Genomic DNA, 57,671 nt, shown 5'->3' with positions numbered 1-57,671 from the left:
AACCATTATGTACAAGTCACAGATCAAAATAAGCAGAAAATAGAACAAGTACGTCAACTGCATAGTTGCTATCAAATGTTGAGTGATCTGGGTGATCCTTGTTTACCTCCTAAGTTAGGCCGCTATCCGCAAGCTGATTTAGAGAGTAACATCGATGCGGATAGTTTTTTAGTGACAGATGCATCTTTGAAGGTGTTATTACCACCGTTACGGTTACGTTATAACAAACTACTTGCGCAGTTAACAGTGCCACTTAGGCATGCACTATTAGCTTGGTTTAGAGACGATGAAGAATTAGCGTTAAAACGTATCGAAGATGGGGTTGATACAATTGGTTCCCATCAAACCTTTGGTGAGCATAAAGACCATTTTGTTAGCTTAAGTGGTACCGTGATCCCACATGTAGCCAGACCAAACGAAAATCACTGGGATAACATTACGGCATTTCTGCTTAATGAGAATATCCCTGGTCACTTTCCTTATACCGCGGGTGTATTTCCAACACGACACAATGATGAAGACCCGACGCGAATGTTTGCGGGAGAAGGTTTACCCGAAGATACCAACAAACGTTTTCATTATTTAATTAAAGGCCAAAAGTCGATTCGGTTATCTACGGCATTTGATCCTAATACTTTGTATGGACATGATCCTGCAATAAGCCCGGATATATGCGCCTGTATTGGTATGTCTGGGGTGTCTATTGCAACGCTTGATGATATGAAAGTATTGTATTCAGGTATTGATTTATGCGATGCCGGTACTTCGGTATCAATGACGATTAATGGTCCTGCGCCGATATTGATGGCTTGGTTTTTACATACTGCCATTGATCAGCAAGTCGAGTTGTATTTAACACAAGCGAACTTATGGTCAAAAGCCCATAAACAGATTAAAGCTTATTTTTCATCTTGCGGTATTACAGCTAAGCAAAGACCTATTTACCGTGACGTATTACCTGAAGGTCATAATGGTTTAGGGCTCGCGCTATTAGGTATTTCAGGACAAGTATTGATGGTCGAATTACTTGGATTGCAGGATGAATACATAACGCTTAAACAAGCCACTTATAATAAAGTCAGGGGGACATTACAAGCCGATATTTTAAAAGAAGAAATTGCTCAGAATGAATGTATTTTCTCATTGGATTTTGCGCTGCAATTAATGGCTGATATGCAGGGCTATTTTAGTGCGAATGCTATCGATAAATTTTATCCCGTCTCGGTTAGTGGTTACCATATTGGTGAAGCGGGAGCGAATCCGATAACCCAATTAGCCTTTACATTGGCCAATGGGTTTACTTTGATCGAATATTATTTAGCGCAAGGATTGAAGATCAACGATGTGGCACCAAGGCTCAGCTTCTTCTTTAGTAATGGTATGGATCCTGAATATGCAGTGATAGGGCGGGTTGCTCGCCGGATATGGGCTCGCACATTAAAATCCGTTTATAATGGTAATGATCGCAGCCAGAAATTGAAATATCACATTCAAACATCGGGGCGCAGTTTACAATCGAAAGAGATAGATTTAAATGATATTCGCACCAGTTTACAAGCCATTTATGCACTTTGTGATAATTGTAATAGTTTACACACGAATGCTTATGACGAAACTATCACAACCCCGACTGAAAATTCTGTTTATCGTGCGTTATCGATTCAATCCATTATTAATCGTGAGTTTGGGTTAAATAAAAATCAAAACCCACTGCAAGGCAGCTATGTCATTGAGCTGTTAACCGATCTTGTCGAAGAAGCTGTATATTCTGAATTCAATCGCTTAGCACGACGAGGTGGTGTGTTGGGGGCGATCGAAACGGGCTATCAACGCGCTCAAATTCAACAGCAAAGTATGTATTATGAGACATTAAAAAGTACAGAGAAATTTGATATGGTCGGGGTTAATTGCATGTCTAGAAGCCATGGACACAGTGATGGAACTGACACAGTGAAGATGAGTGAAAAACAGCTAGTGCGTTGTCCTGACGTAAAGAAAAAACAGCAAATTGAGGCTATATCACAATTCCATAAACAGCATAAGGAACGCAGTGAATGCGCATTGGTGTCGATGAAAGTCGCGCTATTATCAAGAAGTAATAGCTTTGGAGCATTAATGGATGCAGCACCTACGGCTAGTTTGTCGCAACTGGCGGATATCCTATATTTAGTTGGTGGTAAATACCGTCGAAATATGTAGAGAATCGATAAAACTCACACATTGATCGCCATTACATCGGCTTTAAATCTTAATATGGAAAGCAATATTGTTTGTTTGATTATGTGACGAGTTTCAAATGAAAGCTTGCATTGCTGTTTTTTTATGTTACATTGGTCACATCTTCTCGAGAAGATATAAAAATGCTCAAAGGATGAGTCCGTTAAACCGCCTCCAAGGAACCGAGATCAACTGAGCCATTTGGTTCTATTTATGATTAATGATTTAGAAGGTGACACTTATGAAAAATTCAGTACCTACAGCCCCAGTTTTTGGTGATTTATATAACTCAAAATTCACTTACCCAAGACACTTAGGTTACTAATTTCCTAGGAATTCAGAATTGAACGCCATCTATTTATAGATGGCGTTTTAGTTTCTGGTATTCTACGCCTGCCCATTATATTCTTATCTCTTACCTGTTTTTTATTATCAATATTTTAAAACACCGCATTCTGCTGTAATTCTGGTTATACTGGTGAGCTAAAATGCGAGTTACGATCAGGAATTGATCGTTTAGTCTTTAAACAGAGGAGTGTTGTTTTGACTCAGTTTCGTCCTTGTATTGATTTACACCAAGGTAAAGTAAAACAAATTGTTGGTGGTAGCTTGAATGATCAAGGTGCTGCGACTAATTTTATCAGTCAATATGACGCGGCGTATTATGCCGATATTTATCGTCAACATGATTTACGCGGTGGCCATGTGATTGCATTAGGCCCAAATAATGAAACGGAAGTGCTAAAAGCATTAGATGCATGGCCTCAAGGATTACAATTCGGTGGTGGTGTTAATTCATCTAATGCCGCGCAGTATATAGCGGCTGGTGCGTCTCATGTCATTGTCACATCATATCTGTTTGATGGTGATGAATTTAGCTGGGAAAAGCTAGCACAGTTAAAAGCATTAATTGGAAAAGAGCATTTAATTTTAGATCTGAGTTGTAGAAAAACAGCTCAGGGTTGGTATATTGCAACGAACCGTTGGCAAACAATCACGAGCACAGTCATTAATGCAGACACACTAGCGCAACTTTCTGAGCATTGTGCCGAATTTCTGATTCATGCTGCTGATGTTGAAGGATTGCAGAATGGCATAGATCAAGAACTTGTTACTTTACTTGGGCAGCATACAAGAATACCGGTGACTTATGCTGGTGGTGCTCGCAGTATTGATGATCTTGCTTTAGTCGAGCAATTATCAAAGGGTAAAGTTGATTTAACGATTGGCAGTGCGTTAGACATATTTGGTGGTTCTGGTATTACATTACAGCAGTGCATTGATTGGAATAAAAATCATTAATATTTATTAATATGGCAGGTTTTATGACGTTTATGCCGATAAAATCTGCGATATAATGCTGTTTAATCATTATCAATAATTGATAGTGTGATGAAAATCAATGTTCAATATGATTTTCCATATGTATAGTATAAACATCTTTTAAATACCTATTTATTCTACTAAAATGTCATCTCAGTTTTGTTTTGTGGTTTATTATGAGTGGTATTAAAGTTTCTGTAGATCGTATTCAAGTGGGTAATTACGTTAAGTTACCTTTAGGTTGGTGCGATCATCCCTTTATGTTCAATAATTTTAAAATCGATACTCAAGAAAAATTGCTGCTCATTCGTAAGCTTGGTATTGCGCACGTTACTGTTTATCCACAACGCAGCGATAATGGCTTATTGCCTCCACAAACTTCAAATGCTAAACAACAAGAATCTTCAGATATGATTGATGTAGATCTAGAACTGGCTAAACGTGAGTTGTGGGAACGCAAACAGAAAAAAATCGAAGAATTAAAAACTCATCGCCGCAAAATAACTAAAACAGAAAAAAACTTTCAATCAGCAATGATTCAAGTGCGTTCTGTTATGAGTAAACTATCGAGTCGCCCTCTTAATGCGATTGATGAAGCAGAACAACTCATCGGAGATATGGTTGAGTCCCTACTAAAAGAAGAACATATCGTTTTACATTTGATGAGTGAAACTAAAGAAAATGAAAATATTTATTACCATTCATTAAATGTATCAGTGCTCGCAATGCTTGTTGCTAAAATGAAAAAGTTAGATGCTAATGCCATTAAAACTATCGGAATGGGCGCGCTTTTTCATGATATGGGTAAGTTGAAAATACCCCCGCAAATCCTGCGTAAAAAGACAGAACTAACCAACGTAGAGCAAAATTTTTTAAGGTTACATCCTAAATATGGGCTAGATCTTGTTAATTTAGTGGATACATTCCCTGAAGCCGCTAAGTCTATTATCGCACAGCATCATGAGCTATTAGATGGTAGCGGTTACCCTAAAGGGTTGAAAGGCTCTGATATAGACCCATTCACTCAGCTTGTTAGTGTTGTGAATAAATATGACACACTTTGTCATCCGAACGATATAACCAAAGCAAGAGTACCGTCGAATGCCTTATCTTGGCTATATAAAAATAGCGCGAAGAAGTATAATCAAAGTGATTTAAAACTGTTAGTGAAGGTGTTGGGAATTTACCCTCCGGGTAGTGTTGTACGATTATCAAATGATCAGGTAGGACTGGTACTGTCAGTGAATTCAGATAGATTATTGTATCCTAACATCCTTATTTATGACGCTGAAGTACCTCGAGCTGAAGCCCCGATCATTGATCTTGAAGAGCGTGAACTCTCAATTACAGGTGTCATTAAACCGGATAAATTGCCTGAACATATTTATGAATACTTAAACCCGAGAAGTCGCATTAATTATTATTTTGAAAGTGCGAAAAATAATAATTAATTAATAGGTTTATAATTAAAGCATTTACACTATAATTGCAGCTCGCTTAATCCAAAAGGTGTCCAGACTTGAATACGCAACAACGTGGTTTTACTCTTATCGAATTAGTCATTGTTATTATGATTCTCGGGATATTATCTGCTACCGCTGTGCCCCGATTTTTGAACTTAGCTGATGATGCTGATATCGCCGTTGTTGAAGGAACAGGTGGCGCTTTAAAAAGTGCAGTAAACCTTGCGCACAGTAAGTGGTTAATTATAGGTTCTCCGGCTGATTTTGATGCTCGAAATGATTTACCATTGTATGGGGCGGGTTTGGATGGTCAAATTGATCTTAATACTGCTGGGTGGCCTGCGCAGAGCTATTCAGGTTCAGATACAGTATTAAACGCTGATAATGCAGCTGATTGTACTTCTTTGTGGAATGCAATTTTAAACACTGGCAGTGATGAAATTGATGAGTCTGCAACGAGTGAACCATATGTTGTTGAATATATAAATAATGGTATTTGTCATTATAAGTGGAGTAAAAAGACTGAACTATACATTCGTTATGATTCTAATACTGGCGATGTGAGTGTTCATGTATCGTAATATTACGGACACTGATGGTGACGGTGTTATTGACAGCCTTGATGTATTTTGGCCGGACGAGATCTAGGGTAGAAAATGATGCACATTCATATAAACCGCTTATCTCTCTGTGCGTCTAAATTAGATACTCCCTGGATCTTGTTGAAATAATATCAACGCTTGTTTTAATTCAGGCCTTGCATAGCGTTTAAAATGCTCAATCAGAGCCTGCTGATTATCCCCGAAATCTTCTGAATAAATTTACCGCATAATGAATTAGTTGATTATGCCGAATGTGGCGTGATATCTAGAATAAAATCATCCACTTTGGATTGTATGAAATGCATTATAAAACAATAACATCAAATCTGCTGAATTAACCACCATAAATTTATTTACAAACGCTTACATAAAGCTCCATGATTTCAATTTAGAATGCATCTTTGCTAACACTAAACGACATGTTCGGTGTATTTGTAATCATAGAGAGGATGTCAATGACATTAGTACAATCGACAGCTATGGCTGTTTTATTATCTGTTTTCCTAACTGCTTGTGGCGGCGGTGGCGGCGGTGGTTCTACGACTACTAAAGGGAGTCATACGAAGGATACAGATGGTGATGGTGTTATTGATAGCCTTGATGCATTTCCGAATGACAAAGATGAAACAAAAGACAGTGATGGTGATGGCGTAGGTGATAATGCCGATGCATTTCCGAATGACCGGACGAGATTTAGGGTTGAAAATGATGCTCATTCATACAAACCAAAATTTGATGCTGGCTTTAGCTATATAGTTAATCTTAACGATGATGCTAATACAAAAACTGAAAAGGTAGAAAATATCGCGAGGCTGGTAAATGAAGCTTACGATAACACAGTGCAAAAGATAATTGCTGGTATTGCAGATAAATCGGGGGATAGCCCGTATAGCACGTTGGGAGAAGCAGTCGCAACCTGGAGTTCTTTGTCGAAGAACAAATTTTATTATACTGATCACAAGGGTGTAAAGTACTCTTTTTCTTTGGTCGAGTATAATAATGAGTCTTCTTTTTCAGTTATGATTAGCAGCAATGATAAGTTCACAGTACCTAATTCTGAATTTTTTAAGAACGAAATTTTAGAGTCCAATACTGATGATTCGGTCGATCGTAAGTTGAAACGATTTTCTTATCATTCTGATAAGCCTAGGGCTGTAACTGTAATAATTAAGGTTAACTACGGGACTGTATCGATGATCTGGTCGAGTAACCATATAGCAACACGTAAAAATTTAGCTGGAATACAAGCTCTAATGAACATTTCAGAATCTACCGCCAACTATTCTATTTCTAACACTAGCTCGAATGGTATCCCAGAAATTCCTCTCGGCTATATTGAATTTAATAAAAATTCTGCTGAACTTGAATTTAAGGATGATCTATTAGATGCAAGCGTTAAAGCGCATTATAATCAAAATAAAGACATATTAGAGTGGATTAAATAAACAACGTCTCTTTGTACGTCTAAATTAGTCATCATGGCTGATTTAGACGCCAATCATATTTAAAATAGATACTCCCTGGATCTTGTTGAAATAATATCAACGCTTGTTTTAATTCAGGCCTTGCATAGCGTTTAAAATGCTCAATCAGAGCCTGCTGATTATCCCCGAAATCTTCTGAATACCACTTGTAAATACTTGAAACTTCTAAATCGTCACCTTGAATTGAAACGCCTCTTGGATGATTGATATAAGCATAAGCACCTGCAGTTAATAGTTGTTCGGTATTACTTGCCATAAATGCTGTGGCAGATAAGTTTGGGCAACCATAACTGGCACAGTTTACGGCATAATGGATACGTGGATCTTGCCAAATAGGGCGTAGTATTTCATGTTCTATATCATTTAAGCTGAGCGTTTGACCATTGACTGTCACCGCATCATCATCCCAAGGGCCGAATGAAAAGAAACGACCTCCTAATTTTGTAATGGATTTAACCGGATAATTCTCCAGAATCAGTTGTACTGTCTCTGCATTATATAAGTTTATCCAGTAGGCTTGTTGCTGTGCTTTAGTGTGTTGCAAGGGGTTGATGTTTTGCAGTTGAACGAGATATTGGTTGAGAATTACTTTGTCTGCATTAGTCACGTTTTTGTAATTAAACAAGTTAATCGCATTCTTATCTTTATCCACGATTAAATAGCGATTTAAAATATATTGCCATTGACTGTGGTCGATATCCTGCGATGTGACTTCATTACTTTTATTCCAGTAGACCGTCGTTGTAGCCATAACATTAATAGAGTAGAAACCACTAAATAATATGATTAGTAGCCCAATAACTATACGTGTTTGTGGCATTAATAATGTTAAATTGTGGGTCATATTGATACCTGCCTTTGTATTTATATTTACTTTATTATTTAGTCATTTAATGACATTGTTTTACGTTTTTTTACTGTGTTCGCCGTATACACATGGGCTATTTTTGGCTATCTTCCGCACTTCACATTTTATTAATGCATAATTATTATTGTTTGGAGTATTAGTGGTTTATAAGAGTATTTTTTCCTCGTTATTGTCTTCGGCATTACTCGTGACAAGCAAGGTGAGTGCAGAAGATGTTGTCGATATAATGACTGAAAATAATGGCATGGAAAGGCCAGCGTTTGATACTAAAGTCGCGGTAGTTCCTTTAATTATCTCAACTGAAAGATTGGGTACTGCGCTTGGTGTCTCTGGGGTAATCAAACATGCAGGGCAGCCACAAGCATCAATATTTGGTCTTGGTTTATACAGTGATAATAACAGTAATATCAGCTTTATCTCATTTAATAATTATACATTACCCAGTGTAAAACAATGGCTGTTTTCAACAGAATATTACCGTGGTGACTTTAAATCGGGGATATATTTTCTGCCTACGGCAAAGGCGCCTGAAGATACCTTGTTGACTGATGAAATAATCGCTGAAGGTGTCGAATCATCTCTCCGTGTGAATGCAAGATACGTATTACCATGGGGGAGAGGGGTTAACGGTGCCGCGCGTAGCCTTATCCGCCAACGTAGTGAAACAGGGGCTAACCCGCTTGAATTTGGTGTTACAAGCATTAATATAACGCCGTTTAAACAAACGCGAGATGTAGTAGGTTATGATTATTTACCTGACATTTCACAAGGGTTAGAGTTACAATTTGATTGGGATAATCGCGATAGTATTGGTGATACGACGTCGGGTAGCCAAACTCGATTTACTGTACGACGTGACTTTGGTGATGATGACCGTGATAGTTGGACTACATGGCAATTAGATCAAAGCGCTTATGTCCCTTTTGATGGAAACACTTTGTTTAAAGAACAAGTATTGGCATTTAATTATTATCTTGCAGACACACCAACATGGAATAGTGGTTCGGAAGCGAATCAAAAACATCGTCCCCCCTCTTTTGCTGGTATCAAACTTGGTGGTTTTAACCGGCTACGTGGTTATTTACCTGGACAGTTTCATAACCGTAGTGCCGTTATGTATAGTGCCGAATACCGAGTGAAGCCACATTGGCAACCGTTACATAATTTACCATTTTATAACTTTCCTTGGTGGCAATGGTCTGCATTCGTTGAAGCTGGCCAAGTTTTAGATACTTTTGATTTAGTGGAATTACATCGTGATTTGAAATGGACTGCTGGTTTAGGATTACGATTTAACGCTGAAGGTGTGGTTGTACGTATTGATTACGCACAAAGTGAATCAGATAAACAATTATGGTTTATGGTTAACCAAGCATTCTAGCTGTAAAATAATAAAGCCGTAACAGTGTGCCATTTAATCGGATACTGTCACGGCTTTTTAGGTACAGTAATCAGATGTTATTTTTTAAACATTGATTTTAAATCAGCAAACGGATTATAAGTTGCTGATTCCTGATTATTATCACCCGCTTCAACTTCAGTCGCGTACTGATCATGTTCGGTATATTTAGAATGCTCATTGTCATGGCAATATAAGCAAAGCAATTCCCAGTTACTCCCGTCATTTGGGTTGTTACTGTGATCATGGTCCATGTGGTGAACAGTTAACTCTCTTAAGTTAGAATAAACAAATTCGCGGGTACAGCGGCCGCATATCCAAGGGAATAACTTAAGTGCTTTTTCGCGATAACCTTGTTCCATGCGCTTATACGTTACGCTGGTACCTAAAGTATCTGATGACATAGTTGTTCATCCATAATAATAAAAAGGTTATTGTAAAAGTATATCTAACACTGATCAATAGCTATTTTAGTCTGTTCTAGGCTACCAGATTAAAACTGGATCAGGTAAAATATGTACTATTCAAATTACCAGTATTCAATCTTACTTATGTCAGTTTCAAAAATAGATTCAACGGCTCTTAAATATCTGTCAGCCTATTCAGACCAAGTCCAAAGCAAAGTAAAGCTGATGTTAGACAAAGACACGCTTGGTCAATTTTTATTAACTAAGTATCCGAGTACACATTCAATTACCAGTGACAAAAAGTTACGTGAATTTGTCATGGATCTTAAAAATAGTTATTTAAAGAAATCATCGCCTATCAGTAAAATCATTTATGATCCTAAAATTCATGTGGTGAATAACGCGCTTGGTTTACATACTTTTGTATCGCGGGTGCAGGGCAATAAATTAAAGAGTAAAAATGAGATCCGTATTAGTGAAATGTTTAGACGCTGTCCAGAACCTTTCTTGCAGATGATCACAGTGCACGAACTGGCGCACGTAAGAGAAAAGAATCACGACAAAGCCTTTTACAAGCTTTGTGAGCATATGTTGCCTGATTATCATCAGTTCGAATTTGAAATGCGTTTGTATTTAACACAGGTTGAATTTAGAGGCGAGATCTACTAGTTAAGCGCAACTCACAGAGTAAGTGGCTCGATAGAGTCTGCGAAATATTGAGTGACAGTTATTTCATTGTCACTTTACCTCCCACCATTTTATAAGCCGGTGTGCCCCTAATTAATGCGTCTCTTGCAAAGACTTGTTTACAGTTAGGGCAAGTGCAAGGTGTTTCACAATAGTCAGTCACGATCCGCTCTTTAAAGCATTTAACGAGACTGCCTTTACCGCCTTTACGGTATTTAAACAGTAGGGTCTTACACTTACTGCATGATATTTCAACTGTTTGAGTTGGGCCTTTCTTATTCGGTTTTGCCATGTAAATTTTTCGTATATGAAACTAGTATTAAAGTTACGACAGTTTACACGCTTCTGCTTCATCGACAAATCAATAAATATACATATGTATATTCTAAAAATTGTACTTAATGTCTCACTTTTAGTGTTGTCAATGAGCGTGTAATACTTGATTTCGTTATGCTTGTCGTTCAGGATAAGTGATTAGATTAATAAAGGTTATTTCCTCAATGTCGGCGTCGCATAAAACAAAACAAACTTCGAGTCACGCCAAACTTTGGATTATAAGTCTGCTTATTCTCGTCCTATTAAGTGTCGCGCTCATGTTTACATACCGCGAACGCATTATCATGAAGGTTAGCAATCATTTCTCAATTCCCTACGGTGTTAAAGTTGCACAGTTACATGGGTTAACGATTAAATTTGATATGCAACAGCCCTTTTTTATCGATAAAATTATGCTTGATCAAGTTAAGCTAAATGTTGATTATCTGCAATTTGAGCAAGTAATGCAGGATCAAAATACCGCTCAAGTTGGGATTCAAGTTGCTACTGTCGCACCAATATCGCCAGCGCTACCGGATTGGATACCCGATCTTCATATTGAAAATGTAATAGTGCAGGGCATTAATCTCCCCTCTTTACCTGACGTATCAAAAGTAAAAAACCTATCTTTATCAAGCCTAGATTTGGAACAGCTTGGTGTTAACGTGATTGACTTCAAAGAGGTGAATTTTAGATATGCCGATAGTAATGCTGAATTAGGCTTTTCAGTGTGGCAGCAAGATCAGCGGTTATTACTCGCTAAGCTTAACTACGTATTACAAGATACCAAGAATACAGATAACCAGAACTTACTTAAAGTGCAACTGAGCACGGACTTAAGCAAACTTAGTGCAAGCGTTAACCCTATTTTACCAGCGTTTAATACCGAATTTGATGGTATTGCAACGCTTGATGTAAACGTCGACTTACAGCAGATGGAACGAATTTCCTTAAGGTTCTCATTGGTTGACGGGGCCGTGAGTGATGACAAGCAAAAGCTTATAGATAACACTGACCTTGTTGTCGATACGGCGTTAGTACTGGATGATAAAGGGTGGTTGCCTGAACTCGTTAATTTGAAAATAACTGACATTGATCCTATTACGCTGACGGCAAAAACGTGTGCGTCGTTTACTGCATTATTGAGTGTGGAGAAAAGTGTTTGTCAGCCGTTTAGCAACAACGTATCACCAACACTCGTACCTATAGTGATCACGCCAGAATTACCCTTATCTTTACAGGTAGGGATACAAGAACGCGATATTACTCGTTGGAAAGTACAGGCTAAGCAAGCTGCGATGACAGTTATCATGTTTGATAGCATTTCTAACAATAGCTTGGCAGTAAAGATGGATGAGTTGATCTTAACGCCACAATTTTGGCAGAGCAATTGGTCGTTAGCCGTTATAACAAACAGCCGTTATTTCAGTGAGTTGAATGTGCCGTTCCAAGTGATATCGAAAGGTCACATCGAAGTTAAGCCCACGGATACATCGATAAGCACTAAGCTCATCGTTAATAGTGCAACATTAACCGCACATAAATTTAAATACTCAGATATGTCGAGTGAGAATATTAAGGTTTCTTTACTTGACGCTATGACGCTGAATATTAGTAACAATAGCGTATTACCGTTCGACTTTGCTTTATCGACTACGTCATTCAATAACCAATATCAGAATGAATATAAGGTAGATAGATTTTCGGCGCAGCATCGAGGACGTTTTAGCACTAAAAGTGTGAGTGTGAAATCAGATTGGCAATTAGATGATGTGGTAATGAAAAGTACAAATACCGTTACGCTATTAAATTTAACGCCGTACAAAGTTGCAGGGCATTGGCAATACCCTCAGCAAGCCATCCCTTCTTTGGTGACTGATAAATATCCTTTACCCGTGGGGTTATATCTACCTGGGTTGGTGGAAAATAGGCTTGATTATCAGCTGATGTTAGAGGAACAACAGGGTTATTTGACCGCAGGAATATCGGGCGAAGTAACCGCCAATAGCAGTACTTATAATGACATAACGGCCACCGATATTAATGCGAATTGGCGTTGTAAAATTGAGGCGGACAAACCTGATTTAGTGGCATCTTTAAATACCAATTGTCTTATTAACAGCAACATTTCATCTGTTGATATGGGGCCTGTCGTGACTAATGTTAATTTTACTGGCTTGGTTACATTTGCTAATGAACAGTTACAAGTGGCGATTGATAACGCCTCAGCAAATGCGTTTTCTGGTACAGTGTCATTGTCACCATTGTTAATTACCGATTTTGATCATATTGTAGGTCAAGTGCGTGTTCGCAATCTATCTTTACCTGAGGTACTTGAATTATATCAAGTTCCTGGTGTTAAAGTGACAGGGTTATTAAAAGCGGATTTGCCTTTTGTAGCAAAAGGTAGCGCAGTATCAATAATAGATGGCACGATAGAGCAGCAAGGTGCTGGTGGGGTGATCCAAATAAAGGATAACGCCACGATAGATCAGTTAAAGTTAACACAACCGCAGTTGCGTTATGCTTTAGAGCTGTTAGAAAATCTGCATTATGATAGTTTACACAGTGATGTGAATTTTAAGCCGAGCGGAGATACTAAATTAACAATTAGTATTAAAGGGCGGAACCCTAGCGTTGAACGCCCAATTGAATTTAATTATTCTCATGAAGAAAATATATTGCAGCTATTTCGTAGTTTAAGGATTAATGATGCGATGTATGATGCGCTTGATAAAATGAATAACCGATAAGGATATAATATGAAAGCACTGTTATTTAGTGCAAGTTTACTTGTACTTATTGCTGGTTGTACGCCAACAGTACAACTTGCCGTTCCCGATAAGCCAATTGTGATTAATTTAAATGTAAAAATTGATCACGAGATTAAAGTGAAAGTAGATAAAGAGCTAGATGATGTGTTTAGCGATGATGAGTTATTCTAGTCAAATGGAGATTACAATGAAAAGAATTTTTTCAACCTTGATTATTTTAGTCGCTATGTCATTTTCGGTACAGGCGATTGATTTACAAGACGCAAAGAAAGCAGGATTGGTTGGTGAGCAAACGAATGGTTACCTTGGCGCTGTGAAACCAAGCAGTGAAGTGAATGCATTAGTTAAAACGGTAAATGATAAGCGAAAAGCTAAATATCAAGAGTTAGCAACCAAGCACAATGTGTCGGTTCAGGCCATTTCTGTACGAGCAGCGAAAAAAGCGATGTCGTTGACAGAAAAAGGTCAGTTTATTGAATCTTCTCCTGGTCAGTGGAAGAAGAAGTAATACAGGTTTAAAATATACTATAAGCTGGCATAAAGTATTAAGCCCCATTGTGATGTTGTAATAACATGACGATGGGGCTTTTTTGTTTATAAAACACAGCCTTGTAGCTAATTATACCCGTGATGATTTTCAAAGGGACTAAATAGCAAGTTAACTGTATTGTTATCTACACTTTATAACCTGAAAACGTAAGTTGAACTTACACAGTTTACTAGGCAGATTTTTCTAAAGTAATAACAATTGTTACTATGTTTTAGCATATATGGTTAATGTAATGTGTGGTTTTTACACTGCATTAACACTTATCGGTGGCTAATTTTCCTCGTTAATGTGTTATGGAATTACTTAAATACTAGTATGTTACAAACAAAAGGATACACATTATGTTACATAAAGCTGCGTTAACTGTTGCGACTTTATCGATATATTCTGCATTGTTCAGTGCACAAGCGCTTGCTCATGGCTGGTCAGAATATCCAGTAGCGAGACAGAAAATATGTTCAGACCAAGGTGGTATTTGGAGTGGCACGCCACCTAATGCGGCTTGTGCGCAAGCAAAAGACATATCAGGGCCTTACCCATTTGTTCAGAAAAATGAATTTTCCATTAATATCAACGACTTTAATAATATTAAAGCAGTCAAAAATGCGATTCCTGATGGAACCTTGTGTTATGCAAATGATCCTCAGAAAAAAGGAATGGGTGCGGCACATTCGGGATGGAATCGAACAAAAGTGCAGGCGGGAACATTCCAGTATGTGTTTAAGGCTACCGCTCAACATAACCCTTCTTTTTGGCAATTTTATTTAACCAAACCGAATGCTGATCTATCTAAACCTCTTGCATGGGGTGATCTCGAACTTATTCAAGAAGAAGGCAATATATCTGCAGTTGGTGGTAAGTATCACACTAATGTAACTATTCCAACTGACCGAGTGGGTGATGCAGTGTTGTTCGTACGTTGGCAGCGTATTGATGCCGCAGGCGAGGGCTTTTATAATTGTAGTGACATTACGATTGTGAATAATGATGTAACGCCGCCGCCAGTTGATCCGGACCCGGATCCTACTTCACCATATCTTGTGCAGGGTAGTACCTTTATTCCACAAAATATTAGCTTAGACTCTGCATCTGTTGGCGATACGGTTAGCTATAAAGTTTTGAATAAAAATAGTGTTGAACATGCTTCATTCTCCCTCGTAATCACAGACGAAAACAAGAATGATTGGGATCGTTTATTGGCTTCAAACGTGAATGGTTGGTATGAATCAACTAACGATGGCAACGTGTTTATTGGCCGTTGGCACGATGAAATGAATCATTATATGTATTTCAAAAATGACTTACATAGCAACTATTTTAATTCAAAAGATTCTCGTGCATCTGGTGAGTTTTCGATAACGACAGAAGATATTGGTATTGATGCGGTCATATTACCTAAGGTGTTAAAAAATCTGGATGGAGCGAGTGTTGAACACGGTGATTACGTCGTGTTGACTCATAGTGAAAGTGAAGGTGATGCTACTAACGTAGAGTGGTTACAAACGAGTGGCCTACCAGTTCATATGAATATAGGTTCGAATAATGAACTTATTATTAAAACCGCTGATTTACCTAATAGACGTGAAGAGTTCACGTTTAAATTACTGCTCAGTAACAGTAGTGTGACGGATGCAGATGTATATTCTTTTGTGATGGAGCCATCTGACATAACTGAACCGACTGAACCGACTGAACCAGATACTAATACGTGGAGTGCAAGCCAAACCTATACAGCTAAAGATGTAGTGACCTACAAGGGTAAGTCATGGACGGCTCAATGGTGGACTTCTAATGAGGAACCTGGCACCACTGGCCAATGGGGTGTTTGGCGTTAAGCTAAATATCAAGAGCTAGCAGCCAAGCATAATGTGTCTGTTCAAGCCCCATTGTGATGTTTTAATAACATGGCAGTGGGGCTTTTTGTTTATATTTCCTATCCTCAATCTTTTGCCATGCTCACCCCTCTTAACTTAATGTACTCAATTAGATGTAGCCATTTGAAAATAAATAATATTTTATTGGTGATTATAATTGTGCGTATAGGATGCGTTTTATACGCATATATGGAAAATCATATCTATTATAATGTTTGTATCACATTGGTACGATTAATTCGTATATAGGTCAGGATATATCTTTAATAATTAAAGCACTTTAAATGGTATTAAGTGAAATTGAATTTATGAGAAAAAAAATATATCTATTGTTAGTTTTTATTAGTTTTCCTAACATCGTATATTCGAGTACGGATATTTATTTTGAACGTTTCAAACCAAAAGCATGTACGCATGAACAAAAAAATGGTGATTTAGTATTTAACATAGATAACAATCGAATTGATCTTTCTGATACTGCGTTAACGTGCACGAAAGAAGTCGTAAATAATGAATGGTTTTACCATATTGAATATGATGGCTATGATTTTAATTATGATGATATCAATGACACCCTAGATCTTACGGTCAAAGTCCAAGCATTTATGGATTCCACAGTAGCTTACACTGAGACTGATCGTGATTCTTTTGTAGAACTAGGAGAACACTCAATAGTTAATGATATTAATAATAATTGGAGTGTGGGTAACCATGCTATTAAAAACCAAGAATCACTACAATTTTCTATTATAAACACTAAATTATCTTTAAATGATTATTATGTAAATGATAATAGATTCATAACGGCTAAGTTGATTGAACCTGATGCAGGTTATGAACATAAATATATAATTGGAACAGGGAGTAATTTAGTCAGTGGTGAGTTTAGAAAACCACGAAAAACGATTAAACTTGATTCTAAATTAGCAACAATCACTGGCGCGGGAAGCTCATCAATTAAAAAAGATTTTTCAATTCATAATATAAATTTTAAATTAACAATTAGTGCTCGAAATGAAGATATGACCGACTCTAATTTATCTGATTATTCTTCATATCCATCTGGCTCTACATTCAGTAAAGCATATCCTGAGCAAGATCGTGAATCGACACATTATCCATCATTTTCTTGGGATCATATACCACGCTGGTTAGCAGTAAGAAAAGCAACGTCATTTACTAATGAAGAGATTTTGTCTATTAGTAATTACGACATTGTCATGCTTGAAAAAAGTAATAAGCAAGGATTAAAGACTGTTGATGCCGGCATATTAGATGCGGCGACGCGATTGAAGCAGATTAATCAAAATTTAACAACGCTATTTTATTTTAATGCGAGGGTTCATTATACCGGTTATAGTTTTGATCAGGTATTCGAAGATAATAAATGGGATTGGAGTACAAAAGTAACTGATAATGATAACGTAGAATCAATTTTTATGTTTAAAGATCGTTACTATTGGCATGACTTTTCATCTCCAGAGATGAGAACATGGTGGGCACAAAGTGTATTAGATACAGTGAGTCAACCTCAAATTGATGGCTTATTTATTGATGCAATAGCTAAAACACCAAAAGAAGATTTGAACAATCCTTTATTTATTGATGGCAAGCCTAATACTGATTTCGCATTACTGGTTGATGATGTTGCAAAAAACTTACCAGGTGATAAGTTATTTATTGGTAATACATTAAGAGCTGAAACGAACAATAGTAGCCGTAGCCACATGAAATACCAGGATGGTTCATACTTGGAAAGGTGGACGATACCAATGAAAGGTACATCACCAAAAATGAACAGTGCAGATGCCATCTCACTCAGTATCCAATTAATGAGAGAAGCATCATCAAAAGGAAAAGTTATTATGCTTCAGAGTTCGCCTGTTACAGACGAGCCTATCCCGAATAGTTTAGCAGAGAAAAAAGCATACTTAGCAAAACATGTAGATTTCCCGCTAGCCGTATTTTTAATTGCTGCAGGTGAAAATTCATTCTTTAGTTATCAGCTAGGAGTGAGTGCAGATGTAAAAGTCCAAGCTATTTGGAATAGTGATTATATTCCACAACTTAATCGTCCTCTTGGCCAACCGTTAACAGGACCTAAGCAGACTGGTTTTGTTTATGAAAGGGAATTTGAGTTTGTTGATGTCTGGGTTGATGTTGAGAAAAAGATAGCGCGTTTAACTTGGAAGTAATAAGTTTTTACGGTTAATCATTATTTGAATTTAAGCTATAAAAAGCGCTATTGAATATAGCGCTTTTTATTAACGATTGGTTACATTAATCACGAATAAGAGTGTTATTACTCACATCGTATGAAGCTTTGTAAACTATGTCGCTTGTACTGGACTTCGTTAACCGACCAACTTCTACTACTTGACTATTATAGTCATGCTTAGTATAAAATGAATTTTCATAGTCATTGTCATTATAATAAGCCAGCATTCTTTCTCTATTATTTCTGAATGTATATCTATATCGTCCATCAAATCCGCCACTTTCATTAACAGTTTTAAGTTTAACTATAAATTCATCCTGTTTTGTGACGGCTAATTTAATTTCAACTTTTCCTATATTATGGTCGCTAATATAATAGTTGTCCGCAAGAACCGTCACCATATATTTTAATGTCGTTGTCGCTATAAGTTTCGCACTTATATTACCGAGTTTAGGGTGAACCCAATTTAGCTTTGAGTCATGGGTATATTTATAGTCTTTCAGTTCCTCTACCATGCCGTTAATGTCACGAAGATTGTGTCCCGAACTTTCGGCTCCACTATTAAAGCGTAGAACTTGAGATTTAAGTGTCGGGTATAGTTTAAACTCGCCAAATGCAACTATAGCGTAAACTTCAATTATGGTTTCAGCAGTATTATCTACCACATTGAGGACTTTTTGGATGTTATCTTTGACGCTCTTAGCGTCTGGGTTATTCTGACTTGTGACGTTGGCAAGTGAGGGTAAAAGAGCATTATCACTAGGCCCATATAGTCCTGAAAGCGTTCTATTTAGCGTGAACTGTTTTTCTTTCGCTGGGGTTATAGGTTTTATTGGTGTCGTTGGTTCTGTCGGAGTGGTTTTATCACCACCACCACCACATGCAGTGAGAAGTACCGACAATAAAGTCGTGGCTACAAGGGATTTAATCGATTTCATTTGGAATATCCGTCTTTATAAAGTGAAAATTAACGTTAGTTACAAATCACCCCAGCTATGATGAATAAACGACATCTTAGCTGGGCTTCTTATATCGTTATTTTAAGTCATCTATTCTAAGAGATTTAACATTGGTATAGCGACCATCAGGTGTGGTTGGTAATGCTAGTTTACCTTCATTAACTTGCTTACGAGCGATTTCGCGCTCAGCACGATGGCCAGTAAGCCCAATCACAGACCAGTCATTTTCTGCTTTACCAATAATTTTGCCCTTTTTAACCTCAGAGATATAGCGGATAGTTAGGTTTCTAATTGTGCCAGCTTCTTCGCCATATTCTGCTTTAGAGTCAGATAAAATAGTAAATTTACGTCCTTCTAATGCACCTCCCTTTTTCGTTAAGTGGCCCATACGATAAGCGTTCATACCAATGTGGATGACCGTTTTATCTGTAACAGGTTTACCATTCATTGCTAATTCAACAATTCGCTTTCCAGCAGGCTGGCGAAGATCAATTTTATAAGTAACACCGCCAAACATATCATGCGTGCTGTATTTCGATGAACGACGTTTTTCATCAAAGCTGAAAGTTAAATCACCATCATGTGTCTGGTTAAAATATCCTGCAGACCATTCCATATATTTCTTAAGATCTTGGCCTGTCATTGCATAAACAGTATATTCACCGCCTGCATATTCATAGTTATAGGCAATATCTTTTGCTGTGATCGCACCGAGATCCATTTTAGGATTCATATTGTCTAGGTGAATAGCAATTACATTCGCTTGTGGTGCAAAATGAAAACCAACATCCTGAAATAAGCTGGTTAATCCGGTATCGTGTAATTGTGTTTCTGGTATACCGTTTATTCTATTTTTGGGTGTTAATGTTTCGCCACTTAATGTACCAATAACACGATTTGCATTCTCACGTAATTTCTGATGATAAGGACTGAAAATAGTTTCAAGTTGTTTATCTGATACTTGATTGTTCATATTATAAGTAAAACTATTCTTGTTAATTAAGCTGACTTTGCCATCATCTTGTCGCGTAAATGACAGATCAATACGTGATAACGCTCGACCATATTTATAGGGTTCGGTAATGATAACGCCATTAATAACGACTTTATCTATTTTTACATGCATGTGACCAGCTACGATCGCGTCGAGTTCCGGATTCGCTCTCGCAATATCACCAACACTGGTATCTGCGATATTATTTTCGTTGTCTATACCCATATGCGCCACCAACACAAGGGCATCGACTTTGTCTTTAATTTTAGCAATCACTTTTTTGACTTCAAGACTTGGGTTGGTGAAATGAATCCCATTAATTCTATCGCTGCCTTTTGCAAAGTGTTCAACCATTGGCGTATCCATACCAATAATGCCGACTTTGATACCATCACGTTCTACTATTTTATAGGCAGGAAGAAAACGACGCTTATCATCATGAAAAATATTACCCGCAAGCGGTGTATCATTGAAAGTGTTAAATGCATTGTTAAGCGCATCTAAACCAAAATCAAATTCATGATTCCCTAATACCCAAGCATCATAACGCAATGCATTAAAGCCTAACATCATAGGATTAACTGGCTCATGCTTAAACGTTTCTATCCCGTTACCTTGGATCGCATCACCGGCATCGACTAAAATAACGTTTTTTTCGGTGTTGCGGATCTCTTTCACTTTGGACGCAATTTGACTAAGACTTCCTTTTGGATTCGGTTTATCTGTTGAGTAATCCCAAGGGATAAAGCGTCCATGCAGATCGGAAGTACCAAGAATCGTCACATTTACATTTTCAGATGCAAATGAAGGTGCGATGAACAAAGGTGCAAAAATTAATGCGGCCAGTTTTACTTTCATGGTATAGCGTCTCTAAAATAATTAAAATATCGTGAATCATACACAAGCAGTGTAAATACTCTAAATATAGTTAGTTAAATAGGGCGAACAGTTTATTCATCTTCAGTTTTAGTCTGAAAATCGAACTCCCAAGGGGATGGTATACACAAAAAAGAGAAACTCTTGTTGAGCCGCTATTATAGATTCAACCTTAATGAGTTTGGATTTCGGCTTCCAAATATATCTGAATACTGTATTGGATTATTCGTAAAGCACAGGGATGTTGGTACGACTACATGATAAATTTTAATTACAAAACAGCCCAACAATGATGAATAAGTGGCATCTTTGCTGGGCTGTTTAATATTACTTGCGTTAACAAAGTTAACCAACGGCTGGTATCATTTTAGCCATTTGTAAAAACTGCGATGCAATGATCAAACAGCCCATTAAGCTTGCAAGCACGAGCGTTACGTTGCCACCGATAACTCTATAGCCACTTGCATCTGCTTTACGTTGTTTAGAAACCATAGCGACCGGTAAGAAGATTGCAAGGATAACCAATGCAATAGCTGCGTAACCGAGTGCTGTAATGAAACCTTGTGGATAAAACAGTGCGAAAGCCAGCGGTGGAACAAATGTCACCAGTGCTGTTTTTACACGGTGTGATTTACCGTTTGCGTTAGTTCTATCGTCGCTATTAATACTCGTATTCGCGCGCTTCATCATACCTGATAACAAATCAAACAAACCTAAACTGACACCTAAGAACGAAGTTGCTAAAGCAAGATCTGCAAACACAGAGACAGACTGACTGACTTGCGGCTGTTGTAACACAGTGCTGAGCGATGCAATAAAGTTAGTTAGCGAGTTATTAGCCATTAGATCTGTTTGGCTTAACACACCCTGCGTTGCAACTTGCCATAGTAGGTAGATAACAAGTGGCGCAGATGCACCGCAGACCATCACTTTCTTCAGTGTTTTAATATCAATACCCACATAACGTACGATCGACGGAATACTGCCGTGGAAACCAAACGAAGTGAAAATCACGGGTAAAGCCGATAACAATAACCCTTGTTGTACAGGCATTTCTAATAGATTAATCGACTGCACGTGTGGGAATAACAGACTGAGCGTGAGTGCTAAGACGATAATTTTTACGCTAAACAATACACGATTCACGATATCAACCGAGTGCGTACCAATCGACACCACTGTCGCGACAATGATTGTTAGTAGCACTGCACCAAATTGTGGGGTTAACTCTAAACTCAATAAATCGTTTATTTTGTTGGTTAACTGCGAACCGCCACCGGCAATATACGCGGCACAAAGGGCATAGAATAAGAAGAAAGAAGCAAATGTTGCGAGATATTGACCGGGTTTACCCAGTAAACTCTTTGCAAGCGAGTTAAGTGTCGCATCTTGTTCGGCATGCTGATGTATTTCTAACATCAGCAACGCTGTATACGTCATTAATGCCCAGTTGGCGATAATCAAAAAGGCTGCTGTATAGAAACCTAAACCAGCTGATGCAAGGGGTAAAGCTAACATACCGCCACCAAGCGCGGTGCCAGCAACAATAAGGGTACTTCCTACTATCTTACTCACAGTTATAAAACCTTATTAACAGTCATAAAACATTCCATTACGGATTGCAATTGAAGATTTGTAAACATTTGTTTACAGTATGTACCTTAAATATCCATAAATCATTAAGGTGTAGCGAGTTTACTTATTTTGTATGGGGTAATGCAATATAATTAGTGTAAAAGTTGTAAATAATGTCGTAAAGTAATATTTACACTTTCATATTCTGGTTTTAATAGTGCTAATTTCTGCTGTTGATTGGTTGATAACCTTGTGCGGACTACGAACTTTATCAATTACGTAGTACCATAGGGGAGTCTTTTATTTGCTCAGATAATGATCCTTTATGTTTAAGTTTTTTGAAAAATGGTCCTCGGCTTTTCCCAAGCATCAACCAGAACAACCGCCGCAAGATATTGTGGCGTTTTGCCGTTATTATACCCGTGGTTTTGAATCACCTTTATTAGCGATGGCAGTATTAAGTGCGATGATTGCTATTTTAGAAGTGTCGTTATTTGGTTTTATGGGGCAACTGGTGGATTGGTTATCAAATCATGAGCCACAGAATTTCTTAACTGATGAAAGCACTAACCTCATTGGCCTAAGCGTATTGATACTAGTGGTGATGCCATTGTTGGTGTTATTACATTCATTAATCATGCACCAGACATTACTGGGTAATTACCCTATGTCTATTCGTTGGTTAGCACACCGTTATTTATTACGTCAAAGTGTATCTTTTTTCCAAAGTGATTTTGCCGGTCGTATTGCCACAAAAGTGATGCAAACAGCCTTGTCTGTACGTGAAACCGTGATGAAACTACTGGATGTATTGGTCTATATCTCGGTGTATTTCATTGCAATGCTCGTCATGATTGGCCAGGCTGACATACGACTCATGCTGCCTATGCTGGCGTGGTTTATTGGTTTTGTCGCTATTCAATTGTATTTTGTGCCGAAGCTTAAACAGATCTCGACAGAGCAAGCTAATGCACGCTCAATGATGACTGGGCGATTAGTCGACAGTTATACTAATATCACCACGGTTAAATTGTTCTCACATAACTCTCGTGAGATGGTGTATGCCGAAGAAGGTATGGACGGATTTCTTGTGACGGTGCATAAACAGATGCGTTTGGTTACGGGGTTCACCTTTTGCGTCGAGTTATTAAATTATTTATTACTCTTTGGCGTTGCCGCTATTTCGATCATGCTGTGGTTAGACGCCAGTTTAAGTGTGGGTGTCATTGCTGTCGCAATCAGTTTAGCGTTACGCCTTAACAGTATGTCCAAATGGATCATGTGGGAAATTGGTGGTCTGTTTGAAAATATGGGCACGGTGATCGATGGCATGAATACCTTAGCCAAGCCGATCGATATTGAAGATAAGCCAAATGCTAAACCGCTAACTGTTTCTGCGGGTGAAATAGAGTTTGATAACATTAGTTTCCATTACGGTGAGTCAGCTGGCGTGATTGATAACTTAAACCTCAAAATTAAGCCGGGTGAAAAGGTTGGTCTAGTAGGACGTTCTGGCGCGGGTAAGTCGACCTTGGTTAACTTGTTAATGCGCTTTCATGATGTGGAATCGGGTGCGATTAAAATTGATGGGCAAAATATCAGTGATATCCAGCAAGACAGTTTACGCGGTCAGATTGGCATGGTGACACAGGATACCTCCTTACTACATCGTACTATTCGCGATAACATTATGTATGGCGATCCGGATGCGAGTGAAGCGCAATTGCTCCAAGCAACAAAACAAGCATGTGCAGATGAGTTTATTAGTACCTTAACGGATACATTTGGTAATAAGGGTTATGACGCACAAGTTGGAGAGCGGGGGGTTAAATTATCGGGTGGTCAACGTCAGCGTATTGCTATTTCTCGCGTGTTATTAAAAGATGCGCCGATTTTGGTGTTAGACGAAGCAACGTCAGCGTTAGATTCTGAAGTTGAATCCGCAATTCAAGATAGCTTAAATGAACTGATGGATGGTAAAACTGTGATTGCAATTGCGCACCGTTTATCAACAATTGCAGCGATGGATCGCTTGATCATTTTAGATGAAGGCCGTGTTGTAGAGCAAGGCTCACACAAAGAGCTCTTAGCGAAACAAGGTATTTATGCACAGCTCTGGGCGCATCAAACAGGTGGCTTCATCGGTGAAAATGCTTAATCGTTCTTAATTACAGATTTGTGCAGCTCATATATTATTCAATATGTTGAGCTGCATATATTCATTTACTACATAAAAAACCTTCTATAAACCCTGTTGTTATATAGGAATACTACTTTAGTGTTATTTTATTTGCTGTTTTGGCCATTTCGTTTATAGCGTATTGATTCATATCAATAGTTATTTATACTGCAAGCGTAAAATATGAATAATAATAGTTATCATTAGAATTAGGTGAAAATATGAAGTTAGCGCTATTAAACGATGGTGTTGTCGCTAAAATTACCGATATGTCAGGCTTACCTGCTGACACGCGAAAGAAGTTAATGGTAATGGGTGTGCTACCTAATACCCAAGTGACATTAATTCGTCGTGCGCCAATGGGGGACCCGTTACAAATATCGGTGCGTGGAGTCTCGGTTGCGATCCGGAAAAAGTTAGCACAACAGATTGAAGTAGAGGTCGCTTAATGTTGTATCAAATCTTAACTATTGGTAATCCAAATAGCGGTAAAACAACGCTATTTAATGCGCTAACGGGGGCGAATCAACGTGTTGGTAACTGGGCTGGTGTGACTGTTGATAAGAAAACTGGACGCTATGGCCATGCGGGTGATGAGTTCTTATTAACCGATTTACCGGGTATTTATGCCTTGGATAGCAGTAATGAAGTGAATAGTGTCGATGAAATGATCGCGTCGAAAGCAGCGTTAGATCATACGGCAGACCTCATTATTAATGTTGTCGATGCTTCGTGCTTAGAGCGCAGTTTATACATGACACTACAATTGCGCGAGTTAGGTCGTCCAATGGTCGTGGTATTAAACAAGATGGACGTATTAGCGCGTCAACGCCAAGTGTTAGACGTTAAAAAATTAGAACAAGCCCTTGGTTGTCCAGTTCTCGCGCTCTCTGCAAATGCCAAAAATGAAGTGAGTAGTTTTAAACAAGACTTACATTCAATCGTACAAAAAGGTGTGGTCACAGTCCCGCTTGCGATGGATTACGGAACAGAAATAGAAGCGGCGATTAGTGAACTAGAGATTTATTTTTTCGAGCACGATGCCGCCCCACGTTCACTCGCTATTCGTGCGCTCGAAAATGATGCGTTAATTGTCGATCTTATTAGTCTTGATGCCTTGATGATGATTGCTGACGTTAAGAATAAAGTCGCAGAGTCAATTGAAACAGATTTCCATATTGCCAACGTTCGATATACGTTTTTACACCAACTTTGTAATAAGGTGCGTCGTCAGGAAGGTAAATTGAGCCGTTCATTCAGTGATAAAGTCGACCAAGTTGTGTTGAATAAATACATTGGTATTCCATTCTTTTTTGCTGTGATGTACTTAATGTTTATGTTCTCTATCAATATTGGTGGTGCATTCATTGATTTCTTTGAAATTAGCTTTGGCAGCGTACTTGTTGATGGCGGACACTATTTATTAGATGGATTATTGCCTGTTTGGCTTGTTACTATTATCGCGAATGGTATTGGCGGTGGTATTCAAACTGTTGCCACTTTTATTCCCGTGATAGGTTGTTTGTATTTATTCTTATCGTTACTTGAAAGCTCGGGTTATATGGCGCGTGCTGCATTTGTACTTGATAAAGTAATGCAACGAATTGGCCTCCCAGGTAAAGCATTTGTTCCGTTAGTATTGGGTTTTGGCTGTAACGTACCTGCCATTATGGCAACACGTACACTCGAGCACGAGCGTGAGCGTCGTTTAGCGGCGGCCATGGCACCGTTTATGTCATGTGGCGCACGATTACCTGTGTATGCATTATTCTCGGCGGCATTCTTCCCTGAGCATGGCCAAAATATTGTCTTTGCATTATACATTATTGGCATTTTAGTTGCGGTATTTACTGGGCTCATATTACGCTGGAGTTTGTATCCAGGCCGCAGTGATAGCTTTATCATGGAAATGCCGGATTACGAATTACCGACAATGCAGAATATGCTTATCATCACTTGGCAAAAACTAAAACGTTTTGTGTTTGGTGCGGGTAAAACGATCGTGTTGGTTGTCGCATTTCTTAGTTTCTTTAATTCATTGGGTACAGATGGCAGCTTTGGTAATGAAGAAACTGAAAGTTCAGTATTATCGAAAGTTGCACAAGTCGCAACGCCGTTACTTGCACCTATTGGTATTAAAGCAGATAACTGGCAAGCAACCGTGGGTATTATTACGGGTATTTTTGCCAAAGAAGCGGTTATCGGCACGTTAAATAGCTTGTATTCAAGTGCAGAGAAAGATAATGCTGAGTTTGATTTATTAGCCAGTTTACAAAAAGCGGTATTATCAATCCCTGCGAATTTGGCGAATTTAAGTTATTCAGATCCATTGGGTGTTGATGTGGGTGATTTAACGGATATGAATGCGGTTGCTGACGATCAAGAAGTGGATGTGACAATATTTGGTAACTTGAAAGAGAGCTTCAGCTCTGACGCTGCTGCTTTTGCATTCTTATTATTTATTCTTTTATACACACCTTGCGCTGCGGCAATGGGCGCTTATGTGCGTGAATTTGGTCGTCCATTTGCTGTATTCATTGCTGGCTGGACTATGTTCTTAGGTTATTTTGTTGCCACTATGTATTACCAAATTGTTGAATTCTCAGCACACCCTGCATCAAGTATGGGCTGGATAGGCTTCTTCAGTGTGTTGATGTGCGTTGTGATTGCACTACTGAAAAAGCAAGGTAATAAACTCCAACTACAAGAGGAACAGGGCAAATATGATTTTAACACGTCTGAAAGATCATCTTGTTGTTAACGGTAAAACCAACAGAACTGAGCTAGCCAAAACCTTTGGAATTAGTGAAGACGGTATCGATGCGATGCTGGCACTTTGGATAGCGAAAGGTAAGATATCGAAAACAATTAGTGAACGGCCTCGACTGGGACAATCAAACTGCGATGTTTACTATCGTTGGAATGACGAGTGCGAACTTGCGGTCACTGTTATTAACTAAGCAATGTTGTTAACTAAAACGATGTTGAGCTAGACCAAATCTCAGATCATCAATAAAAAGGCAAATACTTGACTAAATAAGTTGGGTATTTGCCTTTTGTCAATTACAGACCTTTTATTACCACATATACTCAATCTCAATTACTATTTAAAAGGTTAAATCAATGCAAATTACAGACTTGGCGGCGGAACAAAAAATCCTCCCTGTGTTACGTCTTGGCTTTCGTCCTTTCTTCTTAGCAGGCGCTTTGTTTAGTATGGTTGCATTGCTGCTATGGGGCGCAATGTTATCTGGTTATATTACCTTTCAGCCTTACGGTGGCGGCTTGTGGTGGCATATACATGAAATGTTATTCGGTTTTGGCTGTGCCATAGTTGCTGGTTTCTTGTTAACCGCGATCCAGAATTGGACTGGGGTTCGTGGTATTTCGGGGTTACCCTTACTTGGTTTATTTATGCTTTGGCTGGCAGGGCGCATTGCTTTGTTTTTACCCTCGCTATTAAATGATCACGTTATCATGTTGATTGATTTAAGTTTTCTGCCCGTAGTTGCTTATGTTTTAGCCAAACCTTTGTTAAAAATAAAACAGTACCGAAATTTATTTTTTGTGCCTTTATTAGTTTTATTTACTGTGGCAAATATTGAAATGCATTTGGCTAAATTAGGTTTAGCGAACATGACAGTTCACCAAACTGCTTATGCATCCGTAATGCTAATGGTATTTTTAATGTCGGTGATGGCTGGTCGTGTTGTACCTATGTTTACTGCCAACGGGACTAAAACAGCAAAAGTATTACCACTTCCTTGGTTGGAAAAATTAGCAACAGGCAGTTTAGGCGTTATTACTTTACTGCTATTAATTCAGCCTTTATTTTCTGCACCGAAGGCTGTATTTGGCATATTGTTTATTCTCGCTGCATGTTGCCAAGCCATTCGCTGGTGTCGTTGGAAGCCTTGGATTACCTTGGGTGTGCCGCTGCTGTGGTCTATCCACGGCTCGTTATTTTTTATCTGGGCGGGACTATTTACCGTCGGCATGAGTTACTTTATTAATGTACCGATTGTTAGTCATTTATGGCATTTCATTACAATTGGCGGTATGGGCGGACTAATTTTGGCGATGATATCTCGTGTTTCACTGGGTCATACAGGGCGTATGTTGCAACAGCCCAAAGCGATGTTCGTGGCATTTTTCAGTATTTTTATGGCTGTCATAATACGTGTAATAGGCCCTATTTTTTGGATGCAGTATTATATTATCTTTATCAATTTGAGCATTGTATTTTGGTTAATTGCATTTGGGTTGTTTGCTTATCATTACGCGCCAATGTTGTTTAAAGCGCGACAGGATGGCCGCCCAGGTTAGAACCGTTTGACAGCTAAACAAGGTTTATATAGAGTGGCGGCATGAACCATCAAAAATGAATTTAATTATGGATTTACTCCAGTTTTACAAGTGCTTAGCAGATGATACTAGATTGAAAAGTCTATTGTTAATACTGAAAGAAAATGAATTATGTGTGTGTGAATTAACACATGCATTAGGGCAAAGCCAACCAAAGGTATCACGTCATTTAGCCCTGTTACGTCAGAAAAAACTGGTCATTGACAGACGACAGGGCCAATGGGTACATTATAAAATCAACCCCAATATACCTGACTGGGCACAAGACATATTGTCTCTCACGTTAGCGAATAACCCGAGTAGTATTCAACAAGAAGTACAGCGTTTAGGTGAAATGACATACCGCCCTAATAGTGAAGTATTGTGTGATTAGCTCAAAATAAACGTTCAATATTATTTATTTAAGCATGCCCCTGCCAGGATAACTTGCTGTTTTAAATTTATATTTGGCGATATTAACCCTAACAAAACAAGACTACGTGTCACCTTGTTATGTTATTATGGTAATGAACCATAAACAGGGATGATTAATGAATAACATGACTAGTCACGCACTTGATGCGTATTTTGATGAATTACAAAAATTTAGTCAGCTACTGTCTAAACAGGAAGAATACGACACAGCCGTTGCTGCAGCCCGCGGGGATAAATCTGCTCGGGATACGATGATCCAATCAAATTTGAGGTTGGTTCTTATGGTGGCGAAGAAATATAAAAGCTATTCACTTGATTGGGATGAGATAATTCAAGAGGGTAATACGGGCTTAATGCATGCGGTAGATAAGTTCGATCCAGAGCGAGGTTGTCGGTTTTCAACTTATGCAGTGTGGTGGATAAGAAACAATATCGAACAGTATATTATGAACCATTCTCGAACCATTCGTATCCCCATTCATGTTACACGCGTTTATAAACAGATACTGAAAGCTTCATCTGAACTTGGCCTTGATCTTGATACCAACGAAGGTATTACTAAAATATCCCAAGAACTCAAAATATCACCTCGTAAAGTACTGAAGATATTAGGTCACTATTTTAATGAAGGATCTTTAGATAAAGAGATCCGCAGTGGTGATAATTTATTGGCTAGTCTAAAAGATTTGGTTGCTGCTGAAGTGAATTGTCAGCCTGATATTCGTTATGAAAAATGTGATTATTATGAATATATGGACGCATTATTAGAATACCTGCCGGTACGTAGTCAAAACATTATTCGTTTACGCTTTGGTTTTAAAGGGCAGGACCCAATGAGCTTAGAAGCTATTGCACAGCTAATGGATATTTCCCGTGAACGTGTACGACAAATTATTCGTAATGGCTTGAGTCAAGTCCGAGAGCAACTATGTGCGAATGACTTAGTAAAAGAAGATTTTGATTTTGAAGCAGATTCTATTTGTACGACAGGTATTTAATGGTAATAAAGTCAGCCATAGCTAAAATAGCTGACCTTATTTGTTGTTCGTCGTTGTTAATGGCGGTTACTATGCTTTGAATGCCATATTCAGTAATGAAATTAATTTAGCAGGATCATTTTTTGTCTGTGTGATCTCACCTAAAGTGACGGCTTGTTCTGGGTTCACAGAAATAGTGATACTTTTCGGGTCATTAATAAATTTAACAAACGTTGTCGCCGCATTTTTCGCAAGCTTTATCTCTGCATCGCTCAGCTCATTATTTTTGTTTTCAAGATCTGCCGCCAGCATGGTATTTATCTTGTCTGATACACGCTGTTTTAATTCTTCAACACTGATGTCTGACGTTTGGGCTTCTTGTTTAAGCAGGCGTTCAACAAATGATTGGTCTGTGTAAGTAAACTCGGCAGTGTTTAGCTGATAGTTCGGGTACGAGAATAATAGGCTAATTGGCTGTTTCGGATCAAATTGGAAGTTAGCTAAGTTAAGCGAGTATTCCATTTTACCCATGTCTTGTGCACTTAGACCAAGCTCTAAATCCATTACGTCATTAACGTAAGTGTATTTTGTCGATAGGCTGATTAACATATCATCTGTATAACCAAGCTCTTTAAGCTGTTCTGCTGTTTGTGGTTCTATATCATCAATGCTAATTGAAATCCCGTCTAAGGCTATGTCTAACGCGGCAGGGAATTCTGATTCTACATCAAACTTATTAATGGTTATTTCATTAATAGTGACAGGGGTTGCGCTGCCATCAACAGGGCTTAGTACTACGTTATGTAATTGAATTTTCTGGGTGATAGGTTCGACACTTAGATCGCCATATTTAACATCAATCATAGGCTGCATTTCGATGATCTTCGCATCAAGTTTTTTTTCTACTTGGTCTGTCATATAAAACTTACCGCCAGCATAACTTGCCGCAAGTCCGGCGATAACTACGCCTGAAACTAATTTAATATTCATGATGTCACTTATTGGTTGGGTTGATTTTATTAGATGTAATTAAAAATACATATTACTGAGTAGATTATGTATTGGTTACCAAATGATTGGAATAGTTCAGTGGAATTTAAATAAAAAAACGAAGGTTTATCACTAAACCTTCGTTTGTTATGAGCAATTGCTCAGTCTATTGTTTGATTATTGGCTTAATCAGTCGTTAAGGAACTGATTTAGGATCAAGTAAACTGTTATCAATATTGCCGATAGTACTGCCATCACCGGCTAGGAAGCTAGCGATATGGCTCTGCAGTTCATTGGTAGTTTTTGTATCAGCATTAGGATGATCTGCATCTACTGGATCAGCTGTATAATCTAGAATCACAGAACTATGTTCACCAGCAAGCAATAATGCCGCTTTCTTCGTTGTATCTGTAAATGTATAAACATTTTTAAGTTTAAGTTGCGACATTAATGGTTCAGTACCACCTATAGTAGAATAAGGTGATGAATCGGCTTGTGCTGTGCTATTTGGAATAACTGTATCACCATTAACTTGTGCTAAGTAAACTGGTGTTGTATCAGAAATTTTACGAGCAAGCGAAAATGGGTCTGCTGTTTCTAGAACCGTTTGAGCTGCAACAGCAAAGCTTTGGAATGTGGCATCAATTGCCGCTTTATCTTTAGCTGGTAAGTCATCGCTGTTATAAAATGCATTGAAGCATACGGTATCAGAATAACTGGCAAGAGTGCAATTATCAGCGTGTGCGGCATATATAGGGTTTGCTGCTTTCATTAACCCATGCTTAACCGTACCACCAAACTCTTCAGAATTAAGCAATAGATAAGGTACACCGCTGCCCGGGTTCGCATATGCGGATTTGTCTATTGCAAATAACTCATTACCTGATGGCATTTGACGATCGATTGTTGCTTGTAAACTTATACCTGTCATAGCTCCAAGAGAGTGGCCAAAAAAACTAACCTTAGATGTATCGAGGACATCTAATTCTGAACCTGGTGTTGCTGGAATCAGATTCAGACCACCACGTAAACCAATGAGGTCGACAACGGCTTGGCGCAAATTATCGCGGCCAACAGGTAGATAACCAAAGTTCATGAATACGCCTGCATTGTCTTCATCCGCAATAATGGCCCCACCAGCTAATGCCCTGTCGCCGTGTAATGGTAAATCAATAGCAAGTACTGCGTAGTTTTCATTTACAATTTTATTTAAACTTCCTGTTAACTTCAAAGATGCTAGTATATTCTCTTTAACAGAAGTAATACCATGCTGATATATGACTACTGGTACCTTTGCTGCTGAAGTAGCAGAATTTGGAGTGATCAATATGAAACTTACATCTTCAACAGCTTTAACTTGCGGTAATGGACTGTATTTAGTTATAAGTCGTTCCGAGTCAAGTTGTTCACCGTCAATTGTGAATTTCTGACCAATCAGCTTAAGTGGCTCCAATGAATCTTCTTTAAAAAGCTCTTCGATATTGATACCAGCATCGTCCTCTAACTGGGTTTTAAGTTCTTGTTTTTCTTTATCTGACCCTGAGTTTAATACACTTGAAATAATAGCAAGACTTGGCATGCCACTTTGCCAAGGTGTCGTATACCATTTCTTTGCATCTGTCTCACGCTCAAGAAATGAAGGTAGTTTTACCGTACCTTTACGGTATGATAAATTAGCGCCAATTGTTACTGCTGCAGAAGCGGACATCTGTAGAGAATATAGTCCTGTTAGGTCTAATCCTTTGGGATTAGCACTACCTTTCCAAACAGCACCTGCAGTACTGCCTTGCTTTATTGCTGAAAGGGCTTTTGCGGTTGCAACCTTGGTAAAGTAAAGCGATTCACCTGCCGATGAAGTCGTAAACCAGCTTGAATAAATAATGTTTTCATAATCGGCGATGCCAGACTTATCCATTAAGCCTTCTACTTGCCAAACAATCTTTTGTGGTATTTCTAAGGCGCCGCCAGTTTGATCAATCTGTTTGTTTTTTAAAGCCGCGTAGCTATTCGATATACCCAGTTTTTGACCAGAACTATCAATCAAAGCATCGGTAATAGCATAGATATAGTCACTGCCGTGCTCTAAGCTACCGTTTAGTGGTAAGACCGCTAGTGAAGTACCCGTTGAGATAACTGTATAGTCAACACCGGCCGTTAAGGCAACAGGATTACTTATCACTTTTGCTCTTGATACGTCTACTTTTGCGATTTTCACTGCGGCGTGAAGCAGTGTTGAATCTGTTGTTAGCGTTACGCCTGTCGGTAAATCAAGCTCAATAACGAAAGGTTGAGTTGGACTCCAACCATCTGTATCACCCATTGCAAGTTTTGGATCTTTCCGATCTGTACTCGCTCCGGCTACTGTTTCAAACAAAGTGCCATTTTTCGCGTCCATTGCGAGATAAGTTGGTGTGGATATTACTTTTTTCGAAGAAATTAAATCGAATGCGATACTTGATTGACGGTTAAGTGAATTTGTAATTGTGTCATCCATACGGAGGTCTGTTGAATCATCACCGCAGGCTGTTAATCCAAGTGTGCTTGCTATAGCAAGAGCAAGAATTTTCTTATTTTTCATTAATAACTCCGAATTTTAAATATAATGATGATGCACTTAGAGAATGAGCTAAATGGGGATTTGTCTGCGGAACAAATTCTATTATAATATTAGATGTTTGCATTACTATCCTTGTAATCTACTGATTCCAATTAACTATTTTATACTTCTTAAATAAATGACTTAGTTTAAAGGTGGCCATTGTCATCCATTTATTATGAATATTAGGTCTGACCAGTATTATTAATTAGATGGTAGCTTAGTTCATTAATACTTAAGTGTTAACAGGTTGTCACGTATTATGTGAGCTGGCGCAATTTACAATCGTGATATTCGTTGGTTATAAATGGATTAAATAAATTATTCCCTTTATAATTTATTTTTCTTTAGTTAATTAAATTAGTGGTTTACGTGATGGTTGTGTTGTTTTGATAAATTTAAATACAGATTTAAATAGACAGCTAATCAAGGTGTGGGAATTAACATACTTGCAATATTAGTCACATTTTTGTTGCTTTATTCATTGTTTTTTTATAGTCAGCGCTATTAATTTCCACTAATCTATTTGTTATGCTCGTCACGTTTTATTGTATTGCCAGTTGTATTTTTTATCGTCTGGTTGACTAATTATTATTAATTGATTTGTATTGACCAGATTATTTATAATCGCTTATTCTATTCTCACTATCTATCATCTTGAGTGTTATGTCGTTGTTACTTGAATTATCCACACTGTCTAGTCCTTGCATGATAATTATTCGCGGTATTCCTGGTTCGGGTAAATCAACGCTAGCTCAGCGCTATCTTCAATTAATCCCTGATGCTGTTCACTGTGAAGCGGATCATTATTTTATCAATAGACAAGGCGAATATTGTTACGATGGAAGTAAGGTTAAGTTTGCTCATCAATATTGCCAGAAAAATATACGTAATGCTTTAAGCAAAGGTCAATCCGTTATTGTCAGCAACACCACGATTAAACGTTGGGAGTTAACTGCGTTATTGGACATTGCTACCCGCTATAATATCGAACCACATATCATTCACTGTTGTGGCGCATTTACGAGTAACCATAATGTCCCTGCTGAAATCGTGGCAAACATGGCGTTAAACTATGAAGTTTATCCAGGTGAAAGCCGCTATATTCCCAGTTAAAATCGCTATCTCTTACACTTAAAGTAAGCTTTATATAACTTGCTGCAAACCTCAATTTTGTCATATATCTGTAATAAAACTGAAATATAATAATGAGGCGAAATTGGTTTCGCATATCAGCTATATAAAGGCAAAGTAATGAAGCAAGTTTTGGAAGTATTTTGGCAGTTTTTTACATTGGGGTGGATCAGTTTTGGTGGCCCAGCTGCACATATCGGTTATTTCGAGAAAACATTCGTTCAAAAATTAAAATGGATAGATAGCGAAAGCTATGCAAGATTAATTTCGTTAAGTCAGTTTTTACCTGGCCCAGGTTCAAGTCAGATAGGTTTTGCAATTGGTTTACGTCGTGCAGGTGTTATCGGTGGCTTTACCGCGTTCATAGCATTCACATTCCCTTCGGTTCTATTGCTTTATATTCTAGCAACAACCAATGCGACACAAGATGCAGCATGGTTAGTGAGTATGACCCACGGACTGAAATTATTAGCGGTTGTCGTTGTGGCAGATGCGACGTTAAATATGTACAAAGGTTTCTGTAAAGAGCGCAGTACGGTCACAATCTGTGTGGCAACGGCGGCGGTATTACTGATGGTGCCGAGTCTATTAACGCAAATGCTGGTGCTTATCGCAGCTGCGGTGATTGGTATGCAGCTTAAGAAACCAAACGAAGCAACACCAGTGCCCGCCACTAAAGGTGGTGTTAATTATTTACCACTCGTGATCTTTGCTGTGTTGTTTGCGGGTTTACCGTTATTAACGAATTCACCTGCATGGTTAACTGTCTTTGCTGACTTCTACCAATCGGGTAGTTTAGTATTTGGTGGCGGTCATGTGGTATTACCTATGCTGCAACAAGCGTTAGGTGATGCGATTGATACAGATCGCTTCCTATTAGGTTATGCAGCTGCGCAAGCAGTACCGGGTCCTATGTTCTCGTTATCTGCATTCTTAGGCGCTGATTTGTTAGTTAACTCACCATTGATGGGCGCGTTAATTGCGACGGTTGCTATCTTCTTACCGGGTTTCTTGTTAGTACTGGGTTTCCATGGTGCATGGGAGTCGCTCGCGGCTAAACCTAAAGTTGCGGGTGCAGTATGGGGTATTAATGCGGCGGTCGTTGGCCTACTGATGTCAGCGTTATACCAGCCCGTATTTACCTCTGCGATTGTTGGTCCGGTTGATATGGCCGCGGTTATTGTTGGTTTCTTTGCGCTCCGCACATTGAAATTACCAATTATGGCTGTGGTTGCTAGCTTCATCGCATTTGGTTATGTAATGGGTCTATAACGTTACTCTGCAATTAAAAATACCCAGTATTATAAGGTGGTATAACCTTATAATACTGGGTATTCAGTTTCCTATAAACAAGATATACTTTCGTAAATCGAATTAAATTGCGGATTAAATAAAATGAAGGATTACTATCCGAAACGGATTGTCTGTTTGACAGAAGAAACGACGGAAATGCTGTATATACTGGGCGAAGAAGCGCGTATCGCAGGTATTTCAGGTTTTACTGTTCGTCCGCCGCAAGCGCGACAAGCGCATCCGAAAGTATCTGCATTTACTTCTGCAAAGATAGATAAGATCCTCGATTTAAAACCTGACCTTGTTCTCGGATTTTCTGATATTCAAGCTGATATCGCCAGTGAATTAATCAAGCAGGGCATTGCTGTTCATATCTTTAATCAGCGTTCGGTTGAAGAAGTATTCAATATGATCATGATGTTAGCAAGTCTGGTTGGTGCGAGTGATAAGGCTGCGATCTGGTTACAAGAGATAGAAAGTAAGATTGAGCGTATTAAACTCAATGCGACTAAGTACTGCAAGCGTCCTAAAGTCTATTTTGAGTTGTGGAACGATCCATTAATGTCGGGTATCCAATGGGTTTCAGAACTGATTGAGATCGCAGGTGGTGACGAATGTTTTCCCGACCTTGCTAAAGAGTCATTAGCGAAGAATCGTATTATTGCTGATCCGACTATTGTGGTCGATGCGGATCCTGACATCATCATTGGTTCGTGGTGTGGCCGTAAATTTAAGCCTGAGCATGTTGCTGCCCGAGCAGGGTGGGACAAGATCAGTGCAGTTAAAAACATGCAATTATTTGAAGTCAAATCGGCAAATATATTACAACCTGGTCCAGCTGCCTTAACCGACGGTTTAGATCAACTTGTTGAGATTATCGAAGCATGGCAACAGCAGTACGCAAACGAAAGTGAGAATGAATAACTTGGAAATTGAAAGTATGACGAAATCAGTCGTTGATGAAGCAGTTGTTAACATCGAAGAGAATGTAGACCCAATGCCCGTTCCTGTGGCTAAGCAATGTTCAGAATGCCAAGCGGAATTTGGTTGTGGCGTTGTCTCGGCAATTGAGCAGGGTGGTTGTTGGTGTCAAGATTTACCAGCTATAATGCCATTAGGTACCTTGAGTGATTGTTTGTGTAAAGCATGCTTAGCCAAGGCCATCGGCGTCGAGATCATTAAACAGCTTAATGCGGCAGGTTCACCAAAAGCGCGTCTTGCACTGGCTGAACCATATCGTCATCAAACAGAGTTAGTTGAGAACATCGATTTTACCATTGAAGATGGCCGTTATGTTTTTAGTGAGTGGTATCACTTAAAACGTGCTCGCTGTTGTGGTAATGGTTGTCGTCATTGTGCTTATAGATAAGCGTAGAGTGCGATTATTTATTGGCTCTTAGATAGTTGAAGTATATGAAAAAACAAAAAACGTTAGTATCTTGGAGTACTGGCAAAGACGCAGCATGGACGTGTTTGCAATTGGCTAACGATCCATCTATTGAGATCGTAGGCATCTTTTGCTCAGTCAATGCGCAATATCAACGTACCGCGGTTCACTCTGTACGTATTGAGTTGTTACAGCGTCAGGCTGCGGCAATGAACTTACCTTTGGATATTATCGAAATTCCTTATCCGTGTAGCAATATTGAATACGAAGCGATAATGGATGCGTTTGTTGAAAAAGCCAAACAGCGTGACGTCGTTAACTTTGCTTATGGCGATCTGTTTTTAGCGGACATTAAAAACTATCGTGTTAATAATCTAGTCGATACAGGTATTGAAGCGATTTTCCCGTTGTGGGAGCTCGATACCCAACAACTTGCAAGCGATATGTTAGCGGGTGGACAGAAAGCGATTGTTACCTGTGTTGACCCACGTCGTTTATCTGCCGATTATGTGGGTAAAGTCTTTGATGAAGCGTTTATCGCTAGCCTACCAGAAGGTATCGATCCTTGTGGTGAGAACGGTGAATTTCATACCTTCGTATTTGATAGTCCGTTATTTTCCAACGCCATTGATATTAAAACCGGTAATATAAACAGTGAAGGGCACTACACTTGGATAGACCTAGAGTTGGCTTGATTACTAGTATTTACGCCATTTAAATCAAAGTCTTACGTTTTGTTGGCGTGAGTGGCCTCTAATGTATGTTTATATGGTGTATGATTGAATACTACTGTATACACATACATGGTTGTATTGTTCATCGCCATTTTACCGCCACTTTATTTCCCCCTGCAGGCAAGCGGATTAAACAAAACGGCGTCTTGTAAATGTGATGGGGCAAAGTGGGAATATGCCATTGTTTGTTTTATATCTACATGACCAAGTATCTTCTGTAATACTAAAATATTGCCCCCGTTCATCATAAAATAACTCGCGAAAGTATGTCTTAAAATATGAGTTGCTTGCCCTTTTGGTAAACCTGAAATACACCGGCTTAGCCATTTATACAATACGCCATAGCCACACGTAAATAACCTGCCTGCTGTGTCCTGGTATATCTCATTATATAAATCCTCTGAAATAGGCACAGTCCTATTCCTTTTACCCTTGGTATTGATAAAGGTAATTTTGTGCTTTGTTACCTGAGCGCCTTTTAGGTCTATTGCTTCTGTTATTCGAGCGCCAGTTGCGAGGCAAATTTTAATGATTTGTGTCATTTGTATAGCAATGGGACTGCTTTGAACATCTGCTAATAGCTGTGTTATCTGTTCCTGAGTAAGGTAGCTTAGCTCGCGTTCTGCTGTTTTTAACATCTTCATGTCTGCAAGTGGGTTAGGTTGATTCCATTCATTTAATCGAGCTAGTTCATTAAACACTGCTTTCATCCACAACAAATCATAGTTATGTGAAGATATAGCCAGTTCAGCCCCAGTAAGGCCATTATGTACACCCATTGTTACTCGGTTTGCTCGGTAATGTGCAAAGTCTCTGGCGGTTAATTTTGATGCGACGGGATCGTTTAATTGCTCACAAATGATTTGTAGTCGGCGAAATGCATTAGCACCGCTTTTTAAGTTTTTAGCGTGTAGTTTCCACCACAGATCAAGCAACACTGATAAACGTCTATTATCTTCTTTGCCGCCTAACCAGGGCTTATCGTCAATCTCGTTCATTGTGTAGCGCTCGAACGCTGTTGCTTCGCCTTTGGTCGCAAAGCGTTTGCGAATGCGCTTGCCTTTACTACCTTGCGGATAACACTCACAAAGCCAAGGTTTCTTGTGGCCGTCTTTGAGATTGCGAATAGACATGGTGTATTTCCTTATAACGCGTAAATCAATGTATTTAATATTATAAAACAATGATAACTGTTTTTATATACAGTGTTATGCATGGTAGGGCTTAAATTAGATATGTTCAATGTTTGTTTATAGTTGGTAGATACACAGTGTAAGGGAGTGTAAGCATTTGAATTATATTGAAGTAGGCTGAATAGGGGGGATTTATAGTCTATAAATTGTTTGTTTTTCACTCCAGGCACAGTTAGTTATAAAATATGTCTTGTTTTTCCTTGCTATAACATTAAATGCCAATAAAATCAGCCGCATACTGTCCTTGTTAATAATTAACAGGACAGCCCGCTTTCTCTGGTCTGCTTTAATATCAGATTAGTATTTTCGCTTATTTTTTATTTTATTAGTTGTTAGTGACTAGGGTGAACTGGTTTGGCGGATTGAGACATTCTACTATATAAATAGCTAATTTTCCGCGCGGATTAAGAATGGAGTAATTATGACTCATTTGCTTATGAATGCTATTAAATGAATATTAGTAACTTTAACAGACCTAGATTGACTTTCTTTGTCAACGCATGGGAATTTAAGAATATGATTTATATATCATTTATAGGTTGGTCATTGTTTACACGGACCTGTATAAATCACAGTATTCCGTATATCCAAATAAGAGGGAATACAACCCCAATGCTAAATATGGTGTAGTTCATTGTTATTAAACAATAATTTAATGTTCAATCATTTTACGCTAGTGCTTTTTATGTATTATACGGAATTCCGTAAAATACACTGTTAGCCGTATCTCGGGTTCGGAGTATTTCAAAGTGAGTAAGGAGTTTTAAATGGATTGGAAATTTTGGTCGTTCTTAGTTGCTTTTGTTGCTTTGATTTTGTCTCAACTCCCACCGATTAGACTTTGGTTTAAAAAAGCCAAGTTGGATCTTGAACTCTATTCAAGAGTTCATATAACACACAAAGTTGGAAACCCTAATATTCAAACACATCTCATTTTAAGAAACATTGGTGGTCGTAATACTAGAATTAAAGAAATTAGTATTGATATAGAAAGAGATGGTAAGTTTTTAGATACATTAATTGCACAAAATTACCTACCTGATGCATTGAACAATCAAAGCGTTTTATTTACAAATTTCTCACTTGCTCCAAATGATGAGTGGTCAAATAGGGTTAACTTGTTGAATTATTTTGACAGAGAAGAAGAGAAGTCATTTAAAGCTTCTGAGAAAGCTTTGAGAGAAGAAATTATAAGATTAAGAGAGCCATTAAAAGATGGTGATAAAACCAACGTAAAAGTTACAGACCAATTTATTGAACCATTTACCCAAATGTTCAAAAATAAGTTCATCTGGAAGCCAGGAGATTATCAGTTTCATATAAATGTTAAAACACTCGACCAAGAAGCTGATATAAAAAAATCATTTAGGTTTATTTTATTTGAGTCTCAATCTGAAGATTTAGAGTCATATGTTAAAGACTTTAATATAGGCGCAGGTATCTCTTATGATGTTAATGATCATAGTGGTGTCTTAGTGCAGGTAGAAGAAATATCCGGCTAACAAGGCGTTCAAACGGACAAAAAACAGTTGGCTGTTTCACTCCGTTCACCATTTTAGCCAACAATTTTTTGCCGCTTAACGTGGCGTTAAGTGCCTGCGCATATTGTAGTAGTACATTATTAATAAAATTAGGGATTCACTTGAATGAAGTTTGATAAGTCCAATCCATGGGTATGGTTAGTATTTTATGTAATAATAATATTATTCTTCGCACTAGGATATTCGTTATTCCCTCTAAGTAGTTTTAATAAAACAATTAGTGGATACGATTATATTTATTTTAGCGTTGTTACTATAACAACGCTTGGTTACGGTGATATTTACCCTACTAGCAGTCTTGCAAAATTTATTGTTAATGTTGAATCTATATTGGGAATATTACTTATAGGTTTATTCCTGAATAGCTTATGGCATAGATTTACGATTGAGATGGGACAAAAACAGAAGGCTAGAGAAGAAGGATTTGAAAAAGAAAGAAACAACCAAAAGCTACTATCAATTTGGGATTATACTTACTCCATTTTAGAGGAGTATCTAACAATAATAGATGAAACCACAAATTCAGAAAGGCAGTTTACAAGCTTAAAAAAGATATCAGAATCGTATAAGTTTTCGAGCCTAATCTCACTTTTTGAACCATCCTACTCTCTTCTTCGTGGTGATTTTAAAAAAGAAAAATTCAAATGGTTTTATGAAATTGAAATAGAACTAACTAAGGAGTTAAGAGAGCTAACGCAAAACCCTATATTTATTGATGAAAAGCTGGTTTATACACATTTAATTGAATTGCTAGGTTTGATCAAAACAACAGATATTTCAAACTTCCTATACGCTTTTGAAAAATCAAATGTAGGTGAAGAAAGACTCTTTGATATGTTAAAAAGTATGATTTCTGAACATGAATTTACACCAGATATAAATAAGTATAAATCAAATATTATTACTCCTATTATAGTTTTTGATAAAGGGTTAAGAGAAAAAATATTACTAATTGAAAAATTAGTAATGGAAATTGAGGAGTTAAAAAACAAAGATTGAATAGCACTTAACAAGCACTTAACAAGCGCTTAACAAGCACTTAACAAGCACTTAAGCGGACAAAAACAGTTGGTTAGGTTCCGCTTCGCTACACATTTTAACCAACTATTTTTGTCCGCTTAAGTGGGCGTTAAGTTTTTCAGGAGTATGAGTATGGCCCAAGGGAAAGAGTTAGTAATTCAAACAGTTCAGTTATCAACAATATCTGATGTATTAGCAATTATTTTGTCCATAGTTGCTTTAGCTATAACTGTCATTGGTTTTTTCGCCTCTTTAAAATTCTATCGTGACGGAGTTGAGTTGCAAAAATCAGCAAATACCGCACTTACCAAAATAGAAGAAAAAATGGCAAGCTTACAAACACATGTCGGTGGGATGTTTGAAAAAACACTCGATGCAGCAATAAATAAACCATCAGAGTTAGATAAAACTTTTGATGATTTAGATAATGTAGTAGAAGAAGCTAAAAAGAGTCTTTTAGATGCGGCCAAAAAAGAGCTCGGAGAAATTGGAAGTAAGGAAACATCAAAGCTGAAAGATGTCCTAAATGAACAAATGCATGCTCTTGAGATGAAAGTTAACGAAGCTAGAAATGTGGCAGAATTCTCAACCCCCTCTGAAGAGGGGTTTCAAATAGACAGCAAAATAGTTGAAGAAATATTAACGATAATGAAATCTATTGAACAACCTATGAGCCTTAATAAAATTAGGAAAATAATCGGAGGTGAGCTAGGAAATTCCAGAGCTTTAAAACTTCATGTTCACCATTTAGTTGGCGTTGGTGTACTGGATAAAAAGAAGAGAGAGGGAGAAGACCCGTACCCTGTAAATTACAGTATATCAACTAATGCTATTGCGGCATAAAAACTTAACAAGTTGCTCAAACGGACAAAAAACAGCTGGCTTTTGCTCGTTCCTCGCTAATTTTAGCAAGCTATTTTATTGCCGCTTAGCAAGGCGTTAAGCGCAAGAATCAAACTTGTGGATCATTTATATAACAATAGGAAGTTAGATGAAGATTAAAGAGATCGATATAAATGGCATCGGTGGAATTGGAGAGCTAAACATCAAATTTGATGAGCATATGAATTTCATTTGTGGCCCAAATGGAATTGGTAAAACAACATTATTAGAGTGTATAGCCCATACATTTTCAGCGAACTCAACAAAGATCTTAAAAAGAAATGTATCGTATGCAAAAGGGTACTTTAACTCGATTGTAGAGATAAATGGAGAAACAGAAAGCTCTAATATAGAAATTAAAGAATTTATTCCAAATGAGTCTTCAGGAATCCATGGTTTAAACGAATATTCCCCCAAACTCCTTTCTTTAAAAGTTAACCGTACATTTCAATACCAGCCTTTGAGTGCAGTAGGTAAAGATGTCGATAAGAATCGCAATACTGTTTATCAAGAAGCTAAAACAGGTGTAAACATAGCAGAGGTAAAAAACTGGTTTGTAAACCGATATCTTTACTCTGCTCATGATAGTGCGCTGACCGAGCAGCAACTACAGAACTTAGATCTTGCTAAAAAGAGCTTTTCCATGTTGAACGAAGACTTTACATTTAGTCGTGTTATGGCTTCATCAAATGAAATAATGATAAATACTCCAAATGGAGAGATTTATTATGAGTACTTGTCTTCAGGTTTCAAATCTTGCTTATCAATTATATTTGGAATAATTAAAGATATAGAGTTGAGATTTAAAGAACCATGTATTATCGCTGCTGAATTTGATGGGATTATTTTAATCGATGAATTAGAGTTACATTTACATCCAGAGTGGCAAGGTAAAATCGCTAAAATTTTAGTTGAGGTATTTCCTAATGTTCAATTTGTAACCGCCACACATAGCCCTCACATTCTCCAAAGTGCAAATCCGAATGAAATTATTGCATTGGCTTCAGATAATGGAAAAGTTTATCAAAGAAACTTAGATGGTAGAAAGTATGGATACCAAGGCTGGACGGTAGAAGAAATTTTAGTCGATGTAATGGGAATGTCGGATACGAGAACTAAAGAGTATTATGAACAACTTAATAAATTTGAATTCGCCATTGAACAAAATGATTATAAAAATGCCAAAGAGGCATTTACTGAACTTGATTACTTACTCCATCCAAACAACCATTTGAGAAAACTACTTAAATTTGAATTAGCCTCAGTTGAGGTAAATTGATAATGATAAAACTTGAAATGGCAGAAAAACCTGAGTATTTATCTGATGAGAAAGTTTTTGAACTTACAGAAGAATTTAAAGAGAGTAAAAAATCAGTTTGGAATAATGAAAATATAAAAATTCCTTTATTAGCCTCTAGCTTTGGTAAATGTGCATATTGCGAATGTCCATTGAAAACTGAAAGCAATTACATGGAAGTCGAACATTTTGAAGACAAAAAACATAATGAGAATAAAGTCGTAATTTGGGAGAATTTATTACCTTCATGTAAGAAGTGTAACGGTTCTAAAGGGAATCATAATGTGCTCAGTGAGCCAATTATCAATCCTTACCTAGATGATCCTAAAGAGCACTTAGTTATGCGTTTATATAGATTTCGTGGAAAAACAGAAAAAGGTACTAACACGATAGACGTAACTAATTTGAACCACTCTTCAAGGTTAGTTCTGAGCCGTTTTGAGATTGGCGAAAAAATTGATGAGTTAATCGATACCGCATGGGATCGTTATGGTGTATTTTCTGAACGAAAAGATACTCGTAGTCGAAACAGACTAATTAAAGTTGTTGAGGGTTTACTGGATGAGTGTCAGCCTAAATCAGATTATGCTGCTTCTACAGCAACTAATTTACTCACAGATACTAAATTCATAGAATTAGTTTCTGTAATGAAAAAGGACAGTATATGGACAAACGAATTAGGTGCCTTAATGATTAATGGTAGTACTTTAGTGCTAGATTGCGCTTAACAAGGCAATCAAACGGACACGTAACAGTTGGCTCGGTTCCGCTTCGCTTCACATTTTAGCCAACTATTACTTAGCCGCTTATTGCGGCGTTATGCACCGTTCGAAATTTGTATTTAACTAAGTTGTAGGAATTATGGAAGTAAACAAACACACTACGGAAAATCTTGATTACTACTTAAAATTAACTTCCCCTGAGTATGCTTTTCTTTTATGTGGTGAATGGGGGGTTGGTAAAACTCACTTCATAGACAAATATATTGAAAATCAAAATAGTGAAGAACTTCAATTAGTTAAGATTAGCCTTTTTGGTTTGAAAAATATCTCTGATGTTAATTCGTGCATATTTCAGGCATTACACCCAGTATTAGGGTCAAAATATTCGAGATTAGCAGGAAATATATTAAAGGGTGCAATTAGCATGGGGGTGAAACTTGATATTGATTCTGATGGCACCTCTGAGTCAACGTTAAATACAAAGCTAGATAAACTAAATTTATCTGAACTTTTTACTACTAAAAAAACTAAAAAAACTAAAGAAATAGTCCTTGTTTTTGATGATCTAGAAAGAACTGAAATATCAACTGTAGCAATATTAGGTTTTATAAATGGCTTAGTAGAAAACTCGAAAGTAAAAGTTATACTAATTTCGAATGAAAAAACAATTGTTGATAGCGATGATGGAAAGATATATAAAAATTTCAAAGAAAAAGTTATAGGTAAAACGTTCGAAATAAAACATGATTTTGATGTTGTGTTAGCTGACTTTTTAAAAGGGTGCAGCCTGATAGGAAATGAGCAGGTAATAAAAGACGTTTATAAGAGATCAAAATTGAAGAACCTGAGGAAATTTAAACAATCCATCAATGATTTTGAATACCTAATAAATAAGATCGATGACAAATATAAAGATAACGAACAATTCCACCTGGACTTAGTAAGATGCTTTTTTGCCCTTAGTATTGAAGTTAAAAAAGGAAGTTTATCTGAAGATGAACTTAGAACAAACTTACCTTTTACGAAAGGTTCTGATGGTAACGAAATTTACATGAAATACTTTAGTGACCAAGGTCGTCTCTATAGTGGAAAAATTTGGGCAAACATTTTATTCAAAGGTGATCTAGATGAAATTAACGAAGAGACTGCAAAACTCGCCTTGTTTCTTAACTCAGAAAAAGTAATTCCTGATTGGATAAAGCTATGGAATTTTAGAGAGTTAGAGAATATTGAGTTTTCACGTCTTATTTCTAGCTTAGAAGTGGAGTTGAAGTCATTTGAAGAAAATGACCTGAGAATTTACCTCCATAAAATATCCCTAATTATCTATTTTAGTAAAAATGATTTCACTAAGTTAACAATTTCTCAGATTAAGAAGCTCGTAGATAAATATATAAAAAAATACGAAGGTAGTGAGGCTTGGAAAAGTATAAGCCTATCACAAAACAGAAGATATGATGGTACTGGATATGGGTATATATGCGAGGACGATGAAGACTTTATTGAATTAAAAAAGCTAATTATTGAATCTAATGCTAAGGCATTCGAGTCTGGTGAAAAACAGAAAAAAAAGGCGGAAGTTGAATCAATTTTATATTCTTTAACAAGCTCAGATTTTGAACTCTTTGCTGAAACAATATCAGAAAAATATCGATTCCAACCAATATTTAATCGTATTGATCCTCAGTCTTTTGTCGATAGTTTATTAAATTCAAATAATTCATCAATAGCTAAGGTTACAGAAATTCTTCTTCAGCGCTATGATGACAACTCAACTTACAATGGAGTACCTATCTGTGATTGTTTGAAAATTGAATATGGTTATTGGGTTAATGTTGAAGAAATGATAACAACGAAATTACCTAATATCCAAGGGCTTCAATCCCACTTAATGAAGCTGTTTTCAACATATACTGTAAAAAATATTATTTCTTTGCTGGAAAAATATATAGTTAAAGGTGCATAACAAGGCATTTAAACGGAACTAAAACAGTTGGTTACGTTCCGCTTCGCTTCACAGTATAACCCACAATTTTAGTCCGCTTAATGCGGCGTTAAATTCACAAGGAGTCTTAAGTGGCATCAGCACGATTTGCAAATGCATTAGAACAGGCTTGGATCAAGGAGTCTAGTTCATCAAAGTTTTCTGAAGTTCAGCAATTCAGAGCATTAATGAGAAGTTTTAGTTCTTTATCTGCACCTTTTAAGCTAGAAGAGTTTCATGGAATGAAACACCAAGTGGTATTTAATGGAAAAGGTAGTTGGGGTCGTCCATCTGCAAGATGCGAAATATCTGATTTGTTGATTGTATCCTATAGAAACAAACCAACATTCGAAATCAGGGTTACCCTTTTACAAGCTAAAAAATCGAATGATAAACATCTTACTTTATGTAACGGATTTCCTAATTCAATTCCGTCTACAAACTTTAAGGCTAACCTTGAACAATGGGACTTATTATCTCGTCGCCCAAATGTATTGCCATTCCCACCATTTGATTGTCATCCAGAAATTTTAAGTGGCGCGATATTACCTTCAGTTGGGTCTTTAGGAGTCTTTCATAAAAGGCAAGGTAAGAAATATGATTTCTTTTACATGTCTGCTGATATAGCACAACCATTAAGTTCACCAAAACGAAAATTTGCAAAATTAGAAACTAAATCTGGCAAACGATTAAGACAAGTAAATGGCTATGATGAATGCACTTATGCGTGTTGCCTTCCTACATTTGCTGAAGCTTTGTTTAATCTAGAAATTGGGACACCAATTGAGGCAAAAGGAGCTATAAGTGAAAAAGACAAAAATTATAGATCTATTTTTAGAGGTTGGTTACGGACCGTTCTATATAGTCATTTAGAAATGACAAATCATGATTCTGCGTTAGCTAACGAATTAGTAGGTCAATTAGATTCTGATTATGATTATGATTATGAGTTTATGCATAAGCCCCCTGAAATGTTAATCTTAAACTGTGATGAATTGGAATTTAACAAGTCAATTAAGCGGGACTAAAAACAGTTTGCTGTTTCGTTCCTCAACATTTTAGCAAACAATTTTTAGCCCCTTATTGGGGCGTTGGACTTGGCATCGGCCAAGTCCAACAAGCGATTTGAGCCTTGCAAAGAACGCAAAGCACAAATACTAAGACGTTACAGGAATAAGGAGGTATCGTGCAAACTATAGAAACATATGATGAAAATTCATCCGCCCTGTCACTTTTTCGGCAAAGGTTGGAAGATATTTCATATCGCCAAGAAGAGCTTGAATGGGGATTCCCTAATGGAGATAGAGTAGAATATCTCACATACTCAATTGAAACTCATCTAGGTGAATTACAAGTTGGAGTTCCTGAGTCTTGGGAGAGTCGAATCCCTCACTTAGTTAGATTCGCAAAGGAGCAGGGGCCTCCTTCTCCTGATGTTGAGCTTAATATACCAACAGAAATTAACCGAAGAGTTTCGGGGTTATATGCTAAGTCAAACGACGAAATATGGCTTTGTTCACGTGGGTCATTTACAGCATTTCGGGGACAAATAAAGCGAAATATTACTTTATCCCATTTTGATAAATGGCTGTGTGAAGTTAACGATGCAGGTAAACAAGCTCAAGTGATACCTGTCTGTTCCTTATCATCGTCAACAATGGCTAATGATATAGCTACTTTTACAGCAGCTGTTCAGGAGTTAAAGCAACTATACAAAGACCAACCCGATCAAATATCCTCTTCTACTACAGATAATCCATCCCAAAAGTTTCCATGGGGGAGTAGCAAAGAGTTTGAAGGAAAAAAGAATAGTGGAAGTAAAGATAGGTCTGAATATGATTACATTCACGGTCCATTATGCAATCAACTTAAAACTTTCTTAGAGAAAAATATTCATAATAATGAAAAGTACAAAGTCACAAAGAATGTACATGTTGATGTCGCGATTATTAACAAAAAAACAGACATTGCAGATTCAATATTTGAAGTGAAGACTGCATCCTTACCTTCAAATCAAATTTACACAGCTGTTGGTCAAATATTATACTACAAAAGATTGTATGGTGACTCTAATACTCGCTTGTATATAGTCGTGCCACTGAATTGTAAATCCCTCATTACAGAGGGGTTTATTGAAGGTTTAGGAATACAGTTAGTATATGGTGAGGCTGGGCAGTTCATTCTGCCAAATGGTGACGAGCTTGCTGTCAACGTGTAACAAGCGCAAGCACGCGGATCAATTTTCCGCTTCGCTCCAAATTGCCCGGTGTTGCGGGCGTTAGACACACGAGGAAGTATGGAAGTACTACTAGCTATTGCAACATTATTGGGTGGAATAACCGCGCTCTGGTTCTTTTGGGATAAGATTTCTGCTTGGTTATCTGGCGGCATGAATGTTAACTCACATGATGTTGGATTGTATGAAGAATATAAGCAACTATTTATCAGTAATGGTGTAGCAGAGTTTTATAGACAGCATGATTTTCTTGGATCTTTTGGAGAAGAACTCTGGAGGCCGCTGTCACGTTATGTCGATAATTGGCATACTGTTGAACACGAATTCACTCACAAAAAACTTAATAAATTACATAAAAAAGTATATGAGAATGCAGCTGAATTAGGTGGCGCTATTGCAAAGTATACAGTTCCTATTGGCCCCGGAGGTCATATGCGTGCGGTGAAGCCAGATTATATACCAATAGGCCCAATACCGGAGCACATTAAAGAAGAGGCTCGGGAAATTAACAGTTTAGTGCCTGAGTTTATTAAGGCTCACGAATCATTTGTGAGATATGCAAATCGTAAGCTAGGCAAAGGTAATGCCTAACAAATTTAGGCAGTAGGACACGCCAAAGCGTGCCTCAGCTAAAGGCACTGGGCGCAAGGGAGTATGTTTTGATTACTGATGAACAAATGAATGCTATCTGTGAGTTTTATTCAGCCACTGACCGTTTGAGAGAGCTTAAAGTTACTCGTTCAGATAGATATCTCGGAGATATAGCTGAATTTATTGCTAAAGAAAGTCTTGGTATGGAATTGGCGAGTAGCTGTCGAGAACAAGGGTATGATGGACACATTAATGGTAAGAAAGTCGAAGTTAAATATAATGGTGGAAAAAGTACAACCCTTATAGCAGGTGATCCAGACACCTATGCTGAATTAATTGTAATCCTTGGTCCAAATAGTGTCATGAGAGATCCTAGTTTTTCCGAAGATTACGTAATTTATCGTATTCCTAGCACTGAGGTTGCCAAAAAAACACCCCACAAAGATGGAGTGCTTCGTTTAGCAAAAGGGAATCTTTGTGATAAATATAGGGTTAAATCAGAGTGTACCTAGCGAGCCGTTATGCATAAGATATCGTCTGTAACTGAGTCAAACATGAACAAAACCAATAAATTTATGAAAGCTGTAATTAATCCAATATCGATCTCATTATTAGCCTTAGTTCTTTCATTGTTTGGCTTATTCTTTTCATACCAAGCTAATGACTTAGCAAAAGAGCAATACCGCCAAAATAGGCTCATTGTATTAAAAGCGAATTTCTTAGAAGACGATGATACACATATTCTTGTTGCACCAGTTGATAGTATTACACATGGGCGCGATCGCCTCTGAACTGAAAGACCATATTTTAACTTATGTGTCTCCTGAAAAAGGTGTTGTAAAAATTTCTGATGGGGATATACCAATACTTATTAAGTCGTATTATGTGTCTAAAGGCGTTTCTTACACAGATATCTCTCTATATATGTTGGGTATGCAAGTCATGCTTATGGAAGATGAATATTCTAGGCCCAAAATACAGTTTACTAGCTTGGCGTTTTTCGAACGTTATGATGGGATGGATAGTATTAAGTATGAAGAGCTAAACGCGATGGTAGCTGGACAAAAATCAATAGCATTGCCAATAAGAAGACCATAGTAATTAAGCATAAGCAAATTGCTGGCTTTGTTTCGTGCCACTTAAACGGAACTTGTCGTTCCCCCGTTTTAGTGTAGCGTTACCCACGAATATTTGCATAATTACTTTTTATCTTACGTAACTTAATACGCCTAGCTAGGGAAACACTACCGCAATTGCAGTAGTGTTTTTCAGATGCTCTAGCTACAAAGGTACTATCACAGAAATCACAATAAAAAACAGCCTCACAAAAAGGATGGCTCTGTAAATAAATGTCATCTAGTTTGTAGTTTTCTTCTTTAATTTTTTCGAATATTTCTTCTGTTTCTATTTCTTCATCACTTTTAAACCCATTTTGTCCAACGGAGTGAATGTGATTTAAATACCATTCGTCATATCCTTTTGGCATATTAGAGTTCCTTTACTCTTTTTCCATCGTCAGCGCTACACGCCCCAACACAACAATATCCGCTTCTGCAACTTCAACTGATGTATTGCCATAGCTCATGGCTAACTTTTTACCTGGTAAACGCTGTAAATGATTAATAGAAATAGAACCGTCAATATCCAATAAATAGCGACCTGAATTAGCTTTGGTTTCTGCCGTATTAATAAAAAGAAGTGTTCCGTCCAGATTAATAATACGAGTGTTATCTACTGTTAAGCCATAATTCTTCATTGCAACGAAGTCTAAACCGATTTGGCTCGAATTACTTAGCTCTCCGTTAGATATTGTTTCAATAGAGACCGTTCTTTTTGAATCAGTAGCTACTGTATTAAATGTATCACCTTCACTGAATGCTTCACCTTCATCTAATAAAAGCCACTTTAGGGACACCCCTGTAATCAAATGAGTTCTAATTGCGATCTCATATGGAGTCATATCACGAGTATGCCAAGTGAATATTGTTGACTTTGGTATGTCAAATGCGACCGCCATCTCGTCATATGTCTTACATTTAGTGACTACTTTTAGTTTCTCGGTCACACTTTTTCCACCTTTATAACTAAAAGGAGGTGAAAATATTTGATTGCTGCTCATTTTAATTGTACCATTCAATTGAGTTACTGCTCATGTGCGTAGCTATGAGCTCTAATGCCATTAAATACAACCAACAAGGATACCATTATGTCGTCAATTACAATACATCTCGACGTGCCTTACTGCACAAAAAAGAAATATGCCGCCGCAACTGGGCAATCAATAAGCACTATTGATCATGCTGTTACGAGTGGAAAGCTACCTATCATGCCAAAAGAAAGCAGAAACGAGGCCGTACTTATCAATCTTGTTGCCTTGTTCAAAAAAGCCGATGCACAAAAATTTGCATAATCAAACCAATAGCCAATCAGAGATCACTATAAACGCCCATCAACAGGGCTTTATAGAGGTTTCGGCAGGTGTATTCATCGAACCAAGCGTGAATAAACGCAAGTATCATTTCTCTTTAATCGTTAAAGCAGAAGCGATCATATTCATTTGCGTACTTGGATTGTTACTTAATCATTGCATATAAGGAGATTTTCGCAATGTATGAGTCAAATGAGAGTAAACAGAGCCCAATAGAGTCTGCATGTGTCCGGTTTGCAGACATAGAAAACTTAGAACAGATTGCCAACGAGTGCGGTATGCGTGGGCAAATACTACGCAACAAACTCAACCCCAATCAGCCACATCAATTAACCGTTAGCGAGTTAATTAAAATCACCACCGCAACCGATAATCACGACATTATCAACAGCGCAATACTCGAAGTCGGATTAACCGCCGTTCGCCTACCCAAACAAGGTGAATCAAAACCACTCACTCTCAGCGCCATGAGCGTGACCAGTCATGCCGGTGAAATAAACCGTCACATCTTAGAAGCCGAATCAGATCGCCGGCTAACCCGATTCAAAAAAGACCAAATAATCAAAAAGGCACAAGACGCCGTTCGTGAACTTGTCTTTCTTATGTCAGACGTTGAAAACCGCTGCGGTGGTGCAGGGCCGTTCGTGTCCATGTGTACAGATGCCGTCATCGGTGGATTGCCATTACCAGGTATGTAAGAGGGAATTGTTATGGGACAAGCACAACTCGTACAAACACAGCACCAAGACACGGCGGCTCAAGCCATCGCTCAAGTCCGCGACATGTTTAACCATAACCGCGTCGCTGTTATCTACAACAAGCAAGGTGACGAGATAAAGCGCGTTATCTGTTTTGCTGCAGGGATGGAAGAGCGAGACATGAAATTTACGTTTCAAAAATTTAATCAAATTCAAAAAACCGCGATCCACTGCGTCATAAAACGTTTAGCACCGGTCATCAATGAAATGGCTGGTTACTCATTAACTGAATTTAACAAGTAAGGGAATACCATGATTAAAGCAAATCCAACAATGAACGATGTGATCAACGAACTCATGTTTATTGCCATCGCCAAACCTGAAAAATTGAGCGTATCTGTTCGCTACATTGGCCATGCCGATGCTCTCGAAGTTATCGCAATTGATAAAGCCTACTTTAGCGGTGCGCAAACCCCGAATACCTGGTCAGCGAACAAGCTAATGGATAAAACCATTTACCTCGATGGCTTAACTGCATTTAGACAAGTCACTTCTACGTATAACGAACTAAGCAACTTGATAAAGAGTGAGGTGGCGGCATGAAACGTATTTTAGCCCCCGTCGAAAATGTGCGTTCGGCGCTGCACTCGCTTGGTATCGATGCAGACAAAGCTGATTGGATTATCGATTTGTTTGAATGCGTTGATGCCGGTCGTAGCGATGCACTTGCAATGCCTTGTTTTCATTTCAACCTTTACGCAACGCTCAAGCAAGAAGAGGTATTGATTACTGTATTTGCCTTTTGGCAAAGCGTCGTAGCTTGTTCAGATTCAGGCTCTACCCAAGAGCAACTTGCCTTAGGCGCTATTCGTTCTGTGTACTTTATGGCGCAAGGTTTTGGCTTAACCAAGTTAGTAGCCTGTATTGAATTGTGGTGGGAGAAGACACTCGATATTCACAATACAACTATCTGGATGGTCGCATGATGTATCTAGCAATAGAACTGTGTCCAAATGGCGGCATGCGTGAACACCCTAAAACCCACGAACTGCGCACTGTTGAAATAGGCGAATGTGAAACCAAACAAGATGCTATCGATAACGCATGCCAACAGCTAGATTGTCGTCAGTTGTTTCGTGGTGTCATTGGCCGACCAAAAGGCCAGGGCGGTTATGTCGTATTAAACGCGCATGAATATGCAGAAGTATGAATAAAAGGATATTTAACCATGATTATTAGACATGAAATTAACGAACAAGAAATGATTGATATGTTTGACCTATTCGCCGGTTCAATAATTGACGGTTACCCATGCGAAGAACTCACCGAATATTTGCATGAAGCAGTGCGAAAACTGGCTGTTGACCAAACTGCAGATATTTCAAAAGGTAGTTTTACTTGCCTGCTAAAAGACTTCATTAGCTGTTTTAGTTTTGATGGCAAAAATGGCCGTTATCATTTCAGGTTTGAAGATGTGGAGTTTTACGGCAATACCAAGGTTATAAAAACGGAGGTAGCGCTATGAGTCATTGCCGTAGTAAAGCTTATCGTAACGTTGTTGATGACGAGCTACCGTTTTGATGGTTAATGTAAATCATGCCCAGTCATTACCTGGCCGTAGCACCATTATTGAAATGATTGAAAGCGCGGAGGACTGCAGTAATAAGCCAGTCAGAATGCCCGCGCTAGGCAAAGAATTCCCACAACCTGAAATGTCGCTAATCGAAAACGCGATGTTCCAGGCTAACCCCGATCTCGAAGACCATCAATGGCGCAAGCAGTTCTTTGGTGACATGCCGCATTACCTTAGTCGCTATTTTGCCGAACGTTATATCAAAGCCTTTAAACGTAATGGTCGTCAATACGCCAACAAGTACTTAAGAAAAACGGTGGGAGCCAAGATTAACCCACGTTTAAAAAAGGTATTAGCACAATATAACCAGCAAGCTAAATACCGTGATTCTTATATCCGCAGTGACGACTTGTTCCGCGAAAAGCTGCTAGCAGAAATGGATAAAAGCGAACTCAAAGTATTAGCACAGCAGTACGCTGATTTCTTTGCCGTACAACTCGATGAACAAGCTGCAGAGCAGGATGAATCACAAGGCTACGAGCAGTCTATTATTCAGGTTTTTTGTGGCCTACGTGAAATTAGCCGTAAGTTTGGTTATACACCACCCTATGATAAACCCGAATCTGATTTAACAGCTGCAGAAGCAGAGTGTGGCATTTTACGCTTAACCTGTAATCGTGCCTGGGAAAGTAAACTAAAAGCCAAGCGTTCGATAATGCGCGAGCACCTAGCAATAGCTGTAGGCCAAGTGCAAAAGTCAGCAAGCCCGTATTGTTCCCGTGACTGTCTGCACGAATGGAAGAACCAAAAACAACGTAACCGTGATTTCATCAAAGGCATGTCGGTCTTTGATGAAGACATGGACGAAGAAATAGCACTTTCAGAAATGTTCTATAAATCCACGGGTAACCCAGCCATTCGCCGTTGCGAGCTGATGGTTCGGATGCGTGGTTACGAAAATATTGCCCAAGCCATGGGTTGCGAAGGACTTTTCCTTACCTTAACTGCACCATCCAAATATCACCACACCCGAAAAAAGGGCGGCTTTATCGATCACTGGATGGGTAACAGTCCCCGTGATGCACAGCGTTATTTATGTAGCGTTTGGGCTAAAATCCGCGCTCAATTCAAACGTGATGATATTTCAGTATTTGGTATTAGAGTTGTCGAACCACATCACGACGGTACACCACATTGGCATTTACTCTTGTTCATGCAGCCGCATGATGTAAAGCGGGCGAGTGAGGTATTCACCTATTACGCAGTACAGCAAGATTTTAAAGAATTATTCCCGACCATAAACAAAAAAGAAATAGCAGTAGGGCCACCGAACTTACGGACTCGATGCGAGATTGTTGCTATCGATTCTGAACTGGGTTCTGCAACCGGCTACATTGCTAAATACATCAGTAAGAACATTGATGGTTATGCCATGGATGACGAAAAAGACGATGAGACAGGGCGCGACCAAAAAGAAATGTCGGCAAATGTTACTGCCTGGGCAAGTCGTTGGCGTATTCGTCAGTTTCAAGCGATTGGAGGGGCACCGGTTACCACGTATCGAGAATTACGCCGTTATGCCAACAACGACGTAAACACATTCAAAAGCTACGTTGCCTTGCTCAATGCAAAGCAACAATACAACTTATTTACCGAATTATTCCCAGACCAAAACCCTTACCTTATGGGTCCTAAATTAGACTTTCAGGGGCCACGTTTAAACTATGCCGCAATGAATTCGTTACAGCGTTGGGATGTGCTCACCAGCAAATACAAAGTGGAATTAAAAACAGACATCGATAGCGCATCCACAGCAATGAAGTGTGCCGACAAAGGCGACTTTGCAGGGTATGTCATGGCACAAGGTGGTCCATTCGTGAAACGTAAAAATTTACTTATTCGTAATGATTATGACGTTACAGAAATGGGCAATGAATACGGGGAATACGTTGGTAAGATCCAAGGCTTTAAAGTTACAGATGAAACACCGGTTAAGACTCGACTACGCAACTGGGTGATCCAGCGCAAGTCTCAAGCATTGCTCGACAGTGAAGCGATCACCAGTAGCACCGCAGGTGCTGAGGGTTTAATGAGTCCCGAAGGGGCTTCTCGGAGTTCTGTCACTAACTGTACGCCCTCTAAAAGCGACAGGTTAAATACTGGAATTAAAACCCTTTTGAAAAGTCGTGGTATCAATTTAGATGATCACCTGGTCAATTCGATGGAGCAAGGTGGCCAAATCCGGCTCGATAAAGACCAAATTATGAAGTTTAGGCGAGGGTATTACGCTGACAGCAAATATCACCCTCCCGAACTTGTCGAAGTGAGGCCTAAAGAACTTAATATTTGGGAGGGTTGGAATACGCCAGCGCTCAAGGTGGATAATAATCAAGAATTTGTGCCTGGTTGGGAAGATTGGGAAAACTGGGATTGGGGTTAGTGCTGGTTAAAAATGGTTAGTGGTATCGATATATAATCCATTTTTGGAATGTGCTTTTTTCACATATACAAGCAAATAAAACCACTGTAATCTTATCCAGTTGTTTTATTTTGAGGACTGGATTATGAAAGAGTTACAAATAGATGCTGAGAACTTTGTCATTGACGCATCGGCGCAAGATACGGTTAAAAATAACGAGGAAGTTGTCGTGTATTTATTGACATTGATACAGAACGACACGAGCGAAGAAGCGCCGAGTTAACGCATTAGCATTAATGCTGTCGTACTTGAAAATGGTAATTCAGCCCTATAAAACCGCAGCCCATATTATTGATTATAACGTTCACGTTAAAGCTGTATTCAGCAGAAAGACGATGACACGAATAGCAAACATCAGATGACTGAATAGGCC

56 protein-coding genes (1 of these 56 cut by a window edge) are annotated in these 57,671 nt (G+C 38.2%); 45 read left to right on the top strand and 11 right to left on the bottom strand.

The annotated features are described in order from the left end of the window. From HWV01_RS13320 to HWV01_RS13300, 5 genes are all read left to right on the top strand, one after another. Positions 1-2,199: the 3' portion of a methylmalonyl-CoA mutase family protein gene (locus HWV01_RS13320; RefSeq protein ID WP_211675852.1), read on the top strand. Its footprint begins 1,320 nt before the window's first position; the window shows 2,199 of its 3,519 coding nt (coding positions 1,321-3,519); the start codon falls outside the window, past its left edge; it ends in the stop codon at positions 2,197-2,199. Positions 2,200-2,760: 561 nt separating this feature from the next. Continuing rightward, a complete protein-coding gene (gene hisA, locus HWV01_RS13315; RefSeq protein WP_211672012.1) occupies positions 2,761-3,519 on the top strand; it encodes a phosphoribosylformimino-5-aminoimidazole carboxamide ribotide isomerase in 759 nt (252 codons plus the stop codon). A gap of 197 nt (positions 3,520-3,716) precedes the next feature. Beyond that, positions 3,717-4,991 (top strand): HD-GYP domain-containing protein, encoded by a 1,275-nt coding sequence (locus tag HWV01_RS13310; RefSeq protein WP_211672011.1) that lies wholly within the window; start codon positions 3,717-3,719, stop codon positions 4,989-4,991. Positions 4,992-5,059: 68 nt separating this feature from the next. Next, positions 5,060-5,584: a prepilin-type N-terminal cleavage/methylation domain-containing protein gene (locus tag HWV01_RS13305; protein WP_211672010.1), complete on the top strand. Its 525-nt coding sequence runs from the start codon at positions 5,060-5,062 to the stop codon at positions 5,582-5,584. A gap of 476 nt (positions 5,585-6,060) precedes the next feature. Then, complete coding sequence (locus HWV01_RS13300; RefSeq protein ID WP_211672009.1) at positions 6,061-7,050, top strand: hypothetical protein; 990 nt, start codon at positions 6,061-6,063, stop codon at positions 7,048-7,050. A gap of 31 nt (positions 7,051-7,081) precedes the next feature. Here HWV01_RS13300 and HWV01_RS13295 read toward each other — a convergent pair whose 3' ends face one another. Continuing rightward, on the bottom strand, positions 7,082-7,933 hold the full coding sequence (locus HWV01_RS13295; RefSeq protein ID WP_249185303.1) for a DUF547 domain-containing protein: 852 nt from the start codon (positions 7,931-7,933) through the stop codon (positions 7,082-7,084). Between the two features lie 163 nt (positions 7,934-8,096). Between HWV01_RS13295 and HWV01_RS13290 the strand changes: the two genes are divergently transcribed. Next, on the top strand, positions 8,097-9,338 hold the full coding sequence (locus HWV01_RS13290) for a hypothetical protein (RefSeq protein WP_211672008.1): 1,242 nt from the start codon (positions 8,097-8,099) through the stop codon (positions 9,336-9,338). 77 nt (positions 9,339-9,415) lie between these two features. Here the strand turns inward: HWV01_RS13290 and HWV01_RS13285 are convergent, their stop codons facing one another. Continuing rightward, a complete protein-coding gene (locus tag HWV01_RS13285) occupies positions 9,416-9,760 on the bottom strand; it encodes a YajD family HNH nuclease (RefSeq protein WP_045110065.1) in 345 nt (114 codons plus the stop codon). A gap of 147 nt (positions 9,761-9,907) precedes the next feature. Here HWV01_RS13285 and HWV01_RS13280 point away from each other — a divergent pair, with 147 nt between their 5' ends. Continuing rightward, positions 9,908-10,432 (top strand): M48 family metallopeptidase, encoded by a 525-nt coding sequence (locus tag HWV01_RS13280; RefSeq protein WP_211675850.1) that lies wholly within the window; start codon positions 9,908-9,910, stop codon positions 10,430-10,432. Between the two features lie 58 nt (positions 10,433-10,490). Here the strand turns inward: HWV01_RS13280 and HWV01_RS13275 are convergent, their stop codons facing one another. Continuing rightward, positions 10,491-10,742: a hypothetical protein gene (locus tag HWV01_RS13275; protein WP_211672007.1), complete on the bottom strand. Its 252-nt coding sequence runs from the start codon at positions 10,740-10,742 to the stop codon at positions 10,491-10,493. Between the two features lie 301 nt (positions 10,743-11,043). On the opposite strand from HWV01_RS13275, the gene HWV01_RS13270 reads away from it, so the two are divergent. The 5 genes from HWV01_RS13270 to HWV01_RS13250 all read left to right on the top strand — a co-directional run bounded on the left by HWV01_RS13270 (position 11,044) and on the right by HWV01_RS13250 (position 18,158). Next, positions 11,044-13,518 carry a YdbH domain-containing protein gene (locus tag HWV01_RS13270; RefSeq protein WP_249185302.1) on the top strand — a complete coding sequence of 825 codons (2,475 nt, stop codon included), beginning with the start codon at positions 11,044-11,046 and terminating at the stop codon, positions 13,516-13,518. 9 nt (positions 13,519-13,527) lie between these two features. Beyond that, the gene (locus HWV01_RS13265; protein WP_017219822.1) at positions 13,528-13,710 is read left to right on the top strand and encodes a YnbE family lipoprotein; all 183 of its coding nucleotides are present in this window, start codon (positions 13,528-13,530) and stop codon (positions 13,708-13,710) included. Positions 13,711-13,726: 16 nt separating this feature from the next. Next, positions 13,727-14,047 (top strand): YdbL family protein, encoded by a 321-nt coding sequence (locus HWV01_RS13260; protein ID WP_211672005.1) that lies wholly within the window; start codon positions 13,727-13,729, stop codon positions 14,045-14,047. A gap of 383 nt (positions 14,048-14,430) precedes the next feature. Continuing rightward, complete coding sequence (locus tag HWV01_RS13255; RefSeq protein WP_211672004.1) at positions 14,431-15,924, top strand: lytic polysaccharide monooxygenase; 1,494 nt, start codon at positions 14,431-14,433, stop codon at positions 15,922-15,924. 347 nt (positions 15,925-16,271) lie between these two features. Beyond that, positions 16,272-18,158 carry a putative glycoside hydrolase gene (locus HWV01_RS13250; RefSeq protein WP_211672003.1) on the top strand — a complete coding sequence of 629 codons (1,887 nt, stop codon included), beginning with the start codon at positions 16,272-16,274 and terminating at the stop codon, positions 18,156-18,158. Between the two features lie 85 nt (positions 18,159-18,243). Here HWV01_RS13250 and HWV01_RS13245 read toward each other — a convergent pair whose 3' ends face one another. The 3 genes from HWV01_RS13245 to HWV01_RS13235 all read right to left on the bottom strand — a co-directional run bounded on the left by HWV01_RS13245 (position 18,244) and on the right by HWV01_RS13235 (position 22,591). Further along, on the bottom strand, positions 18,244-19,119 hold the full coding sequence (locus tag HWV01_RS13245; protein ID WP_211672002.1) for a hypothetical protein: 876 nt from the start codon (positions 19,117-19,119) through the stop codon (positions 18,244-18,246). A gap of 97 nt (positions 19,120-19,216) precedes the next feature. Continuing rightward, the gene (locus HWV01_RS13240; RefSeq protein ID WP_211672001.1) at positions 19,217-20,992 is read right to left on the bottom strand and encodes a bifunctional UDP-sugar hydrolase/5'-nucleotidase; all 1,776 of its coding nucleotides are present in this window, start codon (positions 20,990-20,992) and stop codon (positions 19,217-19,219) included. Positions 20,993-21,355: 363 nt separating this feature from the next. Continuing rightward, positions 21,356-22,591, bottom strand: a complete 1,236-nt coding sequence (locus HWV01_RS13235) for an aromatic amino acid transport family protein (protein WP_211675849.1) — start codon at positions 22,589-22,591, stop codon at positions 21,356-21,358. A gap of 319 nt (positions 22,592-22,910) precedes the next feature. Here HWV01_RS13235 and HWV01_RS13230 point away from each other — a divergent pair, with 319 nt between their 5' ends. From HWV01_RS13230 to HWV01_RS13200, 7 genes are all read left to right on the top strand, one after another. After that, positions 22,911-24,743, top strand: coding sequence for an ABC transporter ATP-binding protein (locus tag HWV01_RS13230; protein WP_211672000.1), 1,833 nt, complete (start codon positions 22,911-22,913; stop codon positions 24,741-24,743). A gap of 242 nt (positions 24,744-24,985) precedes the next feature. Beyond that, on the top strand, positions 24,986-25,213 hold the full coding sequence (locus HWV01_RS13225; protein ID WP_211671999.1) for a FeoA family protein: 228 nt from the start codon (positions 24,986-24,988) through the stop codon (positions 25,211-25,213). Further along, positions 25,213-27,525, top strand: a complete 2,313-nt coding sequence (feoB, locus tag HWV01_RS13220; RefSeq protein ID WP_211671998.1) for a Fe(2+) transporter permease subunit FeoB — start codon at positions 25,213-25,215, stop codon at positions 27,523-27,525. The genes HWV01_RS13225 and feoB overlap by 1 nt, the downstream gene beginning before the upstream one ends. Beyond that, entirely contained in the window at positions 27,488-27,724 is a 237-nt protein-coding gene (locus HWV01_RS13215) for a FeoC-like transcriptional regulator (RefSeq protein ID WP_211671997.1), read from the top strand. The genes feoB and HWV01_RS13215 overlap by 38 nt, the downstream gene beginning before the upstream one ends. 163 nt (positions 27,725-27,887) lie before the next feature. Then, positions 27,888-29,090 carry an NnrS family protein gene (locus HWV01_RS13210; protein ID WP_211671996.1) on the top strand — a complete coding sequence of 401 codons (1,203 nt, stop codon included), beginning with the start codon at positions 27,888-27,890 and terminating at the stop codon, positions 29,088-29,090. 67 nt (positions 29,091-29,157) lie between these two features. Beyond that, entirely contained in the window at positions 29,158-29,502 is a 345-nt protein-coding gene (locus tag HWV01_RS13205; protein ID WP_211671995.1) for a metalloregulator ArsR/SmtB family transcription factor, read from the top strand. A 157-nt stretch (positions 29,503-29,659) separates the two neighbouring features. Continuing rightward, positions 29,660-30,541, top strand: a complete 882-nt coding sequence (locus HWV01_RS13200) for an RNA polymerase sigma factor RpoD/SigA (protein ID WP_211671994.1) — start codon at positions 29,660-29,662, stop codon at positions 30,539-30,541. A gap of 69 nt (positions 30,542-30,610) precedes the next feature. Here the strand turns inward: HWV01_RS13200 and HWV01_RS13195 are convergent, their stop codons facing one another. After that, positions 30,611-31,510 carry a hypothetical protein gene (locus HWV01_RS13195; protein WP_211671993.1) on the bottom strand — a complete coding sequence of 300 codons (900 nt, stop codon included), beginning with the start codon at positions 31,508-31,510 and terminating at the stop codon, positions 30,611-30,613. Between the two features lie 196 nt (positions 31,511-31,706). After that, positions 31,707-34,088 (bottom strand): VolA/Pla-1 family phospholipase, encoded by a 2,382-nt coding sequence (locus tag HWV01_RS13190; protein ID WP_211671992.1) that lies wholly within the window; start codon positions 34,086-34,088, stop codon positions 31,707-31,709. Between the two features lie 684 nt (positions 34,089-34,772). Here HWV01_RS13190 and HWV01_RS13185 point away from each other — a divergent pair. The 5 genes from HWV01_RS13185 to HWV01_RS13165 all read left to right on the top strand — a co-directional run bounded on the left by HWV01_RS13185 (position 34,773) and on the right by HWV01_RS13165 (position 38,615). After that, on the top strand, positions 34,773-35,222 hold the full coding sequence (locus HWV01_RS13185; protein WP_211671991.1) for an AAA family ATPase: 450 nt from the start codon (positions 34,773-34,775) through the stop codon (positions 35,220-35,222). A 138-nt stretch (positions 35,223-35,360) separates the two neighbouring features. Continuing rightward, the gene (gene chrA, locus HWV01_RS13180; protein ID WP_211671990.1) at positions 35,361-36,512 is read left to right on the top strand and encodes a chromate efflux transporter; all 1,152 of its coding nucleotides are present in this window, start codon (positions 35,361-35,363) and stop codon (positions 36,510-36,512) included. A gap of 123 nt (positions 36,513-36,635) precedes the next feature. Next, complete coding sequence (locus HWV01_RS13175; protein ID WP_211671989.1) at positions 36,636-37,457, top strand: cobalamin-binding protein; 822 nt, start codon at positions 36,636-36,638, stop codon at positions 37,455-37,457. 16 nt (positions 37,458-37,473) lie between these two features. Further along, a complete protein-coding gene (locus HWV01_RS13170; protein ID WP_249185300.1) occupies positions 37,474-37,902 on the top strand; it encodes a DUF5522 domain-containing protein in 429 nt (142 codons plus the stop codon). Between the two features lie 44 nt (positions 37,903-37,946). Further along, positions 37,947-38,615 (top strand): ATP-binding protein, encoded by a 669-nt coding sequence (locus HWV01_RS13165; protein WP_211671987.1) that lies wholly within the window; start codon positions 37,947-37,949, stop codon positions 38,613-38,615. 143 nt (positions 38,616-38,758) lie between these two features. On the opposite strand, the gene HWV01_RS13160 is transcribed toward HWV01_RS13165, so the two are convergent. Then, positions 38,759-39,787 carry a tyrosine-type recombinase/integrase gene (locus tag HWV01_RS13160; protein WP_211671986.1) on the bottom strand — a complete coding sequence of 343 codons (1,029 nt, stop codon included), beginning with the start codon at positions 39,785-39,787 and terminating at the stop codon, positions 38,759-38,761. An 827-nt stretch (positions 39,788-40,614) separates the two neighbouring features. Between HWV01_RS13160 and HWV01_RS13155 the strand changes: the two genes are divergently transcribed. From HWV01_RS13155 to HWV01_RS13100, 12 genes are all read left to right on the top strand, one after another. Further along, positions 40,615-41,349 (top strand): hypothetical protein, encoded by a 735-nt coding sequence (locus tag HWV01_RS13155; RefSeq protein WP_211671985.1) that lies wholly within the window; start codon positions 40,615-40,617, stop codon positions 41,347-41,349. A 144-nt stretch (positions 41,350-41,493) separates the two neighbouring features. Continuing rightward, positions 41,494-42,387 carry a potassium channel family protein gene (locus HWV01_RS13150; RefSeq protein WP_211671984.1) on the top strand — a complete coding sequence of 298 codons (894 nt, stop codon included), beginning with the start codon at positions 41,494-41,496 and terminating at the stop codon, positions 42,385-42,387. Between the two features lie 153 nt (positions 42,388-42,540). Continuing rightward, a complete protein-coding gene (locus HWV01_RS13145; protein ID WP_211671983.1) occupies positions 42,541-43,251 on the top strand; it encodes a hypothetical protein in 711 nt (236 codons plus the stop codon). A 148-nt stretch (positions 43,252-43,399) separates the two neighbouring features. Next, entirely contained in the window at positions 43,400-44,569 is a 1,170-nt protein-coding gene (locus tag HWV01_RS13140; protein WP_211671982.1) for an AAA family ATPase, read from the top strand. Between the two features lie 2 nt (positions 44,570-44,571). Beyond that, positions 44,572-45,315, top strand: coding sequence for an HNH endonuclease (locus HWV01_RS13135; protein WP_211671981.1), 744 nt, complete (start codon positions 44,572-44,574; stop codon positions 45,313-45,315). Positions 45,316-45,448: 133 nt separating this feature from the next. Continuing rightward, positions 45,449-47,275: a P-loop NTPase fold protein gene (locus HWV01_RS13130; RefSeq protein WP_211671980.1), complete on the top strand. Its 1,827-nt coding sequence runs from the start codon at positions 45,449-45,451 to the stop codon at positions 47,273-47,275. 110 nt (positions 47,276-47,385) lie between these two features. Beyond that, entirely contained in the window at positions 47,386-48,321 is a 936-nt protein-coding gene (locus HWV01_RS13125; protein WP_211671979.1) for a hypothetical protein, read from the top strand. A 158-nt stretch (positions 48,322-48,479) separates the two neighbouring features. Beyond that, on the top strand, positions 48,480-49,511 hold the full coding sequence (locus tag HWV01_RS13120) for a hypothetical protein (protein WP_211671978.1): 1,032 nt from the start codon (positions 48,480-48,482) through the stop codon (positions 49,509-49,511). Positions 49,512-49,589: 78 nt separating this feature from the next. Further along, entirely contained in the window at positions 49,590-50,120 is a 531-nt protein-coding gene (locus HWV01_RS13115) for a hypothetical protein (protein ID WP_211671977.1), read from the top strand. Between the two features lie 68 nt (positions 50,121-50,188). Continuing rightward, the gene (locus HWV01_RS13110) at positions 50,189-50,632 is read left to right on the top strand and encodes a hypothetical protein (protein ID WP_211671976.1); all 444 of its coding nucleotides are present in this window, start codon (positions 50,189-50,191) and stop codon (positions 50,630-50,632) included. Positions 50,633-50,641: 9 nt separating this feature from the next. Continuing rightward, positions 50,642-50,911, top strand: a complete 270-nt coding sequence (locus tag HWV01_RS13105) for a hypothetical protein (RefSeq protein WP_211671975.1) — start codon at positions 50,642-50,644, stop codon at positions 50,909-50,911. Next, positions 50,892-51,218, top strand: coding sequence for a hypothetical protein (locus HWV01_RS13100; protein ID WP_211671974.1), 327 nt, complete (start codon positions 50,892-50,894; stop codon positions 51,216-51,218). The genes HWV01_RS13105 and HWV01_RS13100 overlap by 20 nt, the downstream gene beginning before the upstream one ends. Before the next feature lie 79 nt (positions 51,219-51,297). Here HWV01_RS13100 and HWV01_RS13095 read toward each other — a convergent pair whose 3' ends face one another. Continuing rightward, positions 51,298-51,606, bottom strand: a complete 309-nt coding sequence (locus HWV01_RS13095; protein WP_211671973.1) for a hypothetical protein — start codon at positions 51,604-51,606, stop codon at positions 51,298-51,300. A gap of 12 nt (positions 51,607-51,618) precedes the next feature. After that, the gene (locus tag HWV01_RS13090; RefSeq protein ID WP_211671972.1) at positions 51,619-52,239 is read right to left on the bottom strand and encodes a helix-turn-helix domain-containing protein; all 621 of its coding nucleotides are present in this window, start codon (positions 52,237-52,239) and stop codon (positions 51,619-51,621) included. An 87-nt stretch (positions 52,240-52,326) separates the two neighbouring features. On the opposite strand from HWV01_RS13090, the gene HWV01_RS13085 reads away from it, so the two are divergent. The 9 genes from HWV01_RS13085 to HWV01_RS13045 all read left to right on the top strand — a co-directional run bounded on the left by HWV01_RS13085 (position 52,327) and on the right by HWV01_RS13045 (position 57,521). Then, positions 52,327-52,530, top strand: coding sequence for a Rha family transcriptional regulator (locus HWV01_RS13085; protein WP_075473515.1), 204 nt, complete (start codon positions 52,327-52,329; stop codon positions 52,528-52,530). A 197-nt stretch (positions 52,531-52,727) separates the two neighbouring features. Beyond that, positions 52,728-53,246, top strand: a complete 519-nt coding sequence (locus tag HWV01_RS13080; protein ID WP_075473516.1) for a phage regulatory CII family protein — start codon at positions 52,728-52,730, stop codon at positions 53,244-53,246. Between the two features lie 12 nt (positions 53,247-53,258). Then, positions 53,259-53,549 carry a hypothetical protein gene (locus HWV01_RS13075; RefSeq protein ID WP_211671971.1) on the top strand — a complete coding sequence of 97 codons (291 nt, stop codon included), beginning with the start codon at positions 53,259-53,261 and terminating at the stop codon, positions 53,547-53,549. Positions 53,550-53,558: 9 nt separating this feature from the next. Beyond that, positions 53,559-53,849: a hypothetical protein gene (locus tag HWV01_RS13070; protein ID WP_211671970.1), complete on the top strand. Its 291-nt coding sequence runs from the start codon at positions 53,559-53,561 to the stop codon at positions 53,847-53,849. Continuing rightward, positions 53,846-54,232: a hypothetical protein gene (locus HWV01_RS13065; protein WP_211671969.1), complete on the top strand. Its 387-nt coding sequence runs from the start codon at positions 53,846-53,848 to the stop codon at positions 54,230-54,232. Before HWV01_RS13070 ends, HWV01_RS13065 begins: the two co-directional genes overlap by 4 nt. Then, a complete protein-coding gene (locus HWV01_RS13060; RefSeq protein WP_211671968.1) occupies positions 54,229-54,456 on the top strand; it encodes a hypothetical protein in 228 nt (75 codons plus the stop codon). The genes HWV01_RS13065 and HWV01_RS13060 overlap by 4 nt, the downstream gene beginning before the upstream one ends. An 18-nt stretch (positions 54,457-54,474) precedes the next feature. Then, complete coding sequence (locus HWV01_RS13055) at positions 54,475-54,771, top strand: hypothetical protein (RefSeq protein ID WP_211671967.1); 297 nt, start codon at positions 54,475-54,477, stop codon at positions 54,769-54,771. Positions 54,772-54,826: 55 nt separating this feature from the next. Beyond that, the gene (locus HWV01_RS13050) at positions 54,827-57,259 is read left to right on the top strand and encodes a replication endonuclease (RefSeq protein ID WP_249185548.1); all 2,433 of its coding nucleotides are present in this window, start codon (positions 54,827-54,829) and stop codon (positions 57,257-57,259) included. 124 nt (positions 57,260-57,383) lie between these two features. Then, a complete protein-coding gene (locus tag HWV01_RS13045; protein WP_211671965.1) occupies positions 57,384-57,521 on the top strand; it encodes a hypothetical protein in 138 nt (45 codons plus the stop codon). The last annotated feature ends 150 nt before the right edge of the window (positions 57,522-57,671 follow it).

It is taken from the genome of Moritella sp. 5 (assembly GCF_018219455.1).
Classification (GTDB): domain Bacteria; phylum Pseudomonadota; class Gammaproteobacteria; order Enterobacterales; family Moritellaceae; genus Moritella.
This window is presented reverse-complemented; position numbering and strand designations above follow the sequence as displayed.

What these genes read in the sequence shown, in the direction of transcription:
- HWV01_RS13265 (WP_017219822.1), top strand. Translation starts at nt 13,528, where the DNA reads ATGAAAGCACTGTTATTTAGTGCAAGTTTACTTGTACTTATTGCTGGT.
- HWV01_RS13260 (WP_211672005.1), top strand. Translation starts at nt 13,727, where the DNA reads ATGAAAAGAATTTTTTCAACCTTGATTATTTTAGTCGCTATGTCATTT.
- HWV01_RS13215 (WP_211671997.1), top strand. Translation starts at nt 27,488, where the DNA reads ATGATTTTAACACGTCTGAAAGATCATCTTGTTGTTAACGGTAAAACC.
- HWV01_RS13255 (WP_211672004.1), top strand. Translation starts at nt 14,431, where the DNA reads ATGTTACATAAAGCTGCGTTAACTGTTGCGACTTTATCGATATATTCT.
- HWV01_RS13190 (WP_211671992.1), bottom strand. Translation starts at nt 34,088, where the DNA reads ATGAAAAATAAGAAAATTCTTGCTCTTGCTATAGCAAGCACACTTGGA.
- HWV01_RS13185 (WP_211671991.1), top strand. Translation starts at nt 34,773, where the DNA reads ATGTCGTTGTTACTTGAATTATCCACACTGTCTAGTCCTTGCATGATA.
- HWV01_RS13295 (WP_249185303.1), bottom strand. Translation starts at nt 7,933, where the DNA reads ATGACCCACAATTTAACATTATTAATGCCACAAACACGTATAGTTATT.
- HWV01_RS13205 (WP_211671995.1), top strand. Translation starts at nt 29,158, where the DNA reads ATGGATTTACTCCAGTTTTACAAGTGCTTAGCAGATGATACTAGATTG.
- HWV01_RS13115 (WP_211671977.1), top strand. Translation starts at nt 49,590, where the DNA reads ATGGAAGTACTACTAGCTATTGCAACATTATTGGGTGGAATAACCGCG.
- HWV01_RS13270 (WP_249185302.1), top strand. Translation starts at nt 11,044, where the DNA reads ATGTTTACATACCGCGAACGCATTATCATGAAGGTTAGCAATCATTTC.
- HWV01_RS13285 (WP_045110065.1), bottom strand. Translation starts at nt 9,760, where the DNA reads ATGTCATCAGATACTTTAGGTACCAGCGTAACGTATAAGCGCATGGAA.
- HWV01_RS13230 (WP_211672000.1), top strand. Translation starts at nt 22,911, where the DNA reads ATGTTTAAGTTTTTTGAAAAATGGTCCTCGGCTTTTCCCAAGCATCAA.
- HWV01_RS13210 (WP_211671996.1), top strand. Translation starts at nt 27,888, where the DNA reads ATGCAAATTACAGACTTGGCGGCGGAACAAAAAATCCTCCCTGTGTTA.
- HWV01_RS13170 (WP_249185300.1), top strand. Translation starts at nt 37,474, where the DNA reads ATGACGAAATCAGTCGTTGATGAAGCAGTTGTTAACATCGAAGAGAAT.
- HWV01_RS13065 (WP_211671969.1), top strand. Translation starts at nt 53,846, where the DNA reads ATGAAACGTATTTTAGCCCCCGTCGAAAATGTGCGTTCGGCGCTGCAC.
- HWV01_RS13075 (WP_211671971.1), top strand. Translation starts at nt 53,259, where the DNA reads ATGGGACAAGCACAACTCGTACAAACACAGCACCAAGACACGGCGGCT.
- HWV01_RS13200 (WP_211671994.1), top strand. Translation starts at nt 29,660, where the DNA reads ATGAATAACATGACTAGTCACGCACTTGATGCGTATTTTGATGAATTA.
- HWV01_RS13055 (WP_211671967.1), top strand. Translation starts at nt 54,475, where the DNA reads ATGATTATTAGACATGAAATTAACGAACAAGAAATGATTGATATGTTT.
- HWV01_RS13140 (WP_211671982.1), top strand. Translation starts at nt 43,400, where the DNA reads ATGAAGATTAAAGAGATCGATATAAATGGCATCGGTGGAATTGGAGAG.
- HWV01_RS13150 (WP_211671984.1), top strand. Translation starts at nt 41,494, where the DNA reads ATGAAGTTTGATAAGTCCAATCCATGGGTATGGTTAGTATTTTATGTA.
- HWV01_RS13045 (WP_211671965.1), top strand. Translation starts at nt 57,384, where the DNA reads ATGAAAGAGTTACAAATAGATGCTGAGAACTTTGTCATTGACGCATCG.
- HWV01_RS13135 (WP_211671981.1), top strand. Translation starts at nt 44,572, where the DNA reads ATGATAAAACTTGAAATGGCAGAAAAACCTGAGTATTTATCTGATGAG.
- HWV01_RS13090 (WP_211671972.1), bottom strand. Translation starts at nt 52,239, where the DNA reads ATGAGCAGCAATCAAATATTTTCACCTCCTTTTAGTTATAAAGGTGGA.
- HWV01_RS13080 (WP_075473516.1), top strand. Translation starts at nt 52,728, where the DNA reads ATGTATGAGTCAAATGAGAGTAAACAGAGCCCAATAGAGTCTGCATGT.
- HWV01_RS13175 (WP_211671989.1), top strand. Translation starts at nt 36,636, where the DNA reads ATGAAGGATTACTATCCGAAACGGATTGTCTGTTTGACAGAAGAAACG.
- HWV01_RS13300 (WP_211672009.1), top strand. Translation starts at nt 6,061, where the DNA reads ATGACATTAGTACAATCGACAGCTATGGCTGTTTTATTATCTGTTTTC.
- HWV01_RS13060 (WP_211671968.1), top strand. Translation starts at nt 54,229, where the DNA reads ATGATGTATCTAGCAATAGAACTGTGTCCAAATGGCGGCATGCGTGAA.
- HWV01_RS13280 (WP_211675850.1), top strand. Translation starts at nt 9,908, where the DNA reads ATGTCAGTTTCAAAAATAGATTCAACGGCTCTTAAATATCTGTCAGCC.
- HWV01_RS13105 (WP_211671975.1), top strand. Translation starts at nt 50,642, where the DNA reads ATGCATAAGATATCGTCTGTAACTGAGTCAAACATGAACAAAACCAAT.
- HWV01_RS13225 (WP_211671999.1), top strand. Translation starts at nt 24,986, where the DNA reads ATGAAGTTAGCGCTATTAAACGATGGTGTTGTCGCTAAAATTACCGAT.
- HWV01_RS13100 (WP_211671974.1), top strand. Translation starts at nt 50,892, where the DNA reads ATGGGCGCGATCGCCTCTGAACTGAAAGACCATATTTTAACTTATGTG.
- HWV01_RS13050 (WP_249185548.1), top strand. Translation starts at nt 54,827, where the DNA reads ATGGTTAATGTAAATCATGCCCAGTCATTACCTGGCCGTAGCACCATT.
- HWV01_RS13310 (WP_211672011.1), top strand. Translation starts at nt 3,717, where the DNA reads ATGAGTGGTATTAAAGTTTCTGTAGATCGTATTCAAGTGGGTAATTAC.
- chrA (WP_211671990.1), top strand. Translation starts at nt 35,361, where the DNA reads ATGAAGCAAGTTTTGGAAGTATTTTGGCAGTTTTTTACATTGGGGTGG.
- HWV01_RS13130 (WP_211671980.1), top strand. Translation starts at nt 45,449, where the DNA reads ATGGAAGTAAACAAACACACTACGGAAAATCTTGATTACTACTTAAAA.
- HWV01_RS13165 (WP_211671987.1), top strand. Translation starts at nt 37,947, where the DNA reads ATGAAAAAACAAAAAACGTTAGTATCTTGGAGTACTGGCAAAGACGCA.
- HWV01_RS13070 (WP_211671970.1), top strand. Translation starts at nt 53,559, where the DNA reads ATGATTAAAGCAAATCCAACAATGAACGATGTGATCAACGAACTCATG.
- HWV01_RS13085 (WP_075473515.1), top strand. Translation starts at nt 52,327, where the DNA reads ATGTCGTCAATTACAATACATCTCGACGTGCCTTACTGCACAAAAAAG.
- HWV01_RS13195 (WP_211671993.1), bottom strand. Translation starts at nt 31,510, where the DNA reads ATGAATATTAAATTAGTTTCAGGCGTAGTTATCGCCGGACTTGCGGCA.
- feoB (WP_211671998.1), top strand. Translation starts at nt 25,213, where the DNA reads ATGTTGTATCAAATCTTAACTATTGGTAATCCAAATAGCGGTAAAACA.
- HWV01_RS13250 (WP_211672003.1), top strand. Translation starts at nt 16,272, where the DNA reads ATGAGAAAAAAAATATATCTATTGTTAGTTTTTATTAGTTTTCCTAAC.
- HWV01_RS13095 (WP_211671973.1), bottom strand. Translation starts at nt 51,606, where the DNA reads ATGCCAAAAGGATATGACGAATGGTATTTAAATCACATTCACTCCGTT.
- HWV01_RS13275 (WP_211672007.1), bottom strand. Translation starts at nt 10,742, where the DNA reads ATGGCAAAACCGAATAAGAAAGGCCCAACTCAAACAGTTGAAATATCA.
- HWV01_RS13245 (WP_211672002.1), bottom strand. Translation starts at nt 19,119, where the DNA reads ATGAAATCGATTAAATCCCTTGTAGCCACGACTTTATTGTCGGTACTT.
- HWV01_RS13160 (WP_211671986.1), bottom strand. Translation starts at nt 39,787, where the DNA reads ATGTCTATTCGCAATCTCAAAGACGGCCACAAGAAACCTTGGCTTTGT.
- HWV01_RS13155 (WP_211671985.1), top strand. Translation starts at nt 40,615, where the DNA reads ATGGATTGGAAATTTTGGTCGTTCTTAGTTGCTTTTGTTGCTTTGATT.
- HWV01_RS13240 (WP_211672001.1), bottom strand. Translation starts at nt 20,992, where the DNA reads ATGAAAGTAAAACTGGCCGCATTAATTTTTGCACCTTTGTTCATCGCA.
- HWV01_RS13145 (WP_211671983.1), top strand. Translation starts at nt 42,541, where the DNA reads ATGGCCCAAGGGAAAGAGTTAGTAATTCAAACAGTTCAGTTATCAACA.